Source organism: Haematobacter sp. (assembly GCF_032102465.1).
Taxonomy (GTDB): Bacteria; Pseudomonadota; Alphaproteobacteria; order Rhodobacterales; family Rhodobacteraceae; genus Haematobacter.
In genome coordinates this window covers 15965-72022 of record NZ_DAMDHB010000003.1, presented here as the reverse complement: position 1 = coordinate 72022, position 56058 = coordinate 15965, and the positions used below count along the sequence as shown (strand labels likewise).

Annotated in this window: 54 protein-coding genes, 3 tRNA genes and 2 pseudogenes (1 of these 59 running past the window's edge); 34 read left to right on the top strand and 25 right to left on the bottom strand. The window is 65.1% G+C overall.

Annotated elements, in window-relative coordinates; all coding sequences use genetic code 11:
- Positions 1–14: the end of an aldo/keto reductase gene (locus tag RT513_RS03615; RefSeq protein WP_290684915.1), read on the top strand. Its footprint begins 937 nt before the window's first position; 14 of the gene's 951 nt are visible here — the last part of the coding sequence; its start codon lies off the left edge, out of view; the stop codon is at positions 12–14.
- A gap of 150 nt (positions 15–164) precedes the next feature.
- On the opposite strand, the gene RT513_RS03610 is transcribed toward RT513_RS03615, so the two are convergent.
- The 3 genes from RT513_RS03610 to RT513_RS03600 all read right to left on the bottom strand — a co-directional run bounded on the left by RT513_RS03610 (position 165) and on the right by RT513_RS03600 (position 4670).
- The gene (locus RT513_RS03610) at positions 165–362 is read right to left on the bottom strand and encodes a hypothetical protein (RefSeq protein WP_290684917.1); all 198 of its coding nucleotides are present in this window, start codon (positions 360–362) and stop codon (positions 165–167) included.
- 205 nt (positions 363–567) lie between these two features.
- The gene (gene mfd, locus RT513_RS03605; protein WP_290684919.1) at positions 568–4098 is read right to left on the bottom strand and encodes a transcription-repair coupling factor; all 3531 of its coding nucleotides are present in this window, start codon (positions 4096–4098) and stop codon (positions 568–570) included.
- 41 nt (positions 4099–4139) lie between these two features.
- Positions 4140–4670 (bottom strand): component of SufBCD complex, encoded by a 531-nt coding sequence (locus RT513_RS03600; RefSeq protein WP_290684921.1) that lies wholly within the window; start codon positions 4668–4670, stop codon positions 4140–4142.
- Positions 4671–4788: 118 nt separating this feature from the next.
- On the opposite strand from RT513_RS03600, the gene hemB reads away from it, so the two are divergent.
- The 3 genes from hemB (at position 4789) to RT513_RS03585 (ending at position 7129) form a co-directional block, all read left to right on the top strand.
- Positions 4789–5793 carry a porphobilinogen synthase gene (gene hemB, locus RT513_RS03595; protein ID WP_290684925.1) on the top strand — a complete coding sequence of 335 codons (1005 nt, stop codon included), beginning with the start codon at positions 4789–4791 and terminating at the stop codon, positions 5791–5793.
- A 190-nt stretch (positions 5794–5983) separates the two neighbouring features.
- The gene (locus RT513_RS03590; RefSeq protein ID WP_290684928.1) at positions 5984–6547 is read left to right on the top strand and encodes a YSC84-related protein; all 564 of its coding nucleotides are present in this window, start codon (positions 5984–5986) and stop codon (positions 6545–6547) included.
- A gap of 78 nt (positions 6548–6625) precedes the next feature.
- A complete protein-coding gene (locus RT513_RS03585) occupies positions 6626–7129 on the top strand; it encodes a TIGR00645 family protein (protein WP_088214237.1) in 504 nt (167 codons plus the stop codon).
- Between the two features lie 24 nt (positions 7130–7153).
- Here RT513_RS03585 and adhP read toward each other — a convergent pair whose 3' ends face one another.
- The 5 genes from adhP to RT513_RS03560 all read right to left on the bottom strand — a co-directional run bounded on the left by adhP (position 7154) and on the right by RT513_RS03560 (position 13057).
- Positions 7154–8179 (bottom strand): alcohol dehydrogenase AdhP, encoded by a 1026-nt coding sequence (gene adhP, locus RT513_RS03580; protein WP_290684931.1) that lies wholly within the window; start codon positions 8177–8179, stop codon positions 7154–7156.
- 230 nt (positions 8180–8409) lie between these two features.
- Complete coding sequence (gene adh / locus RT513_RS03575) at positions 8410–9933, bottom strand: aldehyde dehydrogenase (RefSeq protein WP_290684933.1); 1524 nt, start codon at positions 9931–9933, stop codon at positions 8410–8412.
- A 137-nt stretch (positions 9934–10070) separates the two neighbouring features.
- Complete coding sequence (locus RT513_RS03570) at positions 10071–11030, bottom strand: GAF domain-containing protein (protein ID WP_290684935.1); 960 nt, start codon at positions 11028–11030, stop codon at positions 10071–10073.
- A 114-nt stretch (positions 11031–11144) separates the two neighbouring features.
- The gene (locus tag RT513_RS03565; RefSeq protein WP_290684937.1) at positions 11145–11939 is read right to left on the bottom strand and encodes an RlmE family RNA methyltransferase; all 795 of its coding nucleotides are present in this window, start codon (positions 11937–11939) and stop codon (positions 11145–11147) included.
- Between the two features lie 11 nt (positions 11940–11950).
- Positions 11951–13057 carry a Ppx/GppA phosphatase family protein gene (locus tag RT513_RS03560; RefSeq protein ID WP_035707995.1) on the bottom strand — a complete coding sequence of 369 codons (1107 nt, stop codon included), beginning with the start codon at positions 13055–13057 and terminating at the stop codon, positions 11951–11953.
- 126 nt (positions 13058–13183) lie between these two features.
- Here RT513_RS03560 and RT513_RS03555 point away from each other — a divergent pair, with 126 nt between their 5' ends.
- Together RT513_RS03555 and RT513_RS03550 are read left to right on the top strand one after the other, a co-directional pair.
- Positions 13184–13591, top strand: a complete 408-nt coding sequence (locus RT513_RS03555) for a universal stress protein (RefSeq protein ID WP_035744680.1) — start codon at positions 13184–13186, stop codon at positions 13589–13591.
- 2 nt (positions 13592–13593) lie between these two features.
- Entirely contained in the window at positions 13594–14766 is a 1173-nt protein-coding gene (locus tag RT513_RS03550) for a pyridoxal phosphate-dependent aminotransferase (protein ID WP_290684941.1), read from the top strand.
- Between the two features lie 56 nt (positions 14767–14822).
- Here RT513_RS03550 and RT513_RS03545 read toward each other — a convergent pair whose 3' ends face one another.
- The 4 genes from RT513_RS03545 to purM all read right to left on the bottom strand — a co-directional run bounded on the left by RT513_RS03545 (position 14823) and on the right by purM (position 18649).
- The gene (locus RT513_RS03545) at positions 14823–15431 is read right to left on the bottom strand and encodes an outer membrane protein (RefSeq protein WP_179209111.1); all 609 of its coding nucleotides are present in this window, start codon (positions 15429–15431) and stop codon (positions 14823–14825) included.
- 287 nt (positions 15432–15718) lie between these two features.
- Positions 15719–16894: a ribonuclease D gene (rnd, locus tag RT513_RS03540; RefSeq protein ID WP_256947226.1), complete on the bottom strand. Its 1176-nt coding sequence runs from the start codon at positions 16892–16894 to the stop codon at positions 15719–15721.
- Between the two features lie 94 nt (positions 16895–16988).
- Positions 16989–17597, bottom strand: a complete 609-nt coding sequence (purN, locus tag RT513_RS03535) for a phosphoribosylglycinamide formyltransferase (protein WP_088214230.1) — start codon at positions 17595–17597, stop codon at positions 16989–16991.
- The gene (purM, locus tag RT513_RS03530; RefSeq protein WP_088214229.1) at positions 17594–18649 is read right to left on the bottom strand and encodes a phosphoribosylformylglycinamidine cyclo-ligase; all 1056 of its coding nucleotides are present in this window, start codon (positions 18647–18649) and stop codon (positions 17594–17596) included. The genes purN and purM overlap by 4 nt, the downstream gene beginning before the upstream one ends.
- A gap of 138 nt (positions 18650–18787) precedes the next feature.
- Here purM and RT513_RS03525 point away from each other — a divergent pair, with 138 nt between their 5' ends.
- From RT513_RS03525 to RT513_RS03515, 3 genes are all read left to right on the top strand, one after another.
- Positions 18788–19150, top strand: coding sequence for a hypothetical protein (locus RT513_RS03525; RefSeq protein ID WP_088214228.1), 363 nt, complete (start codon positions 18788–18790; stop codon positions 19148–19150).
- A 73-nt stretch (positions 19151–19223) separates the two neighbouring features.
- A tRNA-Ile gene (locus RT513_RS03520) sits at positions 19224–19299 on the top strand.
- Between the two features lie 46 nt (positions 19300–19345).
- The gene (locus RT513_RS03515) at positions 19346–19546 is read left to right on the top strand and encodes a hypothetical protein (RefSeq protein WP_290684946.1); all 201 of its coding nucleotides are present in this window, start codon (positions 19346–19348) and stop codon (positions 19544–19546) included.
- Here RT513_RS03515 and RT513_RS03510 read toward each other — a convergent pair.
- Positions 19536–19610, bottom strand: a tRNA-Thr gene (locus RT513_RS03510). The genes RT513_RS03515 and RT513_RS03510 overlap by 11 nt on opposite strands.
- Positions 19611–19729: 119 nt before the next feature.
- On the opposite strand from RT513_RS03510, the gene RT513_RS03505 reads away from it, so the two are divergent.
- The 3 genes from RT513_RS03505 to RT513_RS03495 are packed head-to-tail and all read left to right on the top strand — an operon-like array spanning position 19730 to position 21689.
- Positions 19730–19915: a hypothetical protein gene (locus RT513_RS03505; protein WP_088214227.1), complete on the top strand. Its 186-nt coding sequence runs from the start codon at positions 19730–19732 to the stop codon at positions 19913–19915.
- A gap of 8 nt (positions 19916–19923) precedes the next feature.
- The gene (gene murA, locus RT513_RS03500) at positions 19924–21216 is read left to right on the top strand and encodes a UDP-N-acetylglucosamine 1-carboxyvinyltransferase (RefSeq protein ID WP_088214226.1); all 1293 of its coding nucleotides are present in this window, start codon (positions 19924–19926) and stop codon (positions 21214–21216) included.
- A complete protein-coding gene (locus RT513_RS03495) occupies positions 21213–21689 on the top strand; it encodes a DUF2948 family protein (protein WP_290684949.1) in 477 nt (158 codons plus the stop codon). The genes murA and RT513_RS03495 overlap by 4 nt, the downstream gene beginning before the upstream one ends.
- Positions 21690–21994: 305 nt before the next feature.
- On the opposite strand, the gene RT513_RS03490 is transcribed toward RT513_RS03495, so the two are convergent.
- The 8 genes from RT513_RS03490 to RT513_RS03455 all read right to left on the bottom strand — a co-directional run bounded on the left by RT513_RS03490 (position 21995) and on the right by RT513_RS03455 (position 27812).
- The gene (locus RT513_RS03490) at positions 21995–22777 is read right to left on the bottom strand and encodes a succinate dehydrogenase iron-sulfur subunit (protein ID WP_290684951.1); all 783 of its coding nucleotides are present in this window, start codon (positions 22775–22777) and stop codon (positions 21995–21997) included.
- 77 nt (positions 22778–22854) lie between these two features.
- Positions 22855–23169: a hypothetical protein gene (locus tag RT513_RS03485; protein WP_051910968.1), complete on the bottom strand. Its 315-nt coding sequence runs from the start codon at positions 23167–23169 to the stop codon at positions 22855–22857.
- Positions 23169–24977, bottom strand: a complete 1809-nt coding sequence (sdhA, locus tag RT513_RS03480; RefSeq protein ID WP_088214223.1) for a succinate dehydrogenase flavoprotein subunit — start codon at positions 24975–24977, stop codon at positions 23169–23171. Before sdhA ends, RT513_RS03485 begins: the two co-directional genes overlap by 1 nt.
- 16 nt (positions 24978–24993) lie before the next feature.
- Positions 24994–25365, bottom strand: a complete 372-nt coding sequence (locus RT513_RS03475; protein ID WP_088214222.1) for a succinate dehydrogenase, hydrophobic membrane anchor protein — start codon at positions 25363–25365, stop codon at positions 24994–24996.
- An 8-nt stretch (positions 25366–25373) separates the two neighbouring features.
- A complete protein-coding gene (gene sdhC / locus RT513_RS03470; protein WP_035744652.1) occupies positions 25374–25760 on the bottom strand; it encodes a succinate dehydrogenase, cytochrome b556 subunit in 387 nt (128 codons plus the stop codon).
- 233 nt (positions 25761–25993) lie between these two features.
- Positions 25994–26197, bottom strand: coding sequence for a DUF1737 domain-containing protein (locus tag RT513_RS03465; RefSeq protein ID WP_290684956.1), 204 nt, complete (start codon positions 26195–26197; stop codon positions 25994–25996).
- Positions 26198–26209: 12 nt separating this feature from the next.
- Positions 26210–27049 (bottom strand): HpcH/HpaI aldolase/citrate lyase family protein, encoded by an 840-nt coding sequence (locus RT513_RS03460; protein WP_290684958.1) that lies wholly within the window; start codon positions 27047–27049, stop codon positions 26210–26212.
- 61 nt (positions 27050–27110) lie between these two features.
- Entirely contained in the window at positions 27111–27812 is a 702-nt protein-coding gene (locus RT513_RS03455) for a sulfite exporter TauE/SafE family protein (protein WP_088214364.1), read from the bottom strand.
- A 169-nt stretch (positions 27813–27981) separates the two neighbouring features.
- Here RT513_RS03455 and mdh point away from each other — a divergent pair, with 169 nt between their 5' ends.
- The 9 genes from mdh to lpdA all read left to right on the top strand — a co-directional run bounded on the left by mdh (position 27982) and on the right by lpdA (position 38513).
- Positions 27982–28944: a malate dehydrogenase gene (mdh, locus tag RT513_RS03450; protein ID WP_088214219.1), complete on the top strand. Its 963-nt coding sequence runs from the start codon at positions 27982–27984 to the stop codon at positions 28942–28944.
- Positions 28945–29178: 234 nt separating this feature from the next.
- The gene (sucC, locus tag RT513_RS03445) at positions 29179–30372 is read left to right on the top strand and encodes an ADP-forming succinate--CoA ligase subunit beta (RefSeq protein WP_088214218.1); all 1194 of its coding nucleotides are present in this window, start codon (positions 29179–29181) and stop codon (positions 30370–30372) included.
- A gap of 3 nt (positions 30373–30375) precedes the next feature.
- Positions 30376–31260 (top strand): succinate--CoA ligase subunit alpha, encoded by an 885-nt coding sequence (gene sucD / locus RT513_RS03440; protein WP_088214217.1) that lies wholly within the window; start codon positions 30376–30378, stop codon positions 31258–31260.
- Positions 31261–31352: 92 nt separating this feature from the next.
- Complete coding sequence (locus tag RT513_RS03435; RefSeq protein ID WP_088214216.1) at positions 31353–31880, top strand: DUF805 domain-containing protein; 528 nt, start codon at positions 31353–31355, stop codon at positions 31878–31880.
- Complete coding sequence (locus tag RT513_RS03430) at positions 31877–34846, top strand: 2-oxoglutarate dehydrogenase E1 component (RefSeq protein ID WP_290684963.1); 2970 nt, start codon at positions 31877–31879, stop codon at positions 34844–34846. Before RT513_RS03435 ends, RT513_RS03430 begins: the two co-directional genes overlap by 4 nt.
- A 6-nt stretch (positions 34847–34852) precedes the next feature.
- The gene (odhB, locus tag RT513_RS03425) at positions 34853–36382 is read left to right on the top strand and encodes a 2-oxoglutarate dehydrogenase complex dihydrolipoyllysine-residue succinyltransferase (RefSeq protein ID WP_290684965.1); all 1530 of its coding nucleotides are present in this window, start codon (positions 34853–34855) and stop codon (positions 36380–36382) included.
- Positions 36383–36439: 57 nt separating this feature from the next.
- On the top strand, positions 36440–36685 hold the full coding sequence (locus RT513_RS03420) for a hypothetical protein (RefSeq protein WP_290684967.1): 246 nt from the start codon (positions 36440–36442) through the stop codon (positions 36683–36685).
- Positions 36686–36692: 7 nt separating this feature from the next.
- The gene (locus RT513_RS03415) at positions 36693–37082 is read left to right on the top strand and encodes an MAPEG family protein (RefSeq protein ID WP_088214212.1); all 390 of its coding nucleotides are present in this window, start codon (positions 36693–36695) and stop codon (positions 37080–37082) included.
- 42 nt (positions 37083–37124) lie between these two features.
- A complete protein-coding gene (lpdA, locus tag RT513_RS03410) occupies positions 37125–38513 on the top strand; it encodes a dihydrolipoyl dehydrogenase (RefSeq protein ID WP_290684970.1) in 1389 nt (462 codons plus the stop codon).
- A 512-nt stretch (positions 38514–39025) separates the two neighbouring features.
- Here the strand turns inward: lpdA and RT513_RS03405 are convergent.
- Positions 39026–39676, bottom strand: coding sequence for a GntR family transcriptional regulator (locus tag RT513_RS03405; RefSeq protein WP_035707924.1), 651 nt, complete (start codon positions 39674–39676; stop codon positions 39026–39028).
- Between the two features lie 33 nt (positions 39677–39709).
- Positions 39710–40411 (bottom strand): M48 family metallopeptidase, encoded by a 702-nt coding sequence (locus RT513_RS03400; protein WP_290684973.1) that lies wholly within the window; start codon positions 40409–40411, stop codon positions 39710–39712.
- 191 nt (positions 40412–40602) lie between these two features.
- On the opposite strand from RT513_RS03400, the gene RT513_RS03395 reads away from it, so the two are divergent.
- The 9 genes from RT513_RS03395 to RT513_RS03355 all read left to right on the top strand — a co-directional run bounded on the left by RT513_RS03395 (position 40603) and on the right by RT513_RS03355 (position 49430).
- The gene (locus RT513_RS03395) at positions 40603–40926 is read left to right on the top strand and encodes a TIGR02300 family protein (RefSeq protein ID WP_088214208.1); all 324 of its coding nucleotides are present in this window, start codon (positions 40603–40605) and stop codon (positions 40924–40926) included.
- 111 nt (positions 40927–41037) lie between these two features.
- Positions 41038–41113, top strand: a tRNA-Ala gene (locus RT513_RS03390).
- 881 nt (positions 41114–41994) lie between these two features.
- Complete coding sequence (locus RT513_RS03385; RefSeq protein WP_088216289.1) at positions 41995–43098, top strand: AbrB family transcriptional regulator; 1104 nt, start codon at positions 41995–41997, stop codon at positions 43096–43098.
- Between the two features lie 88 nt (positions 43099–43186).
- On the top strand, positions 43187–44788 hold the full coding sequence (locus RT513_RS03380; RefSeq protein ID WP_290684977.1) for an ABC transporter substrate-binding protein: 1602 nt from the start codon (positions 43187–43189) through the stop codon (positions 44786–44788).
- Complete coding sequence (locus tag RT513_RS03375) at positions 44789–45853, top strand: ABC transporter permease (protein ID WP_088216291.1); 1065 nt, start codon at positions 44789–44791, stop codon at positions 45851–45853.
- On the top strand, positions 45850–46764 hold the full coding sequence (locus tag RT513_RS03370; RefSeq protein WP_088216292.1) for an ABC transporter permease: 915 nt from the start codon (positions 45850–45852) through the stop codon (positions 46762–46764). The genes RT513_RS03375 and RT513_RS03370 overlap by 4 nt, the downstream gene beginning before the upstream one ends.
- Positions 46764–47591, top strand: a complete 828-nt coding sequence (locus tag RT513_RS03365) for an ABC transporter ATP-binding protein (protein ID WP_088216293.1) — start codon at positions 46764–46766, stop codon at positions 47589–47591. Before RT513_RS03370 ends, RT513_RS03365 begins: the two co-directional genes overlap by 1 nt.
- Positions 47588–48361, top strand: coding sequence for an ABC transporter ATP-binding protein (locus tag RT513_RS03360; RefSeq protein ID WP_088216294.1), 774 nt, complete (start codon positions 47588–47590; stop codon positions 48359–48361). Before RT513_RS03365 ends, RT513_RS03360 begins: the two co-directional genes overlap by 4 nt.
- Positions 48362–48371: 10 nt before the next feature.
- Positions 48372–49430 carry a dipeptidase gene (locus RT513_RS03355; protein WP_088216295.1) on the top strand — a complete coding sequence of 353 codons (1059 nt, stop codon included), beginning with the start codon at positions 48372–48374 and terminating at the stop codon, positions 49428–49430.
- Between the two features lie 218 nt (positions 49431–49648).
- On the opposite strand, the gene RT513_RS03350 is transcribed toward RT513_RS03355, so the two are convergent.
- A complete protein-coding gene (locus RT513_RS03350) occupies positions 49649–51412 on the bottom strand; it encodes an AsmA family protein (RefSeq protein ID WP_290684983.1) in 1764 nt (587 codons plus the stop codon).
- Between the two features lie 503 nt (positions 51413–51915).
- On the opposite strand from RT513_RS03350, the gene rimO reads away from it, so the two are divergent.
- The 3 genes and pseudogenes from rimO to RT513_RS20785 form a co-directional block, all read left to right on the top strand.
- Complete coding sequence (gene rimO, locus RT513_RS03345) at positions 51916–53310, top strand: 30S ribosomal protein S12 methylthiotransferase RimO (RefSeq protein WP_290684985.1); 1395 nt, start codon at positions 51916–51918, stop codon at positions 53308–53310.
- A gap of 152 nt (positions 53311–53462) precedes the next feature.
- A pseudogene (locus tag RT513_RS20790) lies at positions 53463–53683 on the top strand (transposase); the annotation flags it as partial.
- Between the two features lie 42 nt (positions 53684–53725).
- Positions 53726–53930: pseudogene (locus tag RT513_RS20785) on the top strand (transposase); the annotation flags it as partial.
- Positions 53931–54127: 197 nt separating this feature from the next.
- On the opposite strand, the gene RT513_RS03335 reads toward RT513_RS20785, so the two are convergent.
- On the bottom strand, positions 54128–54481 hold the full coding sequence (locus RT513_RS03335; RefSeq protein WP_290684987.1) for a PRC-barrel domain-containing protein: 354 nt from the start codon (positions 54479–54481) through the stop codon (positions 54128–54130).
- Between the two features lie 116 nt (positions 54482–54597).
- Between RT513_RS03335 and RT513_RS03330 the strand changes: the two genes are divergently transcribed.
- Entirely contained in the window at positions 54598–55692 is a 1095-nt protein-coding gene (locus RT513_RS03330; protein WP_290684989.1) for an NAD(P)/FAD-dependent oxidoreductase, read from the top strand.
- The last annotated feature ends 366 nt before the right edge of the window (positions 55693–56058 follow it).

Below are 56058 nucleotides of genomic sequence, written 5' to 3'. Positions count from 1 at the left end.
GCGCGGGGGAGTGAGCCTCGCATCCCTGCCGCTGCTGGCGCATGGCCGAGGCAGCGGCGGGTGGCGTGTTCACCTGAATGCGCAAGGCGCGCTTCCTGTTCGGGGAAGGGCCTGCAATCGTCAAGCCCGCAGGGGTTGCGGGTTGGCTGGCGGCCCGAGCGCGCCTATATCGCCAGAGCGGCGCCGATATCATTGAGTTCGCGCTCCGGCAGGCGAGAGAGCGCCTTGCGGATCGGAAGCGCGTCGTTGCAGCTTTCAGGGCGCTGAACGCCCGGAGTACAGGCGGGGGCGCGGCCAATGGCGACCCGCGCCGACGCATTCGGCGCGACGCCGGAGAACCGCATCGGGCGTATTGTGGGCATGTCTGATTTACGGGCGGCACATGGACCTGAGGCGGCGCAACCGCGCGCCAGCCTCGACCCGTTCCCCTTTAAAGCGGCTCACCCCTCGTGGCCTCCCCCGACATCTGTAACGGTCCGCAGGGTTCTTCCGCGGCAGCGCTGGCCGAGAGGGCTCGATGCCCCCGAGGCCAGCCCTCCCCTCACCGGTGGTGCGGGGCGGCCCGCCTCACCGGCGGCGTTGTGCCGGGATGGTCTTCCCGGGGGATTTGCCGTCCGGCGCCGGGAGGGTATCGGGACGCTTGCGCGACTTCTCCCCATCGACGACCTTCTGGGCAAGGTCGCGGGCGATGGCGAAAGCGCCCTTGATCTTGTCGCCCTCCTTCGACCAGTCGCGCAGGATGACCACCTTGTTGTCCTTGATCCGGGCGGTATTTCCCTCGGCATGCAGGAATTCCACCAGCCCGGCGGGATTAGCGAACTTGTCCTTGTGGAACTGCACCGTGCATCCCTTGGGCCCGCCGTCCAGCCGTGCGATTCCCGCACGCTTGCAGAGCGCCTTGATTCGCACGATGAGCAGGAGTGTATTCACCTCCTTCGGCAGCGGACCGAACCGGTCGATCAGCTCGGCTGCGAAGCCTTCCAGTTCCACCTTGGTCGTCAGCGTGGAGAGCCGCCGATAGAGGCCCAGCCGCACGTCGAGATCCGGCACATAGTCCTCCGGGATCAGCACGGGCACGCCAAGGTTGATCTGCGGCGACCAGTCTCCGTCGTCTGTCAGCCCGTCGATCTCGCCGGAGCGGAGCTTCTGGATCGTTTCCTCAAGCATGGACTGGTAGAGTTCATAGCCCACTTCCTTGATGTGGCCCGACTGCTCCTCTCCCAGCAGGTTGCCCGCGCCGCGCAGGTCCAGATCCTGGCTCGCCAGCGTGAAACCCGCGCCGAGGCTGTCCAGCGACCCGAGCAGCCGCAGCCGCTTCTGCGCGGCCGGCGTCAGCGGCGCGCGGGGTTTCGTCGTCAGGAAGCAATAGGCCCGCGTCTTGGAGCGGCCGACCCGTCCGCGGATCTGGTAAAGCTGGGCCAGCCCGAACATGTCCGCCCGATGCACGACCATTGTGTTCGCGGTGGGGATGTCCAACCCCGATTCAACGATGGTGGTGGCCAGCAGCACATCCGCCTTGCCGTCGTAGAAATCGTTCATCCGCTGGTCGAGATCGCCCGCCGCAAGCTGCCCGTGGGCGACGATATAATTCACCTCCGGCACGTGCTCCTTCAGGAACGTCTCCATATCCGGCAGGTCGGCGATGCGGGGAACCACGATGAAGGACTGCCCGCCGCGATAGCGTTCGCGCAGCAGCGCCTCCCGGATCGTCACCCCGTCGAACTCCGACACATAGGTGCGGATGGCCAGCCGGTCCACCGGCGGGGTGCCGATGATCGACAGGTCGCGCACCCCCGTGAGCGATAGTTGCAGCGTGCGCGGGATCGGCGTCGCGGTGAGCGTCAGGACGTGGACATCCGTCCGCATCTCCTTCAGCCGCTCCTTGTGGGAGACGCCGAAATGCTGCTCCTCGTCGATGACCATAAGGCCGAGGTTCTTGAACCGGACCCCCTTGGCAAGCAGCGCATGGGTGCCGACGACGATGTCGATCGTCCCGTCTGCCATCCCCTCCCGCGTTTTCGCCGCTTCCTTGGCGGGGACGAACCGCGACAGTTGCCGCACCGTTACGGGGAAGCCGCGGAAGCGGTCGGCGAAACTGCGGTAATGCTGACGGGCTAGCAGCGTGGTCGGGCAGATCACCGCGACCTGACCACCGCCCAGCACCGCGGCAAAGGCCCCGCGGATCGCCACCTCCGTCTTGCCGAAGCCCACATCGCCCACCACCAGCCGGTCCATCGGCACCCCGGCCTCCAGATCGTGCATCACATCGGCGATGGCGGAGAGCTGATCCTCCGTCTCCTGATAGGGGAAGCGCGCCTCGAAGCTTTCCCAGATGCCATGCGGCGGGTCATAGACGGGGGCGGAACGCAGGTGGCGCTCGGCGGCGATGCGCATGAGCTTTTCGGCGATCTGGCGGATGCGCTCCTTCAACTTCGCCTTCTTGGCCTGCCAGGCGCCGCCGCCCAGCTTGTCGAGCAAACCGTCCTCATGCCCGTAGCGGGAGAGGAGTTCGATGTTTTCCACCGGCAGGAACAGTCGGTCGCCGCCCGCATATTCGAGCGCGATGCATTCATGCGGCGCCCCCATCGCGGTGATGGTCTCCAGCCCGGTGTAGCGGCCCACGCCGTGCTCCACATGCACGACCAGATCGCCGGGCGAGAGCGACTGCGCCTCCGACAGGAAGTTCTCTGCCTTCCGCTTGCGCTTCGGGCGGCCCACCATGCGGTCGCCCAGCACGTCCTGTTCGGAGATGACGGTGAGACCCGGGGCTTCGAACCCCTGCGCCAGCGGCCAGACGGCAAGGAACAGCCCGCCCTTGCCCTCCGGCACGTCGCGGATGTCCTCCACATCGCGGGAGGCGGTCAGGCCCTGATCCTCCAGCAGCCCCTTCAGCCGCTCCCGCGGGCCTTCGGAGAAGGAGGCGATGATGACCTGACCGTCCTTGCGCCGCGCCCGCACGTGATCGGCCAGCGCGCCGAACAGGCTCACGCTTTCCTGTTGCCGTTCGGGGGCGAAGTTCCGGCCCACGCGCCCGCCCGCATCCACCACGCCCGGCCCCGGCGCCTGCGGCAGCGGCGAGAGCTGTACGACGCGGTGTCCCGCCACCGCCGCCTCCCATGCGGCATCGTCCAGATAGAGCAGGCCGGGCGGACAGGGCTTGTAGACCGAGTCCGTCCGCCCCTTCTGCACCATCGCCTCCCGACGGGCATCATAGGCGTCGTCCACCGCTTCCCACCGGGCGAGCCGCGTGGGCGTCGCCTGATCGTCGAGCATCACGCCCGCATCCGGCAGGTAGTCGAAGAGCGTTTCCAGCCGCTCGTGGAAGAACGGCAGCCAGTGTTCCATCCCCTGATGCCGCCGCCCGGCGCTCACTGCCTCATAAAGCGGATCGTCGGACCCGCCCGCACCGAATTCCAGCCGATAGTTCTGACGGAACCGGGTGATGGAGGCATCGTCCAGCACCACTTCCGACATGGGGGCAAGCGCGATCCGGTCGAGCTTGTCGGTGGTCCGCTGGGTCGCGGGGTCGAAGCGCCGCGCGCTTTCCAGAACGTCGCCGAAGAAATCGAGCCGGATCGGCCCGGTGTCCCCCGGTGGGAAGATGTCGACGATGCCGCCCCGCACCGCGAAATCCCCAGGCTCCGTCACCGTGGGACTTTGGGTGAACCCCATGCGGGCGAGGTAGGCCCGCAAGGCCATCTCATCCACCCGCTGCCCCACCTTGGCGCTGAAGGAGGCATCGCGCAGCAGATCGCGCATCGGCAACCGCTGCGTCGCCGCGTTGAGCGTGGTGAGCAGGACGAAGTTGCCCGGCACGCCCCGCGCCAGCGCCGCCAGCGTCGCCATGCGCGCCGCCGTCACCTCCGGGTTGGGGGAAACGCGGTCATAAGGCAGGCAGTCCCATGCGGGCAGGTCGAGCACCGGCAGACCGGGGGCGAAGAAGGCCAGCGCGCGGCGCATCTCTTCCATCCGCCGGCCGTCGCGGGCGACATGGATCACTGGACGGTTCTGCTTTTCGACTTCACGGGCGAGCAGGCGTGCGTCAAACCCCTCCGGCGCGCCGCCGAGGGTGACTGTCTGGCCTTTGGGGCGGGTCATGTCATCCATTTTCGGGTGAGGTAATCACGCATGCGGCTAAGTCAACTGCCAAGGGCCGAGACCGTCAGGTTCCGCCACATTCCCCAGAGCGCCGTGGCAAGAATGAACACGATCCCGAGGCACTGGACGCGGAAGCGCTGCCAGAACAAAGCAGAGCGGAGATTCTCCCCCGCCAGCCCGCGAGACAGGATTTGCTGCGCCGTCCAAAGGTCCAGCCCGCGCACCAGCGTCAGCGGCAGGATGAGCAGGAACAAGGCCTGCCCCAGCTCGATCCCGTAGCCCCAGCCCGCGATCAGCAGCGAGGAAAGCAGAAAGAACGCGGTCGCGACGGTCAGCAGCCCGAGGGCCGCATGGCGCCGCACAAGCCGCAGGGCGGAGAGCCGCGAGACTTCCTCCAGCTCCGCCATGCTGCCCGGCCGGTCGGCATGGGCGGCAGCGATGACATCCACCGGCACCCCGGCCACCCGCTGCCCGAGGAGAAACCACATCACGGCGAGCATCACCCAGAACCACAGGCTGGAGAACGACCGGACGTCTATCAGTCCGGCCAGCATGGAATACCAGTTCAGCACGTCGCTTGGTCTCGCCTCTCGCCTGTTGCCGCACCGTATCGCTGCGTTGCCGCGAATCCTACCCTTGAGATGGACGGTTCTCCGTGGCAGGCAAGGCGCAGCCAGAAGGAGAGCCGTCATGCCAGCCACCCTCGCCGCCTATCCCGCCACGCGCCTGCGCCGGCTTCGCCGCTCCGCGCAGATCCGGTCTCTGGCGCAGGAGAATACGCTGGCGGTCGGCGACCTGATCTGGCCGATCTTTCTGCGCGACGGCTACGACGTGGCGGAGCCCATCGCCTCCATGCCGGGGGTGGAGAGGCTCTCCATCGACCGCGCCGTGCGGGCGGCGGAGGAGGCGGCAACGCTCGGCATCCCGGCGCTGTGCCTCTTTCCCTACACCGATGCCGATCGCCGCACGGAAACCTGCGAGGAAGCGTGGAGCGACGAGAACCTCGTCAACCGCGCGATCCGGGCGATCAAGGCGGAGGTGCCGGAAATCGCCATCATGACGGATATCGCGCTCGACCCCTACAATGCGAACGGGCACGATGGCTTCGTGAAGGACGGTATCATCGTCAACGACGAGACGGTCGAGGCGCTGGTGAAGATGGCGCTGGCGCAGGCGGATGCCGGGGCGGATATCCTCGGCCCTTCCGACATGATGGATGGCCGGATCGGGGCGATGCGGGCGGCGCTGGAGACCGCGGGCCATCAGGACGTGGCGATCCTGTCCTATTCCGCGAAATACGCCTCGGCCTTCTACGGCCCGTTCCGCGATGCGGTGGGCGCCTCGGGGCGGCTGGTGGGCGACAAGAAGACCTACCAGATGAACCCCGCCAATGCGGAGGAGGCCCTCCGCCTTGTCGAACGCGACCTGGCGGAGGGCGCGGACATGGTGATGGTGAAGCCGGGGATGCCCTATCTCGACATCTGCCGCCGCGTCCGCGACCGTTTCGGCGTGCCGACCTTCGCCTATCAGGTGTCGGGCGAATACGCGATGCTGGAGGGCGCGATCCGCAACGGCTGGCTGGACGGCGACAAGGTGGTGGTGGAGAGCCTGATGGCCTTCAAGCGCGCGGGTTGCCACGGCATCCTGACCTATTTCGCCCCGCGCGTCGCGCGCCTGCTTGCGCCGAGCTTTTGACCGGGGAAGGGGCGCAACCGGGCGGCCCTGCCGCCTGACGGGGTTGTGATTCCTCCCGATCGCGGCCGATGCGGCGGCAGGGGTGACAAGCCCTGTCTCGCAGGATAGCCTTCCGGCCCAACCGGAGCGCCGCATTTGCGGCGGGCCGAGACAACCAACGCCGGTCAACGGTTCTCGAAAGGGGCAGCAGATGGTCCAGATTTCCCGCAGGGGCTTCTTCATCGCGACGGGCGGCGCGGCGCTTGGCCTCACGGCGGCCTGCGGGAACGGGGTGGGCACGGCCAATGCCCAACGCATCGATGCCCGCGTGGACGCGACACGCGACTTCCTGTTCAGCCGCTATCCCGGCACGGTCGATCTCGCCGCCAAGGCGCAGGGTGTGCTCTACATCCCCCTGATAACGGAGGCGGGCTTCGGCTTCGGCGGTGCCTACGGTCAGGGCGCGCTTCGCATCAACGACGTGACGGTGGACTACTACTCCGCCACCAAGGTGTCGGCCGGGTTGCAGATCGGCGCACAGCAATATGCCCACGCCCTGTTCTTCATGACGGAGCAGTCGCTCGGCCAGTTCCGCGCGGGAGAGGGCTGGGCCGCGGGCGCGGACCTCAAATACGCGGTTTTCGATCAGGGCGGCAACCTCGGCCTCGACACGACCACGGCGCTGGCGCCGGTCATCGCGCTGGTCTTCGGACAGGCGGGGCTGCTGGTCGGCGCGACCCTCGCGGGCACGAAATACACCCGCATCATCCCCTGACCCTTCGGATCTCTTGACGGCGACGGGGCGGCTCGGGCATCGGACAGGAGCCAGTCCCAACCCGGAGGCCCGTGAGGCATGGAAAAGCTTATCGAACGCGGTCTGTTCGCCAGCCGCTGGCTGATGGCGCCGATGTATATCGGTCTGGTCGGTGCCCTGCTGCTGCTCCTGTGGGGGTTCGTGAAGGAACTCATCCACCTGTTCTCGGATATCGGTCATATCACGCAGTATGACGTGATCCTCGGGACGCTGGCGCTGATAGACCTGACGCTGGCCGGGAACCTCGTCCTGATCGTGATCTTCTCGGGCTACGAGAACTTCGTCTCCAAGATGAACATGGACGGACATGAGGACCGCCCCGAATGGCAGGGGACGGTCGATTTCTCTGGCCTCAAGCTGAAGCTCATAGCCTCCATCGTGGCGATCTCCGGCATTCATCTGCTCAAGGTGTTCATGGATGTCACCTCGACCTCGCCCGAGCAGATCCGCTGGATGGTCATCATTCACCTTGTCTTCGTGATTTCCGGCGTTCTGCTGGCGCTGATGGACTGGATCACCGTAAAGGCCAAGCCGAAGAAGTGAAGGGGCCTGCCGGCCCCCTCCCCCTCACGCGAAGTCGAGCACCACGCGGCCGTCGATCTGCCCCTTCTCCATCCGGGAAAAGACGTCGTTCACCTCCTCCAGCTTCGCGGTGGAGGTATGGGCGTGCACAAGCCCGCGCCCCGCGAAATCCAGCGACTCCGCCAGATCGAGCCGGGTGCCTACGATCGAGCCGCGTACGGTGATCCCCTCCAGCACCATGTCGAAGATGGGCAGCGGGAAATCCCCCGGCGGCAGGCCGTTCAGCGCGATGGTGCCGCCCCGGCGCGCGAATTTCAGCGCCTGCTCGAACGCCTTGGGCGACACGGCCGTCACCAGAACGCCATGCGCGCCGCCGATTTCCTTCTTGATGGCGGCCACGGGATCGGTGGTCTTTGCGTTGACCGTCACCTCCGCCCCCAGTTCGCGGGCGAGTTTCAGCTTGGAGTCGTCGATATCGACGGCCGCGACATGCAGCCCCATCGCCTTGGCATATTGCACAGCCATATGGCCCAGCCCGCCGATGCCGGAGATCACCACCCATTCGCCCGGGCGCGTGTCCGTCATCTTCAGGCCCTTATAGACGGTCACCCCGGCGCAGAGCACGGGCGCGATCTCCACGAAGCCCACCTCCTTCGGCAGATGGCCAAGATAGTTCGGATCGGCCAGCACATATTCAGCAAAGCCGCCGTTCACGGAATAACCGGTGTTCTGCTGCAACTCGCACAGCGTCTCCCAGCCGCCCAGACAGTGCTCGCAATGACCGCAGGCGGTGTAGAGCCACGGCACGCCCACCCGGTCCCCCTCCTTCACGGCCGTCACGCCCTTGCCGACGCCAACCACGTGACCGACGCCCTCATGGCCCGGGATGAACGGCGGCTTGGGTTTTACAGGCCAGTCGCCATGCGCGGCGTGGAGATCGGTATGGCAGACGCCGCAGGCCTCTATCTTGACGAGCACGGTGCCCGGCGCCACGTCCGGCACCTTTGCTTCCTCGATGACGAGCGGCTTGCCGAACTCCCGCACGACGGCGGCTTTCATGGTCTTCTGCATGACGTCTCCTTTGGCAATGAAAAACCTCCACGCCGTGGGGGACGCGGAGGCGTCTCAGGTTGGGAAATGGGGGGGCGGACGGGCGCGCATGGAAGGCGGCCCGTCCGCAGCGCCGATCAAGGTGTGGAGGGGAAGGCACCCGGACCGGAACCCTCTTGCGGCAGCGGGCCAAGCCGGTCCGCGCCGAATGGAGGAACAGGCTCCCGGCCGCGCCGGAAGCCCGGAGGGGATCAGAAGAAGCCGAGCTTGCTGGCGCTGTAGCTCACCAGCATGTTCTTGGTTTCCTGATAATGGTCGAGCATCATCTTGTGCGTTTCGCGCCCGATGCCGGACTGCTTGTAGCCGCCAAAGGCCGCGCCCGCCGGATAGACGTGGTAGCAGTTTGTCCACACCCTGCCCGCCTGGATCGCACGCCCCATGCGATAGGCGGTGTTCCCGTCGCGGCTCCATACGCCCGCGCCCAGACCATAGACCGTGTCGTTGGCGATCTCGATCGCCTCATCCGCGGTCTTGAACGTGGTGACGGACACGACGGGCCCGAAGATCTCCTCCTGGAAGACCCGCATCTTGTTGTTGCCCTCGAAGACCGTCGGCTGGATGTAGTAGCCGCTGGACAGATCACCGCCGAGCTTGGCCGCGTCGCCCCCCGTCAGCACCTTCGCGCCCTCGCGCTTGCCGATGTCGAGATAGCCCATGATCTTCTCGTACTGCTCGGCCGAAGCCTGCGCCCCGATCATGGTGGAGGGGTTCAGCGGGTCGTCCTGCGTGATCGCCTGAACACGCTTCAGCGCCTTCTCCATGAAGCGGTCGTAGATGGACTCGTGCACCAGCGCGCGGGACGGACAGGTGCAGACCTCCCCCTGGTTCAGCGCGAAGAAGGCAAAGCCCTCCAGCGCCTTGTCAAGAAAACCATCGTCCTCGTCCATCACGTCGGCAAAGAAGATGTTGGGCGACTTGCCCCCCAGCTCCAGCGTGATGTTGGTCACGTTCTGCGCGGCATAGCCCATGATGAGCTTGCCGACCTCGGTGGAGCCGGTGAAGGCGATCTTGGCGATGCGCGGGTTTTCCGCGAGCGGCTTGCCCGCCTCCGTCCCCAGCCCGTTGACGATGTTGACCACGCCCGGAGGCAGCAGATCGCCGATGATCTCGAACAGCACCATGATGGAGGCCGGCGTCTGCTCTGCCGGTTTCAGCACCACGCAGTTCCCGGCGGCCAGCGCGGGGGCAAGCTTCCATGCACCCATCAGGATCGGGAAGTTCCACGGGATGATCTGGCCGACAACGCCCAGCGGCTCGTGGAAGTGGTAGGCGACGGTGTCATTGTCGATCTGGGAGATCGTGCCTTCCTGCGCCCGGATGCAGCCCGCGAAATAGCGGAAGTGATCCGCCGTCAGCGGAATGTCTGCGGCCATCGTCTCGCGCAGCGGCTTGCCGTTGTCCCAGGTCTCTGCCGTGGCGATGGTCTCAACGTTCTGCTCGATCCGGTCGGCGATCTTCAGCAGGATGTTGGACCGTTCGGTGGGCGAAGTGCGGCCCCAGGCATCCTTCGCCTTGTGCGCGGCGTCGAGGGCAGCTTCGATATCCTTGCCGTCCGACCGGGCAACTTCGCAGACGACCTTGCCGGTCATCGGCGAGATATTCTCCATGTAGCGACCCGACTTCGGCGCGACCCACTCTCCACCGATGTAGTTTTCATAGCGCTTCTTGAACGGAGACTTGTGATGCTGCTCCGAATGGGTCTGGGTGTCTGCCATGATTTCCTCCTGTTCGTCGGCCCCTCCTCGGGCCGTCTGAAGGAGAGTTTAGACATTCGGATGCGCGATGAAGCCCCCGCCGTGCCATGCTGCGCCTGCAACTGTCTCACCCGCGATACAGTTGCGCAGCGAAGTCCTCAGGAAACCTGCACGCCGAGTTGCTTCATCTTGCGATAGAAGGTCGCCCGTCCGATACCCAGTTCCCGCGCTGCGGCAGAGACATTGCCCCCGGCGCGGTGCAATGCCCGCAGCATCTCCGACCGTGCCGCCTCATCCAGTCCGCCGGGGCTGTCCTCCCCCAGAATGTCGCTGGCGGGGCGCCGGGCAAGGATGTCCTCCTCCGTCAGGCCAAAGCTCCGCCGTGCCGCGCGCGTCGCACCCAGGATCAGGTCATCCCGGTCAACCGCGAACAGGATCGGGCCGGTGGTGTCACGCCCCTCCAGCGTCAGGATCCGGGCGGTGACGAAGGCTGCCCGGAACAGTTCGCGCTCTATCCGTCGCGCGGCATCGACGACGGCCAGCGAGACGAGCCGCGCATGGCCCTCCGTCAGGTCCCCCCGGACGGAAGATACGTCGATCACAGCGGTAAGCTGCCCCTCCGGGCCGAAGACGGGCGCGCCCATGCAGGAGAGCTGCGTATGGGTCGCGCGGAAATGCTGGGCGCGATGGATGATGACGGGGCGGCGTTCCGCAAGGCAGGTGCCGATCCCGTTCGTCCCCTCCTCCGACTCGCTCCAGTTGGCGCCGGCGACCAGACCTGCGCCGGAGAACCACGCCTGATCCGAACTGCGGGTTCGATCGTCGATCACCAGCCCGTCGCCATCTGTCAGCAACACGGCGCAGCCCGCATCGAGCGCGGCCCCCGCCAGACGGTCCAGCACGGGTGCGGCGATCCGCAGGAGCGGGCCGACCCGCTCCCTCCGGTAACGGAGCGCCGCGTTTTCCAGACGGCCCACAGCATGACTTTCCGCCGGATCCAGCTTGTGATGAACGAGGGAGCGGCGCCAGGAAGCCGCAACCGGAGATCGCGCGGCGTCGCCCGATGCGGCGACCGCCATCACGTTCTCCACATGTCCCCTCTCGAATTGCGAGAACATTCCAGCCTCCACTCTGTCCTGTCTCCACAAGGGAGGATGGCTCAGTCGGGACCATGTAGCAATAAACTTGTCGTCAACCGAAACGTGAACGGGAGGCGCTCGTCCCGACCGGGGTTACTCGTCCCCCGCCGTGTCCCTCTCCGCTACGTCCCTTTCCGCCGCGCCAGTCTCGTCCGTACCAGTCTCGTCCGTGCGCCGTGAAGCGCCGCGGAAGCCCGTCGCCACGACAAACTTCTCCGAACTGTCCGACCGGCTGGCCGGTGGCTTCACATGGGCGACCTTGCGGAAGTTCTGCTTCAGCAACTGCTGCAAATCCGCTTCCGCCCCGCCGGCGAGAACCTTGGCGACGAAGGTGCCGCCCTCCTCCAGCACGTCGAAGGCGAAATAGGCCGCGGCCTCGCAGAGCGCCATGATGCGCAGGTGATCGGTCTGCTTGTGCCCAGACGAGGCTGCCGCCATATCCGACATGACCACATCCGCCTTGCCCCCGAGCCAGCTCCGCACCACATCGTCCGCCCCATCGGAAAGGAAGTCGAGCTGGTGCAGCTCCACCCCCGCAATGGGTTCCACCTCCTGCAGATCGACGCCGAGGACGGTGCCCTGCTTCTTCCCCCCGCGATCGCCGAGCGCGTTCACCCGCGCCACCGCCACCTGGCTCCACCCGCCCGGCGCACAGCCGAGGTCCACCACCCGCGCACCGGGCACGAGGAAGTGGAACTTGTCGTCCAGCTCCAGAATCTTGAACGCTGCGCGCCCGCGGTAGCCTTCCCGCCGGGCGCGTTGCACGTAGGGGTCGTTCAACTGCCGCTCCAGCCAGAGAGTGGAGGAGAGCTTGCGCCCCTTGGCGGTCTTGACCCGAACGCGAAGCTCGCGCTGGCCGCGGCCGGATGTTCCCTTTTCCGTCGTCATGTTCTTCCTCGTCAGAAGCCGTCCGTCAGCACGCCGTCGGCCGACATCTGGGCGTAGAGCAACCCCTCCCTCAGACCGCGATCCGCGACGGACAGCCGGTCCGTCGGCCAGACGCGCATCAGCGCCTGCAGGATGGCGGAGCCGGACATGATGAGCGCGTGGCGGTCGCGCCCGATGCGCGGATCCGCCCGCCGCCCCTCGGGGCCGAGCGTCAGGTAGTTGCGAATAACCGAATCGATCTGGGCAGAGGTCATCCTCAGCCCATCGACCTTGTTCCTGTCATACCGGCGCAGTCCAAGGAAAGAAGCGGCAACCGTCGTGACCGTCCCGGACGTGCCGATGATCTGGAACCCCGCGCGCGGATTTTCCGCGTTATAGGGAGAAAAGCTCGCCAGGTTCTCCTCGAAATGCCAGCTCATCAGGGCGAAGCGGGCAGCATCGTCTTCCACATCCTCGAACTGGTCGCGGAGGGTCGCCACGCCGAGCGGCACGGAAATCCAGTCCACCACCTTGGCCGCCGGACCCCGCTGCGGCGCATTGAAGCCCCGGTGAAGCCGCATGATGGCGGCGGGCCTGTCCGCCCGCGGCACCTGCGACAAGTCGATCCAGACAAGCTCCGTCGAGCCGCCGCCGATATCCACGACCAGCAACTGCTCCGTCCGGTGTGACACGAGCGGCGCGCAGGAGATGACGGCAAGCCGCGCTTCCTCCTCCGGCGGGATTATTTCGAGGCTGAGACCCGTTTCCGCCCGGATCTGCCGCAGAAGCTCCCGCCCGTTGCGGGCACGCCGGCAAGCCTCGGTCGCGACCAGCCGCATCTTGCGGACGCGGTGCGTCTCCAGCTTGCGCTGACAGATGCGCATCGCCTGAACGGTGCGCGCCATCGAGGCGCGCGACAACCGGCCGGAGGCTTCAAGCCCCATGCCCAGCTGAACCGCTTTCGAAAAGCTGTCGATGACATGGAACTGGTTGCCGCGCGGTTCGGCCACCAGCATCCGACAGCTGTTGGTTCCAAGGTCGAGCGCGGCATAAAGCTCGCCCGTCTCGGGGGTCTTGGCGGCGGTCGGTTCGACCTCTACAGGGATCGCGCCCGCAGCCTGTGGACGCATGGGCGTCATTTTACGCCCTCCGGGTAACGTGTTGCGTCCAAGCTAATCACTGGCAGCCCCCTCCGCAAGCACGAGCTTCCGCTAGCGGGTCCGCCGGGGCGCTGCTAGCATCCCGTTATCCTGTTGGAGGAAGACATGTATAAATCCATTCTCGTCGCCATTGCCCTCGATCACGGAGATGCCGCAAAGGCGCTGCTGGACCGGGCGAAACAGCTTCTGGAACCCGGCGGCACCATCCGTGCGGTGAACGTGGTCGAGCCGATTCCCGCCTATGTCACGGCTGAAATCCCGCCCGATCTGTTCATGAACCAGAGCGGCCGCGCCGAGAAGGACATGCACGACCTGCTTGCGGGCTACGAAGGCGTCGTGCCGGAGATCCGCGTGGGCGGCGCGGCGGCAGAGATCATGGCCGCGGCGGAGGAACATGGCTCCGACCTCATCATGATCGCATCCCACAAGCCGGGGTTCAGCACCTACTTCATCGGCTCGACCGCGGCACGCGTCGTCCGCCATGCACAATGCTCGGTGCTTGTCAGCCGCTGACCATGAGGATTTCCCCAAGGATTGAGGCGATCACCGCCGCCGGTGCCGACGGCTGGGAGATCTACTACCGCACACGGGAGCTTCTCGCGCGCGGGGAGCGGGTGTTGTCGCTCACCATCGGAGAGCATGACACCAAGACCGACCCGGTGATTCTGGAGGCGATGCACCAGAGCACGCGCGCCGGAAACACCGGCTACGCCTTCGGTCCGGGCAATCCCGAGCTGCGGGCGGAAGTGGCGGCGCGGGTCGCCGCGCGGACGGGCGTTCCGACCGGGCCGGAGAACGTCATCATCACGCCGGGCGGGCAGGCCGCGCTCTTTGCCGCGCATATGGCACTGCTCGACAAGGGGGATCGCGCGTTGCACGCCGATCCCTATTATGCCACCTATCCCGGCACGATCCGGGCGGCAGGCGGTGTTCCGGTGCCGGTCCCGACCCGCTCCCGCGACGCCTTTCAGCCGAAAGCGGAGGACATCCTTGCGCGGGCGGATGGCGCAAGGACGCTGCTCATCAACACGCCGAACAACCCGACCGGCGTCGTCTATGACCGGCCCACGCTGGAAGGAATCGCGCAGGCGGTCACGGATGCCGATCTGTGGCTGATCTCGGACGAGGTCTATGACACCCAGATCTGGGAGGGCGAGCATCTCTCGCCCCGCGCGCTTGCCGCGATTCGGGAGCGGGTGCTGGTGGTCGGCTCCATGTCGAAAAGCCATGCGATGACCGGCTCGCGGCTGGGCTGGGTGGTGGCCGAGCCGGAGGTGATCGAGGCGCTGGCGGTTCTCGCCACCAACACGACCTATGGCGTTGCCCCCTTCGTGCAGGATGCGGCGCTTCACGCGCTGCGCCTCGGGCCGGAATTCGAATCGCGGATCGCGGAGCCGTTCCGCAGACGCAGGGACATCGCCACGCATCTCATCGCGGGTCAGAACGTAGTGCGGCTCGTCCCCTCCTCAGGTGCGATGTATCTGATGCTGGACATCCGCGCGACCGGGCTTTCGGGCAACGACTTTGCCGGGCGGCTTCTGGACGAGGAGCGCATCGCCGTCATGCCGGGGGAGAGCTTCGGTGCAGCGGCGGCGGGGCATCTGCGGGTGGCGATGACGATTCCCGACCCGGCTTTCGAGGAGGCCCTCGGGCGGCTTCTGACGTTTGCCGCGCGTATCGCTGCGTGAACCGGCAATAAAAAAGGCGGGCACAAAGCCCGCCTTTTCCGTTCGACCCGTCAGGATCAGAACTTGTAGGACAGCTTCGCTTTCAGCGTGTAGCCGTCGATATCAACGCGGCTGCCGTCGAAGTCGCTGTAGTCGTGGTAGAGAGCTTCCACGCCGACGACCCAGTTGGTGTCGTAGAGGTAGTCCGCGCCCACACCGGCGACCCAGCCGTTGTCCTTGTAGTCGTCACGGCCGACCGTGAACTCAGTGCGCGACCAGCCGGCGGTGCCGTAGAACAGCCAGTTGGCGGGAGCGTAACCGACTTTCAGTTTGGCGGCATAGCTGTCGCCCTGGTCGATGCTGCTCCGGTCGGCATTGGTGCCGCTCACGTCGGAGAAGTCATAGGTGAGTTCACCGCCGACAACCCAGCCATTGGTGAAGCCGTAGTTGTAACCGGCGTGCAGACCGTAGACCGCGCCGTCGGAGTCACCCCAGCCGCGACCGGCCGAGAAATCACCGTAGCCAACCTGAGCACCGCCGTAGAAGCCGGTCCACGGGGAAGCAATGGGGGCCACATAGGTGACGGGAGCCGGCGCCGGCTCGATAACCGGGGCGACCATGTTGCCAGCGAAGGCCGCCGGGGCGGCGACGGCGCTAACCAGAGCTGCAAGAGCAAGTTTTTTCATAAGATATACTCCATCTCCTCGAACCGCGCTGAGGCGGCGTCCGACCGGGTTTATGTCCGATCGTTGCCGTGCCATCTATCGCCGCAGAAAGCGGTTTCAAAGGGGGGCTCACGCGAGCGTGAGTATTTTCTATGAAGCGACGGATTTCTAAACGTTTATTTGGCCGTTTTTGGCCCAGAATCGCTCACTTTTGCCGATTTTCGTAATAAACTGCGACATGCCGATGTATATGTGTCACAGTTCCATGAAATTATAATGACGTACCGTAATAAATCTTGCGCAAGACGTCACTCTTTCAAGGAAATTACCCTGACATTCTGGCCGCGAGCCGTCAGCGCGATTTCTCCACGGCATAGCCGAAGGGCATCTTCGCCGAAGACTTCGTTTCGCCAACCCTTGAGTGCCGGCACATCGCGACGCCCGGCCGCAATCGCATCGAGATCGGCCGCGGTGGCAATGAGCTTCTGCGCGACGCCGGCATCCTCCGCCTTGGCCTTCACCAGAACCCGAAGCAGATCGGCCAGCGCCGGATTGACGTTGAGCTGCTCCCGGCTCTCCTCGACATGCGGAAGGTCTTCGGGCTTTCGCGTCAGCCCCTGACGCACCGAAGCCAGAATTCCCTCCGCCACCTCGCCCCGCCGCGCTTCGCGCTGCAGCAGGCGGGAGCGGCCCAGTTCTTCGGCAGTCGTCGGTTTGGTGGAGGCGAGTTCCAGAAGCGCGTCATCCTTGTAAACACGCGATCTGGGAACATTGTGGCCCTGAGCATATTCCTCCCGGAATCGCGCAAGCTCGCGCACGACAGCAAGAAAACGGCCCGAATTCGTCCGGGTCTTGACCCGGTGCCAAGCCTCCTCCGGCCGCACGACATAGGTTTCGGGGTCAAGAAGAACGGCGATCTCCTCCTCCACCCATTTCTGCCGGCCCGTATCGGCAAGCTGCTGCGCCAACACCTCGTAAATGACCCGGAGGTGGGTCACATCCGCGATCGCATAGGTCTTCTGCGCAGGCGTCAGCGGGCGGCGGGACCAGTCGGTGAAGCGGGAGGTCTTGTCGAGCGACTCATGCGCGATCTTGCGCACCAGCGTCTCGTAGGCGACCTGCTCGCCGAAACCGCAGACCATCGCGGCAACCTGCGTATCGAACAGGGGTTTCGGCAGAACATTGCCCTGAACGAAGAATATCTCCAGATCCTGCCGCGCGGCGTGAAACACCTTCACGATGCTCTCGTCACGGAAAAGGTCGTAAAGCGGCTCCATCGACACTTCGCCCGCGATGGGGTCTACCAGCACCGCCTCCCCGGTCTTTCCGGGCAGCGCCAGCTGGACGAGGCAGAGCTTCGAATAATACGTTCGCTCACGCAGGAATTCCGTATCGATGGCGATATAGGGTTGCCCCTTCGCCCGGTCGCAGAAAGCGGCCAGTTCTTCGGAAGTGGTGAGTGTCTTTACAGTGGTTTCGGGCAAGGACTCTGCCATCGCGAAAATTTGACTGTCCCGTCATAGGGAAAAGCCGGCGGAAAGAAAAGTCCCGGAAAGATTTATGCTTGGGCGACGGCGGTCAGAGCCTTTCCGACGTCTCCGCCAGCATTATCGGAGAGCGGTCGCCCGCCGCATAACGCCGCAGCACCGCCGGGTAGAGAATATGCTCCTGACCGAGGACACGGCCCGCCAGCGCCTCCGGCGTATCGCCCGGCAGAACGGGAACGCGCGCCTGACCAAGTATCGGGCCGTTATCCAGCACAGCCGTCACTTCATGAACGGTGCAACCTGCTTCCTGATCTCCCGCCGCAATGGCGCGCGCATGGGTGTGGAGGCCGGGATACTTCGGCAGGAGCGAGGGATGGATGTTGAGCATCCTCCCCTCGAACCGCGCCACGAAGTCAGGCGTCAGCACCCGCATGAAACCTGCAAGGCACAGGATATCCGGCTCCGTCGCGAGAAGAGGCCGGAGGAGTTCCGCCTCGAACGCCGACCGATCTCCCTTGAAAGGCCGGTGATCCACGGCAGCCGTGGGCACGCCAAGCTCCGCCGCACGCAGCAGTCCCTGTGCTCCCGGATCGTTGGACGCGACCAGCACGGGCCGCGCCGGGTGATCCCCCGTCATGCTGCGCACAAGGGCCACCATGTTGGACCCCCCGCCAGAGACGAGGATCGCGACCCGTTTCACGCCAGCGCGCCCCGGTAGCTCACGCCCTCGCCCGCGGTGACCGTGCCGAGACGGAAGACGGCTTCGCCCTCTCCCTCCAGCAACGCGGTCAATGCCTCCGCCCGGTCGGCGGCCACGGCGAGGATCATGCCGATGCCGCTGTTGAAGGTGCGCAGAAGCTCCTCCCGCTCCATACCGGACACGTCCGACAGCCAGCGGAACACCGGCGGCAGCGTCCATGCGGCAAGATCGATCTCCGCGCCCAGACCTTCGGGAAGCACGCGGGGCAGGTTTTCCGTGATGCCGCCGCCGGTGATATGCGCCGCGGCATGAAGACCGCCCGCCTTCCGCGCAGCAAGAACCTGCTTCACATAGAGACGCGTCGGGGTCAGCAACGCATCCCCAAGCGTGCCCTCGCCAAACGGCGACGGCGCATCCCAGCCCAGCCCGGACATCTCCACCACCCGGCGGACCAGCGAGTAGCCGTTCGAATGCACGCCCGAGGAGGCGAGACCGAGCAGGACATCGCCCTCCCTCACCCCCTGCGGCAGGTCATCGCCCCGCTCCATCGCTCCCACGGCGAAACCGGCAAGATCAAAGTCGCCGCCGTGATACATGCCCGGCATCTCCGCCGTCTCTCCGCCGATCAGCGCACAACCGGAGGCGGCACAGCCCTCGGCGATGCCTTCGATGATGCGGGTCGCAGCGTCCAGCTCCAGCTTTCCTGTCGCGAAATAGTCGAGGAAGAACAACGGTTCCGCCCCCTGGCAGACGAGGTCGTTCACGCACATGGCGACGAGGTCGATACCGATGGTATCCACCCGGCCCGTGTCGATGGCGATGCGAAGCTTGGTGCCCACGCCATCCGTCGCCGCGACCAGAATGGGGTCGCTGTAGCCCGCGCCCTTCAGGTCGAACAGCGCGCCGAACCCGCCCAGCCCCGCCACGGTGCCGGGCCTGTTGGTGCGTTTCGCCGCGGGCTTGATCCGCTCGACGAGCGCGTTTCCAGCGGCGATATCCACGCCTGCCTCAGCATAGGTGAGACCGTTCCGCTTCTGCGGGTCTGTGGTCATCTGCGCCTCCGAGATTCGTCCGCGCGACCGATAGACGATACGCGGGCTTTCCACAACGCTTTCGGCTCAGTTGATGGTTGCGGGAACCGGGAAGCATCCGGGCGGGTTTGTCGGCAGCAACTTTTTTCGGAGGATAAGATGATCCTGAATGGAAAATCCGCAGTTTTTGGCGCCCTGCTGGCGCTCGGCCTGAGTGGTGCCGCCTTCGCGCAGGGCACAAGCCAGAATGCCGTTTCCGCCGCCGACAGCGCGGCCCCCGGCCCCTACGCGGGTTGGCCGGTTCTTTCAAAGGAAGGAATTCCGGTCGGTCGCGTGACCTATTCCCCCGAGGCGGTGGACGGCAAGCTTCCTTTCATCGTGGTCTATGGGGAAGACGGCTCGAGCTTCCGTGTCACCAACGGTGTGGAAATGATTGGACCGGATTCGATCGTGCTGACCATTTCCAAGGCGGTGATCGACAGTTCCGCCAGCGACAACTTCCGCAACATCGTCGTGCAATGAACTGGTGGAGGGCGCGCAGGAGCCCTCCTTCCCCCTTGACCCGGACGGGCCCGCCACCTAGGCAGAGCGTGGCGGGCCTGTAGCTCAATGGTTAGAGCAGGGCGCTCATAACGCCTTGGTTGGGGGTTCGAGTCCCTCCGGGCCTACCACCCGCTCCAGTCCCTGCGATCCTTGGTCACCAGACCTGTCGGTCACATGTTGCTTCCTGCCGCCCTGCCAAATTTCAAGCGCCAATCAGAAGTCCGCCCGGCATGGCTTGAGTACAAAGAACCTGCGGCCCGCTCGACCACGGCCATGATTTTGCAGGAGCGGGATAGCGCCGGCATCGGCCGCATCAGCCCTGCGCTGTGGTTCAAGATCGCTATGAAAATTCAGGCAAATTTAATGGTGCTGTGAGAGAGGATTGAACTCTCGACCTCTCCCTTACCAAGGGAGTGCTCTACCACTGAGCTACCACAGCAAACCGGTCCGGGTGGGGATATTGTGCTTCCCAGAGTGGACGCCGGCTGATTAGTCGGAAATCCGCAGGGGTGCAAGGCCAAACTGGACGGATTGCGACGCCTGCGATAGAGACGGCACATGACCCGGCAAAACAGTGGCAAAAGCGGTGGCAAAGCCGCTACGGAACGCGAGGAGCGGTTGCGCGCGGCGCTCAGGGCGAACCTTGCCCGGCGCAAGGCGCAGGCCCGCGCGCGCGCTGTGTCGGAAACGGAAAACCCGCAGGACGCGGACAGCGACCAAACCGGCACAGACCGGCAGGAATGAGGCGAGCAATGGATTCGATCCTGATCACTGGCGGGACACCGCTGAACGGCGCCATCCCGATCGCGGGGGCTAAGAACGCTTGTCTTACGCTGATGCCGGCGACGCTGCTGTCGGATGAGCCGCTGACGCTCACCAATGCGCCGCGGCTCTCGGACATACACACGATGACGACGCTGCTGCAATCGCTGGGCGCGGAAGTGACCCAGTTGCAGGGCGGGCAGGTTCTGGCGCTCTCCTCCCACGACATCACCAACCTCACCGCGGATTATGAGATCGTGCGCAAGATGCGCGCCTCCATTCTCGTGCTCGGGCCGCTGGTGGCGCGGTATGGGCAGGCCGTTGTGTCCCTTCCAGGCGGCTGCGCGATCGGGGCGCGGCCTGTCGATCTGCATCTGAAGGCACTGGAGGCCCTTGGGGCGAGCCTCGACCTGAGGGACGGCTATGTCCATGCCGAGGCACGGAACGGGCTGAAGGGCGCACGGATAGATTTTCCGCTCGTCTCCGTGGGCGCTACGGAGAATGCGCTGCTGGCGGCGACCCTGGCGCGCGGCACGACAGTCATCACCAATGCGGCACGCGAGCCGGAGATCGTCGATCTCGTCCATTGCCTGCGGCGCATGGGCGCACGGATCGAGGGCGAGGGCACATCGACCCTGACGATAGAGGGTGTGGACCGCCTCTCGGGCGCGACCCATCCCGTGGTGACGGACCGGATCGAACTCGGCACCTATATGCTCGCGCCGGCGATTACCGGCGGCACGGTAGAACTGATCGGCGGGCGGCTCGACCTCGTCGCCTCCTTCGCGGAGAAGCTGGACGCGGCGGGGATCGAGGTGCAGGAAACCCAGCGCGGTTTGAAGGTGTCTCGCAGGAACGGCCGCGCCCGCGCCGTGGATGTCACGACAGAACCCTTCCCCGGTTTCCCGACGGACCTTCAGGCCCAGATGATGGCTCTCCTCTGCACGGCCGAGGGAACGAGCGTGCTTGAGGAACGGATCTTTGAGAACCGGTTCATGCATGCCCCCGAGCTTTCACGGATGGGCGCGCGCATTTCCGTCCATGGCGGTACCGCCACGGTTACAGGGGTCGAGCGTCTGCGCGGCGCCCCGGTGATGGCGACCGATCTGCGCGCCTCCGTCTCGCTGATCCTTGCCGCTCTCGGAGCGGAAGGGGAGACGGTGGTCAGCCGGGTCTATCATCTCGACAGGGGGTATGAGCGGGTGGAAGAAAAACTGCGCGCCTGCGGGGCCCGTATCGAACGCATTACCGGAGAACTCCGTCGTGACGAGGCCGCGGAATGACCGACGCCCGGTTTGAAGACGGCGCGCCGCGCCAGCCGCTGAACCTTGCCGCTGTGGATGGCGATGACGTAACGGTCATCTCGGCGCTGTTGCAGGATTCGGTTCTGCCCGTGACGGAGATGCGCTGGCAGCCTGCTCAGCGCCGCTTCGCGCTGCTGGCCAATCGTTTCCGCTGGGAAGATGCAGCGGCCGCGGAGCAGCGCAGCGCGCCCGAGCGGGTGCAGAGCCTTCTCATCATCGACGATGCGCTTCGGGTGGCGACCCAGGGGCTGGATCGCGGGGACACGGATGTCGTCCTGTCCCTTCTCACGCTTGCGTTCGAGCCGGCCGAGGATGGCGCGGGGCGGATCACCCTGACCTTCGCCGGCGACGGAGCCATCGCGATCGATGTGGAATGTGTCAATCTGCGCTTGCGCGATGTGACGCGACCCTATCTCGCCCCGTCCCGAACAGTGCCGCGCCACGCCGACTGACAGGCTGTATTACCGCGCGTCTCCTGCCCTGCCGAGCGTCTTTGGGCCGTTGTCGCTGCGACAGCAGGCCCCGCGGTCAAGCGCGCCTCCGGGTCAGACGCGGGGAGGCGTTTGTGAAAAACCTGCCGGTCTCGGGACTTTGCCGCCGGAAGTATCCGGCTGAAGCGCATGAGGGACATGGCGGACGGTCCGGTTTCACCCGTTGACGCCGGAGGGAGGTCCGCCGGGCAAGGCGCTCCAAGCTCCAAGGCCATGAAAAAGGGCGGCCCTGACGGCGCCGCCCTTTTTCATCGAAGCACCTGCGATCAGATCGCGCGTTCGACCATCATCTTCTTGATCTCGGCGATCGCTTTCGCCGGGTTCAGGCCCTTCGGGCAGGTCTTGGTGCAGTTCATGATCGTGTGGCAGCGATAGAGTTTGAACGGATCTTCCAGCCCGTCCAGACGCTCGCCCGTCGCCTCGTCACGGCTGTCGATGATCCAGCGGTAGGCATGGAGCAGCGCTGCCGGACCGAGGTATTTGTCGCCGTTCCACCAGTAGCTCGGGCAGGAGGTGGAGCAGGAGGCGCACATCACGCATTCATAGAGCCCGTCGAGCTTCTTGCGATCCTCGATGGACTGGCGCCATTCCTTCTGCGGGCGGTTGGTCTTGGTTTCCAGCCACGGCATGATCGAGGCGTGCTGCGCGTAGAACAGGGTGAGGTCCGGGATCAGGTCCTTCACCACCGGCATGTGCGGCAGCGGATAGATCTTCACCGTTTCGCCATGCACCTCGTCCAGCCCGTAGATGCAGGCCAGCGTGTTGATCCCGCCGATGTTCATCGCGCAGGAACCGCAGATCCCCTCGCGGCAGGACCGGCGGAAGGTGAGGGTCGGATCGACCTCGTTCTTGATCTTGATGAGCGCGTCCAGAACCATCGGGCCGCACTTGTCCATGTCGAGGTAATAGGTATCGACGGACGGGTTCAGCCCGTCGTCCGGGTTCCAGCGGTAAATCTGGAACTTGCGGACGTTCGTCGCGCCTTCCGGCTTGGGCCAGGTCTTGCCGGTGCGGATCTTGGAGTTCTTGGGAAGTGTGAACTGGACCATGCTGTCCTACCTTGTCGTTGTCTTGCTGGCGCCGTGAAGCGGCCGGGCTTGCTCGAACGATGACACGGGCGCCCCGGTCATGGCGTAAGCTCATAATAGGGGCGGGTCGGGTAAAGGCCGCCCGAACGCCGGACGACGCAGCTCGTATAGACCTCGTTCGGATCGCGTCCGCGGAGGTAGTCGGAGGTCACACTTATACCGACGCTCGTGCCGGTCGAGACCCGCCGTCCATCCGTGCCGAGACCGAAGGCCACATGCCCGCGCGGGCGGACCGCATCATAGGCTTGGCCCGCACACTGCCGCTCAGCCGCGTCGAGCGGGATCGGCCCGCAGGCTGCCAGCGCCGCCAGAAGCGGCAGCATGGCGACCGGAGGGGAGATCCCGCACCGCATCAATAGACGCGCGCTTTCGGCGCGATCTTCTTCAGCGGGATGCCGCCTTCGGATTCCGGCGTCAGCGGATCGAGGTGGACCGGACGGTAGTCCAGCGTCACCTTCGTGCCGTCAACCCAGGCAAGGCTGTGCTTGCGCCAGTTCGCATCGTCCCGGTTCGGCCAGTCCTCATGGGCATGGGCGCCACGCGATTCCTTGCGCGCTTCCGCCCCCACGATGGTGGCCAGCGCGTTCGGCATCAGGTTGGTGAGCTCCAGCGTCTCCATCAGGTCGGAGTTCCACACGAGGCTGCGGTCCGTCACCTTGATGTCGGCCATCTTGGCCGCGACCCTGTCCATCTTCTCCACGCCTTCGGCGAGCGTCTTGTCGGTACGGAACACGGCGGCATCGGCCTGCATCGTGCGCTGCATCTCAAGCCGCAGCTCCGCCGTCGGGACGGAACCGTTGGCGTGGCGGAAATGGTCGAACCGGTCGAGCGCCTTGTCGATCGAGGCCTTGTTGAGCGGCGGGTTCGCGTCCTCGGGCTTCAGCAGCTCGCCAGCCCGAATCGCCGCCGCGCGCCCGAAGACCACGAGGTCGATCAGCGAGTTGGACCCCAGCCGGTTCGCCCCGTGGACGGAGGCGCAGCCCGCCTCGCCCACCGCCATCAGGCCGGGGAAGATCGCGTCGGGATTGTCCGCCGTCGGGTTGAGCACCTCGCCGTGGTAGTTCGTCGGAATGCCGCCCATGTTGTAGTGCACGGTCGGCAGAACAGGGATCGGCTCCTTCGTCACGTCCACGCCGGCGAAGATGCGCGCCGATTCCGAGATGCCGGGAAGCCGCTCGTGCAGCGTCTCCGGCGGCAGGTGGTTCAGGTGGAGGAAGATGTGGTCCTTGTGCTCCCCCACGCCGCGGCCCTCGCGGATCTCCAGCGTCATGCAGCGCGATACCACGTCGCGCGACGCCAGGTCCTTGTAGGTGGGCGCGTAGCGTTCCATGAACCGCTCGCCCTCGGAGTTGGTGAGATAGCCACCCTCGCCCCGCGCGCCCTCGGTGATGAGGCAGCCGGAGCCGTAGATACCGGTCGGGTGGAACTGCACGAATTCCATGTCCTGCAGCGGCAGCCCGGCACGCGCCACCATACCGCCGCCGTCACCCGTGCAGGTATGGGCGGAGGTGGCGGAGAAATAGGCGCGCCCGTAGCCGCCCGTCGCCAGCACAACCATCTTGGAGGAGAAGACGTGCATCGTGCCGTCATCGAGCTTCCATGCCAGGACGCCGACGCATTGCTTGCCGTCTTCCGACATGATGAGGTCGATGGCGAAGTATTCGATGAAGAATTCCGCCTTCTCCTTCAGCGACTGGCCGTAGAGCGTGTGCAGAATCGCGTGCCCCGTCCTGTCTGCCGCGGCGCAGGTGCGCTGCACGGGCGGGCCTTCGCCGAATTCCGTCGTGTGACCGCCGAAGGGACGCTGGTAGATCTTGCCCTCTTCCGTGCGGGAGAAGGGCACGCCGTAGTGCTCAAGCTCGTAAACCGCCTTGGGCGCCTGCCGGGCGAGGTATTCCATCGCATCGGTGTCGCCAAGCCAGTCCGACCCCTTCACGGTGTCGTAGAGGTGCCACTGCCAGTTGTCCGGCCCCATGTTGGCAAGGCTGGCGGCGATGCCGCCCTGTGCTGCGACGGTATGGGACCGCGTCGGGAAAACCTTGGTGATGCAGGCCGTGCGGAGCCCCTGCTCGGCCATGCCGAGCGTGGCGCGGAGCCCGGAGCCGCCCGCACCCACGACAACGACGTCATAGGTATGGGTCTCGTAAGGATAGGCTGCCATTCTTAGCTCCGTTGGCTCAAAGCGCGAGGCGGATCAGCGCGTAAACGCCCGCAGCCGCCGCGGCATAGCTGATGAAGGTGGAGAGCAGGATCAGGATCTTCCGCGCGTTGCCGTCGGTATAATCCTCGATCATGATCTGCGCGCCTTCCTTGAAGTGGATCAGACCCACGATGAAGGTCAGGCCCGCGACGATCGCCGGGAAGGGGCGCGCGTAATAGGCGGCGACTTCCGCATAGGGGCGACCGAGCATCGGGCCGAAGGTGAAGATGAAAAGCGGGATGAGGAACACGAGCGCCATGCCCTTGACCTGCATCTGCCAGTGGTGATGCGTGCCGGTCTTGGCGGAGCCGAGCCCTTCGGCCTGCTTGCGGGACGTCAGGTAACGCATGTCGGGCCTCAGACGATGATCAGGGTAAGGAGGGTGAGGACAACCGTGCCCGCCAACATCGCGTAGCCGATTTTGTAGGCGGTCGGGATATCCATGCCGCGTGTGGTGTTGTCCCACCACACATGCCGCAACCCTGCGAGGAGGTGATACCACATCGCCGCCACCGACAGCGTCATGATGAGGTCGCCGAACCATGAGGTCAGGAACCCGTTCGCCCGGTCATAGGCTTCCGGCCCGGACGCAAGAGCGACGAACCACCACACGATCAGAACGGCGGTGACGATCAGGCCATTGCCCGTGATCCGCGTCATGATCGAGGTGAATGCCGTCAACTGCGGGCGATAAATCTGGAGGTGGGGCGAAAGCGGGCGATTACCGCGCTCGACATCGGCCATGACGTTCTTCTCCGTACTGGCGGCCCGCGGGCCGCGCCGCCCGGGGTCTGGCTTTCCCAAGATGTGCGGACCGGTCAACCGGGCCTCATCCGGGCATGAATAGCCGATTTGCGGCCCATGTCACGCCCATGCTGGACCCCGTTTCCCCTATTACGCAGCGAAGCGCCAGAAAAATCGCAGATATGTGATCACGGCGCAGTTGCTGTGATCACATATGGAGTCACAACCGACGGTCAATACTGGCCAAGCTTCATTTCGGGGCTGTAGGTTCCCTCAACCTCTTTCACCACCGCCTGACCACAACGCATTATGCCGTTGGTCCCGTCAAAAGCGTAAGTCGGCCCGCCATGCAGTTCCCACCCTGCGTTGAGAGCCGCCGTCACCTTGTGGCAAAAGGCAGAAGTGTCGTCATCGCTTAGAAATCTGTAGAGTTTCATGGTGTCCCTGTTTCAATCGCGTGCGGCGATGACAGCCGCGCGTGCAAGCAGATCGCGCGCCGTTGCAACATGCAGATTTTCCACGATCCTGCCGTCCACGACGGCCACGCCCCGCCCTTCCGACTCGGCCTCCTCCCAGGCGGCGATCTGCCGGGTGGCCAAGTCGATTTCCTCTGCAGTAGGCGCGAAGATCGCGTTGGCGATGGCGAGCTGGCCGGGGTGGATCAGCGTCTTGCCGTCGAAGCCCAGGTCCCTGCCCTGCTCGCATTCCCATGTCAGGCCCTGCTCGTCCCGGAAGGCATTGTAAACCCCGTCCAGACAGATCACCCCCGCCGCGCGTGCTGCGAGCACGATGCCCCCGAGGGACGGCAGCAGCGCGAGCCGGTCCGGCCGGTCCTTGCTGCGGAGTTCCCGCGCGAGGTCGTTCGTCCCCGCGATCAGGCCGGCGATGGAGGGATGCGCCGCGATCGCGGCGGCATTCAGAACACCGGCAGGCGTTTCGATCATCGCAAAGATCCTGGGGCGGTCGATTCGCTCCAGCATCTCGGGGCCTGAAACCTTCGGCACGACGAGACCGTCCAGCGGCACGCCTTCCAGCGCGGCAAGATCGTCCGCCCCCCATGGCGTATCCAGCCCGTTGATTCGGACGAGCCGCGTCCGGTCGCCGAAACCGCCCATTTCCAGAGCATTGGCAATGGATGTGCGCGCCGCCGCCTTGTCCGAGGGGGCGACCGCGTCCTCCAGATCGAAGATCAGGGCATCGGCCTCAAGCTCGCGAGCTTTTTCAACGGCGCGGGCCCGGCTGGCAGGCATATAGAGAGCCGAGCGCCACGGGCGGGTCAGCAGGTCCATGGGTCATCTCCTCGCAGATCGGCGCCACGATGCGGGAAGACCAGCCGCTCCGCAACCCGCGTCAGCCGTGAAGCCCCTGCCAGATCAGCCGCAGCGAGATAAGCAGCAACGCCCATGTGACCAGCCGGTAGAACAGCGCGGTCGGGATGATCTTCACGAGCTTCACACCAAGGAAAACCGCAGCCGCCGCGGGCAGCAGGAGCACGGCGGCGATATGCAGATTCTCTCCCGAAAGCTGGCCGAGCAGGTAATAGGGGATGAGCTTGATCGCGTTCACATAGGCGAAAAGCACCGTCGTCGTGCCCGCAAACACCGCCTTCGGCAGGCCGAGCGGCTGGACATAGACCTGATAGGGGGGCGCGCCCGCATGGCTGACGAAGCTGGTGAAGCCGGTAAGCAACCCCCAGAACAGGCCAGGGCCCGTCCGGGCCGGCCGCGCCACCGGAGTCGCGGCCCGCCGCAGCAGCATCGACGCCGCGAAGGCCGCCCCGATCAGCCCGATCAACAGGGTGACGATCCACTCCGGTACGCTGCTCGCCGTGGCCCCGCCGAGCGCGACGCCAAGCGTGGCGCCAGCGGCCAGAATCGCGACCACGCGCCGGTCGAAGGCGCGGCGATAGGCCCAGAGACCGAACATGTCGGAGACGACGAACACCGGCAGCAGCACCCCCGCCGCCATGACGGGCGGCAGAACCAGCGCCAGAATGGGAACGCCGAGCATGCCGACGACCGGAAGCCCGCCCTTGCTCATGCCGACGAGCATGGACGCCAGCACTGCCAGCGCCCAGAATCCAGCCCCGTGTTCCGCGATGATCGACACTCTCTGCCCTCTTTCCTTCCGCTTTAGCGCAAACGGTGTGCGCCGCAAGCTTGCGCGAGGGGGCCGGAGGGCTTACCCATCGCGCCGTCAACAACCGTTTGGAGACAATTCCATGGCCAGACCCAAGATCGCGCTCATCGGCGCGGGGCAGATCGGCGGTACGCTCGCCCATCTCGCCGCGATGAAAGAACTCGGTGACGTCGTCCTGTTCGACATCGCGGAAGGCACCCCGCAGGGCAAGGCGCTCGACATCGCGGAATCCGGCCCCTCCGAAGGGTTCGACGCGGTGCTCAAAGGTACCAACACCTATGAGGACATCGCAGGCGCCGATGTCTGCATCGTGACCGCAGGCGTGCCGCGCAAGCCGGGCATGAGCCGCGACGACCTTCTCGGCATCAACCTGAAGGTGATGAAATCGGTCGGCGAAGGCATCAAGCAATATGCGCCGAACGCCTTCGTCATCTGCATCACCAACCCGCTCGACGCGATGGTCTGGGCGCTGCGCGAATTCTCCGGCCTGCCGCACGAGAAAGTCGTGGGCATGGCGGGCGTGCTCGATTCCGCCCGCTTCCGGCACTTCCTGTCGCTGGAGTTCAACGTCTCCATGCGCGACGTGACGGCCTTCGTTCTGGGCGGCCACGGCGATACGATGGTTCCGCTCGCCCGTTACTCCACCGTCGCCGGTATCCCGCTGCCCGACCTGGTCGCAATGGGCTGGACCACGCAGGAGCGGCTCGACAGCATCATCCAGCGCACCCGTGACGGCGGCGCGGAAATCGTGGGCCTGCTGAAAACCGGCTCCGCCTTCTACGCCCCCGCGACCTCGGCGATCGAGATGGCGGAAGCCTATCTGAAAGACCAAAAGCGCCTGCTGCCCTGCGCCGCCTATGTCGACGGCGCCTTCGGTCTGGACGGCTTCTACGTCGGCGTGCCGACGGTGATCGGCAAGGACGGGATCGAAAAGATCGTGGACATCAAGCTGACCGCCGACGAACAGGTGATGTTCGACAAGTCGGTGGACGCGGTGAAAGGTCTCGTGGCGGCCTGCAAGAACATCGACAGCTCGCTGGCCTGATCGTCTTGTCATCGGATGGCCGCTTCCGACTCACCTCGGAGGCGGCCATCTGCATTTTGTGATCACACGATTTTTCCTTGTGATCACATAAGGCGGATTTTGGCTGGCTGCTTCGCGGTTGCCCAGCCTTTCCCTTTCCCCTGTCCGCGGATCGTGCCAAAAGACCGCCCAGTCGGCCCGGTTCGACGACCGGGACGGGAGAGGACCGAACTCAGCAGAGGAACCGGTGAGAGAATGAACATCCACGAATATCAGGCCAAGAAGCTCCTGCGCGACTACGGCGTGCCGGTCTCCGATGGCCGCGCCGTGTTGAAGGCCGAAGACGCGAAGACCGCCGCAGGCGAACTGGGCGGACCGCTCTGGGTCGTCAAGGCGCAGATCCACGCGGGCGGCCGCGGCAAGGGCAAATTCAAGGAGCCGGAAGCCGGCGAAAAGGGCGGTGTCCGTCTGGCCAAGTCGGTCGAGGAAGCGGCCGAGCTCGCCAAGCAGATGCTGGGCCGCACGCTGGTCACGCACCAGACCGGGCCGGCCGGCAAGCAGGTCAACCGCATCTACATCGAGGACGGTTCCGACATCAGCCGCGAGCTTTACCTCGCGCTGCTGGTGGACCGGGTGACCTCCCGCGTGTCCTTCGTCGTCTCCACCGAGGGCGGCATGGACATCGAGGAAGTGGCGGCCTCCACGCCCGAGAAGATCCTGTCCTTCTCCGTCGATCCGGCGACCGGCATCCAACCGTTCCACGGCCGCAAGGTGGCCTTCGCGCTGGGTCTCGAAGGCAAGCAGGTCAAGCAATGCGTGGACCTGATCGGCAAGCTCTACAAACTCTTCGTCGAGAAAGACGCGGAGATGGTGGAGATCAACCCGCTGATCGTCACCACCGACGGCGACATGAAGGCGCTGGACGCGAAAGTGGGCTTCGACAACAACGCCCTCTACCGCCATGCCGACATTCTCGCGCTCCGCGACGAGACGGAGGAGGATCCGAAGGAACTCGCCGCCTCCAAATACGATCTGAACTACATCGCGCTCGACGGTGAGATCGGCTGCATGGTCAACGGCGCGGGCCTTGCCATGGCGACGATGGACATCATCAAGCTCTATGGCGCGGAACCGGCCAACTTCCTCGACGTGGGCGGCGGCGCGACGAAGGAGAAGGTGACGGAAGCCTTCAAGATCATCACCTCCGACCCGAACGTCAAAGGCATCCTCGTCAACATCTTCGGCGGGATCATGCGGTGCGACATCATCGCGGAAGGCATCATCGCCGCGGTGAGGGAAGTGGGCCTGCAGGTTCCGCTGGTCGTGCGACTTGAAGGCACCAACGTCGAACTCGGCAAGAAGATCATCGCCGAGTCCGGCCTGAACGTGATCGCTGCCGACGATCTGAGCGACGCTGCTCAGAAGATCGTGAAAGCGGTGAAGGGGTAAGGAATGTCCGTTCTCGTCAACAAAGACACCAAGGTCATCTGTCAGGGGATCACCGGTTCCCAGGGGACCTTCCACACCGAACAGGCCATCGCCTACGGCACAAAGATGGTCGGCGGCGTGACGCCGGGCAAGGGCGGCACCGAGCATCTCGGCCTGCCGGTCTACAACTCGGTTCTGGAAGCGAGGGAACAGACCGGGGCAGACGCCTCCGTGATCTACGTTCCGCCGCCCTTCGCGGCCGATTCGATCCTCGAAGCCATCGACGCGGAGATCCCGCTGATCGTCGCAATCACCGAGGGTATCCCGGTGCTCGACATGATGAAGGTGAAGCGCGCCCTCGCCAACAGCAAGTCGCGCCTCATCGGGCCGAACTGCCCGGGCATCATGACGCCGGGCGAGTGCAAGATCGGCATCATGCCGGGCAACATCTTCAAGCGCGGCTCGGTGGGCGTCGTCTCACGCTCCGGCACGCTGACCTACGAGGCGGTGAAGCAGACCTCCGACGTGGGTCTCGGCCAGTCCTCCGCAGTCGGCATCGGCGGCGACCCGATCAAGGGGCTCGAGCACATCGACGTGCTGGAAATGTTCCTTGCCGACCCGGAAACCGAGTCCATCATCATGATCGGTGAGATCGGTGGTTCGGCGGAAGAGGACGCCGCGCAGTTCCTCGCCGACGAGAAGAAAAGGGGCCGCTGGAAGCCGACCGCCGGGTTCATCGCCGGGCGCACCGCTCCGAAAGGCCGCCGCATGGGTCATGCCGGAGCCATCGTCTCCGGCGGCAAGGGCGATGCGGAATCGAAGATCGAGGCGATGAAGTCCGCGGGCGTCATCGTTGCCGACAGCCCTGCCGGTCTCGGTGAGGCCGTTCTGAAGGCCATGGGCAAGTAACGCCCCCTCGCGGGGCCGGCCCACGGCCCCGCCTGCGCCCCGGAAGGGCGCCCATTCGCCGGAGGCCGCATCCTCCGAAACAGGTGAGCATCATGGGCTTCGCAGAAGCTGTCCGTTCATGCCTGAGGCAATATGTCGGTTTCCGGGGTCGCGCACCGCGCTCGGAATACTGGTGGTTCGTGCTTGCGCTGACGATCGCGGGCATGGTCGCATCCCTGATCGATGCGATGCTGTTCGGAGCCACCGTTTCCACCGGCGTCGCCACATCCACGCCGCCTCCCCCGGTCGAGGGCTATGGTGCCTCCGCCTGGGCCACGGCCGAGAACGGGCCCGTTTCTTCGCTGCTCGGGCTGCTCGTCTTTCTGCCGCATCTCGCCGTCATGATCAGACGGCTGCACGACACGAACCGCTCCGGCTGGTACGTGCTTGCCCCGTTCGCCATCGTGGTGATCGGCCTCCTTGCCATCGCCGCCCTGTTCAACATCGCGCCAACGCTCGCCGGACTGGCTTGGTTCGTGATGTTCATCGCCGCCGTTTTCCTGCCGCTCTACTGGCTCATCCAGCGCGGCACCGCCGGGCAGAACCGCTTCGGCCCCGACCCGCTTGAGGTAAGACAATGACCGACCAATCCCCGAACGACGTGTTCCACGCCTCGTCCTTCCTGCAGGGAGCGAACGCGGATTACGTGGAGCAGCTGCAGGCGCGCTATGCCACGGATCCGAATTCCGTGGACGCGAGCTGGCAGGCATTCTTCAAGGCGCTGGGTGACGACAAGCAGGATGCGCAGCGCAATGCGGAGGGCGCGAGCTGGACCCGCAGCGACTGGCCCCCGCTTCCCAATGACGACCTGACCGCCGCGCTTACCGGCGAATGGCCCGTCGCCACCCCCGCGAAGGAGGCAAAGGCCGCCGGTCAGAAGATCGCCGAAAAGGCCAAGGCCCTCGACGTCGAGGTGTCGGATGCCCAGATCCGCCGCGCCGTGTTGGATTCGATCCGCGCGATCATGCTGATCCGCGCCTATCGCATCCGGGGGCATCTGGCCGCCGATCTCGATCCGCTGGGCGTGCGGCAAAGCGCGGATCACCCGGAGCTCGACCCCGCGTCCTACGGTTTCACCGAAGGCGACATGGACCGGCCGATCTTCCTCGACAACGTGCTCGGGATGGAGCACGCCACGATGCGGCAGATCGTCGATATCGTGAAGCGGACCTATTGCGGCACTTTCGCGCTGCAATACATGCACATCTCCGACCCGGAGCAATCCGCCTGGCTGAAGGAGCGGATCGAAGGCTACGGCAAGGAAATCACCTTTACCCGCGAAGGCCGTCGCGCGATCCTGAACAAGCTGGTCGAGGCGGAGGGTTTCGAGAAATTCCTCCATGTCAAATACATGGGCACCAAGCGCTTCGGCCTTGACGGGGGCGAGGCGCTCATCCCGGCGATGGAGCAGATCATCAAGCGGGGCGGCGCGCTCGGCGTGAGGGAGGTGGTGATCGGCATGCCGCACCGCGGCCGGCTGAACGTTCTGGCCAACGTGCTGCGCAAGCCCTACCGCGCGATCTTCAACGAGTTTCAGGGCGGCAGCTTCAAGCCTGACGACGTGGACGGCTCGGGTGACGTGAAATATCACCTCGGCGCCTCCTCCGACCGGACATTCGACGACAACACAGTCCACCTCAGCCTGACCGCGAACCCCTCGCACCTCGAAGCGGTGGACCCGGTCGTGCTGGGCAAGGCGCGCGCCAAGCAGGACCAGCTTCACGATCAGGCGGAACGCGTGGCCGTCCTGCCGATCCTGATGCATGGCGATGCGGCCTTTGCCGGTCAGGGCATCGTCGCGGAATGCTTCCAGCTTTCGGGCATTCGCGGCCACCGGACGGGCGGCACCATCCATATCGTGGTGAACAACCAGATCGGCTTCACCACCGCGCCGCATTTCTCCCGCTCCTCGCCCTATCCGACCGACATCGCCCTGATGGTGGAAGCGCCGATCTTCCATGTGAACGGCGATGACCCGGAGGCGGTCGTTCATGCCGCCAAGGTGGCGACCGAGTTCCGGCAGAAGTTCCACAAGGACGCGGTCATCGACATCTTCTGCTACCGTCGCTTCGGTCACAACGAAGGCGACGAGCCAATGTTCACCAACCCGGTGATGTACACCCAGATCAAGAAGCACAAGACCACGCTTCAGCTCTACACCGACCGGCTCGTCGCCGACGGCCTGATCCCCGAGGGCGAGATCGAGGATATGAAGGCCGCCTTCCAGACGATGCTGAACGGAGAGTTCGAAGCCGGTCGGGAATACAAGCCGAACAAGGCCGACTGGCTGGACGGACGCTGGAAGAACATCAACCGCGAGGGGGAGGACTACCAGCCCGGCGACACCGCGATCACGCCGGAGACGCTGAAGGATATCGGCCAAGCGCTCACCACCGCGCCGGACGGGTTCGAGATCCACAAGACCGTCACCCGCCTGATCGACGCCAAGAAGCAGATGTTCGAAACGGGCGCCGGCTTCGACTGGGCGACGGGCGAGGCGCTGGCCTTCGGCTCCCTGCTGACGGAAGGCTTTCCGGTCCGTCTGTCGGGGCAGGATTCGACGCGCGGCACCTTCTCGCAGCGGCACTCCGCCTTCATCGACCAGGCGACGGAGGAGCGTTACTATCCGCTCAACCATATCCGTGAGGGGCAATCCCGTTACGAGGTCATCGATTCGATGCTCTCCGAATATGCGGTGCTGGGCTTCGAATACGGCTACTCGCTCGCAGAGCCGAACGCGCTGACCCTGTGGGAGGCGCAGTTCGGCGACTTCGCCAACGGCGCGCAGATCATGTTCGACCAGTTCATCTCGTCGGGCGAATCGAAATGGCTGCGGATGTCCGGGCTCGTGATGCTGCTGCCGCATGGCTACGAGGGTCAGGGCCCGGAGCACTCCTCCGCGCGGCTGGAGCGGTATCTTCAGCTTTCCGCGCAGGAGAACTGGATCGTCGCGAACTGCACCACCCCCGCCAACTACTTCCACATCCTGCGCCGCCAGCTGCATCGCACCTTCCGCAAGCCGCTGGTGATGATGACGCCGAAGTCCCTGCTCCGGCACAAGCTCGCCGTCTCCACGGCGGAGGATTTCACCACCGGGTCCAACTTCCACCGGGTGCTTTGGGACGATGCGCAGAAAGGCAACTCCACCACGGAACTGGTGGCGGACGAGCAAATCCGGCGTGTCGTGCTCTGCTCCGGCAAGGTCTATTACGATCTGCTGGAAGAGCGGGATGCGCGGGGCATCACCGACGTTTACATCCTGCGGCTCGAACAGCTCTATCCGTTCCCGGCGCTCACGCTCGTCCGTGAACTGGGCCGGTTCAAGGATGCGGAAATCGTCTGGTGCCAGGAGGAACCGAAGAACCAGGGCGCCTGGACCTTTGTCGAGCCGAATATCGAATGGGTTCTGACCCGCCTCGGCTCTACTCATCAGCGGCCGCGCTATGTCGGCCGTGCGGCCTCCGCCTCGGTGGCGACGGGCCTTTCCAGCCAGCACAAGGCACAGCAGGAAGCGCTCGTGAATGAAGCGCTCACGATCGAAGGATAAAGACTAATGACCGTTGAAGTCCGCGTCCCCACGCTGGGGGAAAGCGTCACCGAAGCGACCGTGGCGACCTGGTTCAAGAAACCGGGCGACAGGGTCGCGGCTGACGAGATGCTCTGCGAACTGGAGACCGACAAGGTGACGGTGGAGGTTCCGGCCCCCGCCGCCGGGACACTGGGTGAGATCGTGGCGAAGGAAGGCGAAACCGTCGGAGTTGACGCGCTGCTGGCGACGATCAGCGAGGGTGCCGGCGCCGCCGCATCCACGCCCGCGCCCGCCGCCAGGCCTGCAGAAGCGAAGGCTGCCGAGGCCAAGCCGGCCAGCACCGGCGGCGAGCGTGTCGAAGTCAAGGTCCCCGCTCTGGGCGAAAGCGTGACGGAGGCGACCGTCGCGACCTGGTTCAAGCAGGTGGGCGACAAGGTCACCGCCGACGAGATGCTGTGCGAACTGGAAACCGACAAGGTCTCCGTCGAGGTTCCTGCCCCGGCTTCGGGCGTGCTGGTCGAGATCCTCGCCGCTGAAGGCACCACGGTCGAGGCCGCGGGCAAGCTCGCCGTGATCGCCTCCGGTGCGGGCGCCGTTGCCGCCGCGCCCGCTGCGGCTGCCGCACCCGCCACCACGGCCGCGCCTGCCTCCGGTCGGAGGGATGTGGAGGATGCACCCTCCGCCAAGGTCGCCATGGCGGACGCGGGCCTGTCCCGCGATGCCGTGACCGGCACAGGGCGCGATGGCCGCATCATGAAGGAAGACGTGCTGAAGGCACTGGCCAACTCGCCCGCCGCCTCCGCCGCGCCTGCCGCCGCCCCTGTCGCCCGCGCGCCGGTCGCTGCGGATGACGTGGGCCGCGAGGAACGGGTGAAGATGACGCGCCTGCGTCAGACCATCGCCCGCCGCCTGAAGGATGCGCAGAACAGCGCCGCCATGCTGACCACCTATAACGAGGTGGACATGTCGGCGGTCATGTCGCTGCGCAATGAATACAAGGAGCAGTTCGAGAAGAAGCACAAGGTGAAGCTCGGCTTCATGTCCTTCTTCACCAAGGCCTGCGTCCATGCGCTTCAGGAAGTGCCGGAAGTCAACGCCGAGATCGACGGGACGGACATCGTCTACAAGCACTTCGTCCATATGGGCGTGGCCGTGGGCACGCCGAACGGGCTCGTCGTGCCGGTCGTGCGCAATGCCGACCAGATGTCGTTTGCACAGATCGAAAAAACCATTGCCGAGCTTGGCGCCAAGGCGCGGGACGGCAAGCTCTCCATGAACGACATGCAGGGCGGCACCTTCACGATCTCCAACGGCGGTGTCTATGGCTCGCTGCTGTCCTCGCCGATCCTGAACCCGCCGCAGTCGGGCATCCTCGGCATGCACAAGATCCAGGAGCGCCCCGTTGTGGTGAAGGGACAGATCGTCATCCGTCCGATGATGTATCTGGCACTGTCCTACGATCACCGTATCGTGGACGGTCAGGGCGCCGTGACGTTCCTCGTGCGCGTCAAGGAAGCGCTGGAGGATCCGCGCCGCCTGCTGATGGATCTCTGACGACCCCGGCGCCTCCGGTCCTGTCGGGGGCGCCTTCCTTCAACCTGTGAGGCTTCGATGCAGCTCATCTGTCACGCCGACGTTCCCGACTACACCGCCTGGAAAGCCGCGTTCGACTCGGAGGTCGAGAACATCGAGGCAGCCGGCCTGTCCACGCTCCAGATCTGGCGGGGTGCCGATCAACCCTCCCGGGTCGTCGTGCTGTTCGAGGTGCACGACCGCGAGCGGGCGCAAACGTGGCTGAGCAAGAAAAACGCGCTCGGCACCGGCTTCACCAGCACAGAATTCGTCGAAACGGCGTGACCTTCACATGACCCCTGAACTCACGGTCCTCGCGCTCGCGGCGCTGTTGCAGGCAGTTCAGATCGGGCTGGCCGCCGTGGCGATGAACCGCGATATCGGGCCTGAGTGGAACGTGGGACCACGCGACACCCAGCCCGATTTCTCCCCCCTGACCGGTCGCCTCCGGCGCGCGGTCAACAACCATTTCGAAGCGCTCTGCTTCTTCACCATCGCGGTGGTCGTCGTCACGCTGTCCGGCGCGGCCACGTCACTCACCGCCCTCTGTGCCTGGATTTATCTGGCGGCGCGGGTGCTTTACATTCCCGCTTATGCCTTTGGCTGGTCGCCTTGGCGGTCCGTCATCTTCGGGGTGGGATTTCTTGCCACCTTTGTGATGATCCTCGCGGCACTTATCTGATCTGGGCGCACGGCAAGAGCGGCGCCCGCAAGGAGTCAAGTTATGGCAAGTTATGATGTGATCGTGATCGGCGGCGGCCCCGGCGGCTATGTCTGCGCCATCCGCGCGGCCCAGCTGGGATTGAAGACCGCCTGCGTCGAGGGGCGGGAAGCGCTTGGAGGCACCTGCCTCAACGTTGGCTGCATCCCCTCCAAGGCGCTGCTGCATGCGACGCATCTGCTGCACGAAAGCCACGAGAATTTCGAGAAGATGGGCCTCATGGGCGCCCATCCCACCGTGGACTGGCCGAAGATGCTCGCCTTCAAGGAAGACGTGATCGGGCAGAACACGAAGGGCATCGAGTTCCTGTTCAAGAAGAACAAGATCGACTGGATCAAGGGCTGGGCCTCCATCCCAGAGGCCGGCAAAGTCAAGGTCGGAGACGAGGTGCATGAGGCGAAGAACATCGTCATCGCCTCCGGTTCCGTCTCCTCCAGCCTGCCCGGCGTGGATGTCGATGAGGAAACCGTCGTCACCTCCACCGGCGCGCTGGCGTTGAAGGACATCCCGAAGCGCCTTGCAGTGATCGGCGCGGGGGTGATCGGTCTGGAGCTTGGTTCGGTCTACAAGCGGCTCGGCGCGGAAGTCACGGTGATCGAGTATCTCGACGCCATCACCCCCGGCATGGATGCGGAGGTGCAAAAGCAGTTCCAGCGCATCCTCGCCAAGCAGGGTCTGAAGTTCGTGCTGCGCGCCGCCGTCCAGAAGGTGGAGAAGGGCGCGGCCGGCGCGACCGTGACCTACAAGCTCCGCAAGGACGACAGCGAGGCGACGGTGGAAGCCGATGTCGTGCTCGTCGCCACCGGACGCAAGCCTTACACGGAGGGCCTTGGCCTTGACGCGCTGGGTGTCGAGCTGACCCCGCGCGGCCAGATCGTCACGAACGGCCACTGGCAGACCACCGTCCCCGGCATCTACGCCATCGGCGATGCGATCCAGGGCCCGATGCTCGCCCACAAGGCGGAGGATGAGGGCATGGCCGTGGCGGAAACGATCGCCGGTAAGCATGGCCACGTGAACTATGAGGTCATTCCGGGCGTGATCTACACCACGCCGGAAGTGGCTTCCGTCGGTGCGACGGAGGAGGCGCTGAAGAAAGAGGGCCGGGCCTACAAGGTCGGCAAGTTCTCCTTCATGGGCAATGGCCGGGCCAAGGCGACGCTGGCGGCGGAAGGCTTCGTCAAGATCCTCGCCGACAAGGAAACGGACCGGATCCTCGGGGTTCATATCATTGGCCCGTCGGCGGGCGAGATCATCCATGAGGCCTGTGTGGCGATGGAGTTCGGCGCTGCGGCAGAAGATCTGGCCCGCACCTGCCATGCCCACCCGACCTATTCGGAAGCGGTGCGGGAGGCGGCGCTCGCCTGTGGCGACGGCCCGATCCACTCGTAAGAACCGGCTTCACGGCGAAAAGGGCGGCGTCACGGGCGCCGCCCTTTTTCATGCTCCGGCGGCTACCGCGGGTCCGCCCCTTCTCTGCCGCGGCGCCGAAGCCGGTCGCCGCGTGGGGGTCTTTTCATGCCGTCGCACGCGGCGATCAACAGGCCGCGGAAAAAATCCTCGGGCCTCGTGTTCTGCTTCGGAAATCGCAAAAATCGGTCCGCGAATGATCCGAAATATGGAGGTTTTCGGCTGGCTTTCCTAACAGGCTGCTGAAAAAAGCTTTTTGGCCTGTGTTGGAGCGGAAATCGTTCGCCATCTGACGAAATTCAGCCGGAAATCCATAGACTTCCGGGCGTTTCCGGGCCGATTTTCCCATTCCGGCGCATAGGCATGACAGGTCAGGACTTTTTCAGCAGCCTGCTAAGACCGCGAATGGTTCCGTCCCAGCGGCGGCCCGAAGACCTTTCTCCGCGGATTGTTAAGGGCAAAAGCCCGGTCAGGTCCACTTTCCTGCGCGCCCGTCATGCCGTCAGATGGCGCAAGCCCTGCGTGACATCCGTGCGGATCGCGAGCCGCAGTCCGGGATCGTCCCCCGCCTTCAGCGCGGCGATGATATGGCGGTGATAGGGCGGCGCCTCATTCCGCCGGAGCCGACCATAGAGCGCCCGCATCGTCGGGCCGAGTTGCAGCCAGACCGTCTCCACCATGGCAAGCATCGCGGGGGCCTGCGCACGGAGATAGAGGGTCCGGTGGAACTCCAGGTTGGTGCGGATATAGGCCACGGCGTCATGCTTGGCGACCGCCTCCGCATTGGCGGCGTTGATGGTCTGGAGCCGCTCTATCAGCGCCATGTGGGCGCGCGGCAGGGCGCGTGTGCCAAGCTCCGGCTCCAGCAGGGCACGGATGGCCGCAAGCTCCTCGATCCGCTCGTTCGACAGTTCCGGCGTGGAGACCCGCCCGGAGGAGGAGAGCGTCAGCGCACCCTCCGCCACCAGCCGCCGCACAGCCTCCCGCGCAGGGGTCATGGAGACGCCGAATGTCCGCCCCAGACCACGGAGCGTGAGCGACTGGCCGGGCGCAAGCTCGCCGTGCATGACCTGCTGGCGCAATGTGCGATAGAGCCGCTCATGCGCGGCGGGCGTGGTGTCTGAGGGGCGGATCTGGGGCAGCATGGCGCCAGTGATCACACCCGGAGGGAGCCGCCGTCAATCCCCTCGAAAGATGTATCGGTGCAGTTCCTGCCCGTGATCGCGGAGCCAGCGGCGGGGGGCCGCATAGCCCGGCATCAGCCGCGCCACCTCCGCCCAGAACGCCGGTGAATGGTCCATATGGACAAGATGCGCCACTTCATGCGCCGCGACATAGTCCAGCACTTCCGGCGGCGCGAGAATCAGCCGCCAGGAGAACATGAGCCGACCATCCGAAGTGCATGACCCCCACCGGGATCGCGTGTCACGCAGCGTCAGTTTCGCATAGCCGCGACCCGCGGCACGCGCATGACGGCTGCATGCCGCCTCCAGCCGCTCATGGGCCAGGCGCTTCAGGAAGGCCTCCACCCGTGCCGCCGTCCGCGCCGCGGCCGCCTCCGGCACCAGAAGCCCCCCCGCCCCATCCTCCACGATCCTTCGCACACGGGCCAGCCGCACGTGGCGCATCTTGCCCTCCACCGGAAGCACGGCGCCCGGAGCGATTCGCACCTCCTGCGGACGGATGGAGAGAACGTCGCGGATCCACCCTTCGCGATCACGGGCAAAGGCCATTGCATCGGAAACCCGCGCCCGCTCCGGCAGGGAGAGCGTAACACGCCCATCCAGCCGGGACACCCGGAGGGAGAATCGGCGCGCACGGGCAGAGCGGCGGAGCGATATGTCGATGGGCGGGCTGCCCGGCAGCACAAGGGATGTCATGCGACGGAGATTAGCCCTGGCCGCGTCCCCGCAAAAGCCCTCCCGCAACGGCCCTCTGGCATTCCCCTGCAGCGTTTCCCATATGCGAAGCCTTGTGCCCGCTGCCCTTACATGGAAAGGCTTTGACAGCCTTCGCCAGCTGTGGCAGTTGGCCCCGATTCACTCGACGACCTGACATGAAAGGGGTTCCCATGCCCAAGGACGAATGGGGCGTCAAACGCCTTTGCCCGCACTGCGGGAGCCGTTTCTACGACCTTCAGCGCGATCCGATGACCTGCCCCGAATGCGGCCATACGTTCTCGCTCGAGAGCCTGCTTGCAGGACGTGGCCGCGTGATGGCCGCCGATAAGAGCAAGTCGACCATCAATGACAACAATATCGACGCGGATGAAGAGGTTCTCGAAGAAGACACCCCCGAAGCCGATATCGACGACGATCTTCTTGAGGATGACGAGGACGACAACGTCTCGCTCGACGATCTTGCCGACGTGGCAGGGGACGACGAGGACAACTGATCCTTCGGGGTGCGCGGGGGAAATGACAGCAGGGCGGATTTTTCCCCTTGCGCTTCCCCCCGCAGCTGCCTAGAAGCACCGCACACGGGCGGCGACGCCCGGACCTCCGGTGGGGCCATAGCTCAGTTGGGAGAGCGCTTGAATGGCATTCAAGAGGTCAGGGGTTCGACTCCCCTTGGCTCCACCAAATCTCTCCGATAATCTCTTATACTTGCAGTTTCACGCAGTATATCTGCGCATCCAATACTTTACCTACGCTGTGGGTAAGATTCCCTGTAATTTCACGATACCGTGAGAACGGCGGAATGCGCTCTGAAGTTGGTCCCGATCCGAGGCACGCATTCTGCAGTTCAACCAGACGAAAAATCTGTGCGTGGGAGCGACGCGGACCTTGTGACGCGGCATGAAACTCCGCCCCCGTGTGCGGCGCCTTCAACAAATCGCGGATGCGCACCAGAACCGGGGCGCGGGTCTGATGGACTAGGCTGTCCTTCGACGTGAACCGCCTGTCCGCACCTCTTGTGGGAGCAACGCCCGGCGTTCCTACGTGACAGCGTGAAATACGCCCTTGTTCAAGCTTCAGAACCCCACAGCGACCTGGCTGGATAGAACACAAACACTAGTCTCTGGATGGGACGCCGTGACCGCGATAGCCCGACAGCGCTCTCCAAGACATGCCGGTTTGTTGGAGCGGACCAGGGAGCTGCGCCGCTTCCGCCAGAATCTATAAGCGTATCGATAATAGGATAGTGCCACTTCGGCCGAGAGCTATCGAAGCGGCGGGCTGACGGGCGGTGCCACTCGCGATGGACGTCGGTGCCATACGGGTTCCCTGCTTCGCGGCAGCACTGCGTTGGGCGCGGTTCACGGAGAGCTGACGGCTGACGGCTGACGGCTGACGGCTGACGGCTGACGGCTGACGGCTGACAAGATGATCTTATCATTCGGTGCTCTCCGCAATCTTCCCCAGCGGTTGCCGCGGGCGTTTGGGCCACACCGTTTTGACCTTCCGGCAAAACGGGGTTGAGCATCGTCTTCAATGGCGCGACGGTCGGGTGACCGGATTTCATGACCATGCCGACAGCCCGCCTCACCCTCCGCCTGTTTGCCCGCTTGAGCGGCGTGCTTCTCATCACGCTGACGGCGGCGGTCATCGCACGCTGGGGGGGCATGCCGCTGCCTTGGATGCTCGGCCCGCTCATCGCTGCAGCCATGCTCGCGATGAGTCTGCCGGCAGGGCATTGGCTGGTGCCGCCGTTTCCAAACAGCATCCGCGGCATCTGCGTCGGCGTGGTGGGCCTGATGATCGGCGGGAGCTTCACGCCCGCGCTGATGAGTTCGGCGGGGGAATGGTGGATCACGCTTCTGGGCATGGCAGCGGTGACACTGCTGCTGCAATGCCTCAACTACCTATGGTTCCGGCGCGGCATGGGGCTGGACCCGACGACGGCCTGGTTCTCCGGCTCCCCCGGCGGTCTGATGGAGAACATCGCGCTTGGCGAGGCGCATGGCGGTGATCTCCGCATCATTTCCGCGCTGCAGTTCCTGCGCATCATCCTCGTGGTCATCACCCTGCCTACGGCGTTTTCGATCTGGAACGGCGCTCCGGTCGGCAGTTCGGCGGGTGTGCAGGTGCCCGGCCCGCCCCTGACGGCGACCGACGGCCTCTTGCTCGCCGCGGCATTGGTGCTTGGCCAGTGGGGCGCGCGTCGCCTGTCCCTGCCCGCGGGGGTAGTCGTCGGGCCGCTCATCGTCAGTGCCATCGCCCATGCGACAGGGCTGATCGGCGGACAGGTGCCGCCGGGCCTTGTCTCGGGCGCGCAATGGCTCGTCGGCACGGCCCTGGGGTTGCGCTTTGCGGGGATGCAACGGGCACGGCTGGTGCAATGCCTGGGCGGGGCGGTCGTGGCTCTTGGCATATCGGTGGCGGCGGTCGGGGCGATCATCGCCATCGTGTTGCCCTTCATCGACATTCCGGTTCCGGCCCTCGTGCTCTCCTACATCCCGGGAGGGGTGGTGGAGATGGGGCTGATCGCGCTTTCCATCGGGGCGAACCCGGTTTTCGTGACGGCGCATCACGTCTTCCGCATCCTGATCGCGGTCATGATCACCCCGCAGATCTTCCTGCGTCATGTGGCCCGTCGCGGCGCCCGGACAGGCGTCGCGAAGTAAACCGGCGCGGCTTGACTTGCTCCGTCGCAGGGCGTCCTATCCGTCCATGGTCCCGGTCGAGGACCGAGCAAAATCAACAGGGACGATCATGCGACACACGAGCCGCTTCCTTGCCGCTACGGCAATCACGGGTGCCCTCGCAGCCTTTCAACCGGGCCTGCCCGCCTTCGCCGCGACCCCGCCCGACACGCTGATCCAGGCCTGGGCGATCGACGACATCATCACCCTCGATCCGGCGGAGGTATTCGAATTCACCGCCTCCGAGCTGATCGGCAATTCCTATGAGACGCTGATCGGTTATGATGTGAAGGACGTGTCGAAGATCTTCGGTGTCGTCGCCGAGAGCTGGGAGGTCTCGGAGGATGGCAAGACCATCCACTTCAAGGTGCGCGAGGGGCGCAAGTTCGCCTCCGGCAACCCGATCACCGCGTCCGATGTGGTCTTCTCGCTGACACGCGCGGTGAAGCTGGACAAGTCGCCCGCCTTCATTCTGACGCAGTTCGGCTTCTCGCCGGAGAATGTCGATGCCCAGATCGTCCAGACCGGCGATTACACGTTCGACTTCAAGATGGACCAGGCCTATGCGCCGTCTCTGGTGCTCTACTGCCTGACGGCGACGGTCGCCTCGGTGGTGGATCAGAAACTCGCCATGTCGCATGAGGCGAACGGCGACTTCGGCTATGACTGGCTGAAGACCGGGTATGCCGGTTCCGGCCCGTTCACCATCCGCGAATGGCGGGCGAACGAGGTCGTCGTGATGGAGCGCAACGACAACTATTCCGGCGATGCACCGAAGATCGCGCGGGCCATCATGCGCCACATCCCGGAACCCGCGGCGCAGCGGCTGCTGCTCGAACAGGGCGACGTGGACATCGCCCGCAACCTCGGCCCGGAGGAGATGGAGGCGCTGTCCTCCAATGCCGACATCAAGAACCAGTCGGGCGTGAAAGGGTCGATCTACTACCTCGGCCTGAACCAGAAGAACGAATTCCTGTCGAAACCGCAGGTCCGGCAGGCGATGAAATACCTCGTCGATTACGCGGCGATTTCCGACACGATCATGAAGGGCCGCACCATGGTGCACCAGTCCTTCCTGCCGAAGGGCTTCCTTGGGGAGATCGACGACACGCCCTTCGCCCTCAACGTGGCAAAGGCCAAGGAATTGCTGGCGGAGGCTGGCGTGCCCGACGGGTTCAGCGTGACCATGGACACGCGCAACACCGCCGATATCACGGCGATGGGGACCGCCATCCAGCAGACCTTCGGACAGGCGGGGATCAAGCTCAGCCTCATTCCCGGCGATGGCGGCCAGACGCTCACCAAGTATCGCGCGCGGACCCATGACATCTATATCGGCCAGTGGGGCGCGGATTATCAGGATCCGCATACCAACGCCGACACCTTCGCCTCCAACCCGGACAATGCGGACGGCGCCTCCTCCAAGACGCTGGCCTGGCGGAACGCCTGGGACATCCCGGAGATGACACAGCGCACCCGCGCCGCCATGCTGGAGCGGGACACCGGCAAGCGGGCGGAGATGTACGAGACGCTGCAACGCGAACAGCAGCAGGACTCGCCCTTCGTCATCATGTTCCAGCAGGTGGAGAACGTGGCGGTGCGGTCAAACGTGCAGAATTTCGTGCTTGGCCCCTCGTTCAACGACAACTCCTTCAAGGCCGTGACGAAGTAGATGGCCATCGCGGAAGACCGGCCGGTGGGGCGCAGAGGCGCCCTTTCGGGACTGTTCTGGAAGACGGGGAAAGTGCTCGTCACCCTTGCGGTGACGCTTCTCGGCCTGCTGTTCGTGACCTTCATGATCGGCAGGATCGTCCCGGTGGATCCGGTGCTGGCCGTCGTGGGGGATCGCGCCTCGCAGAGCACCTACGATCAGGTCTATCAGCAGCTCGGCCTCGACAAGCCGCTGATCGAGCAGTTCTGGATTTACGGGCGCTCCGTCATGGCCGGCGATCTCGGCACGTCATTTCTGACCAAGCGGCCCATCGCGGACGACCTGCGCCGGGTGTTTCCCGCCACGCTGGAGCTTTCCACCTTCGGGATCATCATCGGCACCCTTCTGGGCGTGCCGCTCGGCGTCTATTCCGCGGTGAACAAGGGAAAGCTCGGCGATCAGATCGTGCGGATCATCGGGCTGGTCGGCTATTCCGCACCGATCTTCTGGCTGGCGCTGCTTGGCCTGCTGATCTTCTACGCGCGGCTGGGCTGGGTGGCGGGGCCGGGTCGGATCGACATCGCCTATGAATACTCCATCTCTCCCGGCACCGGACTGCTGCTGATCGACACCGCGATGCAGGGCCAATGGGCCGCATTCCGCAACGTGTTCAGCCACATCGCACTGCCGGGCTGTCTGCTGGGCTATTTTTCCATGGCCTATATCAGCCGCATGACGCGCAGTTTCATGCTGGCGGAACTCAGCCAGGAATATGTGACCACAGCGCGGGTGAAGGGCGTGCCGGAGTGGCGGATCATCTGGGTCCATGCGCTGCGCAACGCGGCGGTGCCGCTCATCACGGTGATCGCCCTTTCCTATGCCAACCTGCTCGAAGGATCCGTCCTTACAGAGACCGTCTTCGCCTGGCCCGGGCTGGGCATGTATCTCACCAATTCGCTGCAGAATGCCGACATGAACGCGGTTCTCGGCGGCACGCTGGTCATCGGGGCGACCTTCGTGCTGCTGAACCTCGTGTCCGACCTGCTCTATTCGCTGCTCGACCCCCGTGTGAGGAGGAGCAGATGAGCCAGTCCCTCTCCCGCCGCGAATGGCTGCTGACGGAGCAGCCCGGCTCCCGCCGTCAGGCGCGGCTCGGCCAGTTCTACCGGACCTGGCTCGCCCTCCGCTCCAACCCGCTGGCGATGGTGGGCCTTGGCATCATCGTGGCGCTGATACTGGTCGCGCTCTTTGCCAATGTGATCGCACCCTACGATCCGCTGGTCGGCGGCGATCTGCGGACGGAACGGCTGCTGCCCCCCTCCTCCACCCATTGGTTCGGCACCGACGATCAGGCGCGCGACATCTTCAGCCGGGTCATACATGGCTCGCGGCTGACGCTGATGATCGTGGCGCTGGTCGCGGTGATCGCCACGCCGATCGGGCTGCTGATCGGCACCACGGCGGGCTATTTCGGCGGCTGGGTCGATACCGTGCTGATGCGGATCACCGATATCGTGCTGGCCTTTCCGCGGCTGATCCTCGCCCTCGCCTTCGTGGCGGCGCTCGGGCCGGGGATCGAGAATGCGATCATCGCCATCGCCATCACCTCTTGGCCGCCCTACGCGCGTCTTGCACGGGCGGAGACGCTGACGATACGCAACACCGACTTCATCGCCGCGTCGAAGCTGCAGGGCGCCTCCTCCGCCCGGATCATCTGGGGCCATGTGGTGCCGCTCTGCATGCCTTCGGTCATTGTGCGGGTCACGCTGGACATGGCTGGTATCATCCTGACGGCGGCGGGTCTGGGCTTTCTGGGCCTCGGCGCGCAGCCGCCCAGCCCGGAATGGGGGGCGATGGTGGCGTCGGGACGGCGGTTCCTGATCGATCAGTGGTGGGTCGCCACCATGCCGGGGATCGCGATCTTCGTGGTCTCGCTCGGCTTCAACCTGCTGGGTGACGGGCTGCGCGACGTGCTCGACCCCAAGGGAGAGAAGTGATGGCGCTGCTTGAGGTGGAGAATCTCCGCATCGCCTTCCCCACCCGCCACGGCCCCGTGGAGGTCGTGCGGGGAGTGACCTTTTCGCTCGGGCGGGAGCGGCTGGGCATCGTGGGCGAATCCGGTTCCGGCAAGTCCCAGACGGGGCGGGCGATCCTCGGCTTGACGCCGCCCCCTGGCAAGGCCACGGCAGACCGTCTGACCTTCGACGGGATCGACCTGCGCAACGCCGACCAGGCCACGTGGCGGTCGATCCGCGGCGCGCGGATTTCCATGGTCATGCAGGACCCGAAATTCTCGCTGAACCCTGTCATGACCATCGGCAAGCAGCTCATGGAAACGGCGCGTCTGCACGGCGCCTCCCGGCAGGAGGCGAAGACGCGCGCCCTGTCCATGCTGGAGGCCGTGCAGATCCGCGACCCGGAACGGGTGTTCCGCGCCTATCCGCATGAGCTTTCGGGCGGCATGGGTCAGCGGGCGATGATCGCGATGATGCTCATCACGGAGCCTGACCTGCTGATCGCGGACGAGCCCACCTCTGCGCTCGACGTGACGGTGCAGATAGAGGTGTTGCGCATCCTCGACCGGCTGGTCAGGGAGCGGGGCATGGGGCTGATCTTCATCAGCCATGACCTCCGGCTTGTCTCCACTTTCTGCGACAGGGTGCTCGTGATGTATGCCGGCCGGGTGGTGGAGGAGATCGCCGCCTCGCGTCTGGCGGAAGCGCAGCATCCATATACGCGTGGGCTGTTCTCCTGCCTGCCGAAGATCGAGGGGGACAGCCACCCCCTTCCCACCCTGCAACGTGACGCGGCCTGGGCGACATGACCCCCATTCTCGAAGTGAACGCCCTCGAAGTCACCTACCGCTCCGGCATGGATGAGGTCCGCGCCGTGAAGGGTGTGAGTTTCAACGTCGCGGAGGGGGAGAGCTACGGCCTTGTCGGCGAATCCGGCTCGGGCAAGTCCACCGTGCTGCGCGCGCTCTGCGGACTGGCGCCGGTGAGCGGCGGCCATCTGCTGATCGAGGGGCGGGAAATCGCGAGTCCGCGCACCGCCGACTTCTACCGCCGGGTCCAGATGGTGTTTCAGGACCCCTATGCCTCGCTCCATCCCCGGCACACCGTGGACAGGGTACTGGCGGAGCCGCTGGCGATCCACGGTTTCGACAACCGGGAGCATCGGATAGAGGCCGCGCTGACGGATGTCGGCCTCGGCCCCGGTTTCCGCTTCCGCTATCCGCACCAGCTTTCCGGCGGGCAGCGGCAGCGGGTAGCGATCGCCCGCGCCCTCATTCTGGAGCCGCAGATCCTGTTGCTGGACGAGCCGACCTCCGCGCTCGACGCGTCCATCCAGGCGGAGGTGCTGAACCTGCTCGAACGGCTCCGCGTGGAACGCGGGCTGACCTATGTGCTCGTGAGCCATGACCTTGCCGTCGTGGCGCATATGTGCGAGCGGCTGATGGTCATGCAGCATGGACGAACGGTAGAGGAGCTGACGCGCGACGCCCTCCGCCGGCACGAGGCGCGCGAACCCTATACCCGGACCCTGCTTGCGGCCTCCGAGGGCTATACGCCCCTTGCCGCGCCTGCCTCCTGAAGGAACTCCCATGAGCCAGCCTGTCTTCGACGGTCACAACGATTTTCTGCTCCGCCTCTATCGTGCGCCGGAGCGGCGGGAGCAGATCTGGCTCAAGGGGGAAGGCCGCGGGCATCTGGACCTGCCCCGGATGAAGCAGGCCGGGTTCGCGGGCGGCTTCTTCGCGATCTGGATCCCCACCCCGCATGAAGGCGGCGGCGATGTGGACGCGCTGATGGACAACCCGCCCTATTCCATCGGCCTGCCGGGGATGGTGGGCACCGCCACCGCCCAGCATGTCGCGGTGACGGAGGCGTCGCTGCTCCTGTGGATGGAACGCTCCTCCGGCGGCAGTTTCCGCATCTGCCGTACGGTGGAGGAAATCCGCGCCACGATGCAGGCGGGCGGAATCGCCGCGATCATGCACATGGAGGGGGCGGAGGCGATTTCGGAGAGCCTCGACGAACTCGACCTCTACTATGAGATGGGGCTGCGCTCGCTCGGCCCGGTGTGGAGCCGCCCGACGATCTTCGGACATGGCGTGCCGTTCCGCTTCCCCTCCTCTCCCGATACAGGGCCGGGGCTGACGGAGGCGGGCAAGAGGCTCGTCCGGCGCTGCAACGCGTTGCGGGTGATGATCGACCTCAGCCATCTGAACGAGGCCGGCTTCAACGACGTGGCCGCGCTCTCGGATGCGCCGCTGGTCGCGACGCATTCCAACGCCCATGCCGTGACGCCCTCCGCGCGGAACCTGACCGACCGGCAGCTCGCCGTCATCGCAGAAAGCGACGGGATGGTGGGGCTGAACTACGCCACCAGCTTCCTACGGCCCGACGGGCGGCGTGGCTCCGATATCGGCTGGGAGCCGGTTCTCGCGCATCTCGACCATCTGATCGGGAAGCTGGGCGAGACGCGGGTGGGGCTCGGCTCCGACTTCGACGGCGCGACCGTGCCTGACGAGATCGGCGACGTGACAGGGATGCCCGCCTTGCAGGACGCGATGGCCGCGCATGGCTATGACGCGCCGCTCATCGCGAAGCTGTGCCATGAGAACTGGCTGCGGGTGCTGGAAAAGACCTGGGGCGGCTGAGCCACGGCCCGGGACAAGCCCGCAGCGCCTCCAACCGCACCCTTCGGCCATCGCAAGGAACCCACCGCGATGGGTCAGAGGGTTACGCACTGAACCACGGGCATCGGCCATGGATCCTGCCTTGTGGTGCGGCTGTGGCTGTGGCTGTGGCTGTGGCTGTGGCTGTGGCTGTGGCTGTGGCGAAAACATCTCACAAGAAAACTCCCCGCAAGACAGGATCACCGACCCTCCTGCTCCAGCCGCGCGCGCTCTGCCGCCACGGCCTCCTCCGTCGCGGTCGGCAGGCTCAGCCGGATTTCCGGGTGGATCCACGTCCCTGTCACCAGAACCGGCGGGCGGAGCCGACCCAGCCCGGCCTCTCTCGGATGCGGCAGGAGGCGGTAGTTCCATGTCCCCGGACCGATCCCGATCACGCCGGAACCGCTCGCGGTGAGCGTGGGCGCGTCCAGCGTGAGATCATCGTTGAGCAAAACCCCATCCTTCATCGCGAATCGCGCGGTGAGGTTGGTGAACGGCGTCACGGCAAGGCGCCCCACCGGCGCGTGGCCGAGCGTGGCCGCCGCGAGATCGACGCCCGCCAGACGGCCATTCACGATCGCAAGCTGCCCCTCGCCGGAGAGGCTGTTCATGATCGCGGCAGGCGTGTTGCCGACGCCGAGAAACTTCAGGCTCCCGGTCAGAGACCCTGCAAACTCGGCTCCCCCCCAATCCGCGAAAAGCGGGCGGAGCGCCATGTCCGTCACCCTCAGGTCGCCCCCGACGGAGAGGCCGCTTCGCCCGTTCATCACCAGTTCGCCCGAGAGTTGTCCGCCATAGGCGCCGACATCCGCCAGCGTGGCGACCGCCCGCCCCCGATCCAGCGCCACATGCAGCGCCGCAGGACCGAAGACCGCCCCTGACAGCAACAGCCGCTCCACCCGCAGATCGAGCACCCCATCGGCCTTCTGCAGCCAGTCATACTCAATGGGGGCCGGGGACCAGCCCTCCGACGTCTCCGCGATCAACCGGGGCAGCAGGGCGCCCGCGTTGAAGACGGCCCCGTTCAGCGTCACGGCGAAACGCGGACGGGGACCGGCGAGATCAAGCATCATCCCCCCGCTCAACCTGTCTGCATCAAGCGACAGCACCCCCTCTGTCAGCGTGACGGCCCGGCCGGGAACCCAGTCCAGATCGCCCTCCAGCGTCACGGGCAGTCTCAGCGCCTGGGACGGCTCCCCCACAGGCTGCCCGCCCAGCAAGGCCGCTGCCCGCATCGCATCCGGGGTGGCGAGCCTAAGCCGCCCTTTCGCCCCCGCCGGTGCACCGCCGATCATGCCTTGGAACCCCAACCGCAGGGCGTCGCCTGTCAATTCCGCCTCCACCGGCACGCTATCTCCCGCGCGGAAGGCACCGAACTCCGCCGTGCCCGCTGTGAGGGTAAGAGGCTGCCCCTCCCACATGGCCTTTACCGAAAGCCGCGCCGCGCCATGATAATCGGGCAATCGGAAATCGGCATTCACCGCATCGAAGACCTGCCGCCGCCCGTTCAGACGGTCGATAAAGGTGACGGAGCCATCCGTAAGCGCGCCATGCGCCAACGAGAAATCCCCCTGACCATTGCCCTGGAACTCCCAGTTGGCGCGACCGGCGGCATTCCGTTCCAGAAGCAGCCTCGGGCGGTCGATGATGATCCGGCTGAGCCGCACATGCCCAAGCAGGAGCGGCGCCACATCGATACCGACAAGCAATCCATCCGCCCGCATCATCGGGCCTTCGGCGGACCAACCGGCATTGGCAAGCTCCACCTCCCCCGCCCTGATACCAAGCTGAGGCCAGAGAACCGGACGGATCGGCCCCGTGAAGCGCAGGGCGCGGCCCGTTGCCTGTTCGAACTCGCGCGAGGCGATCGCCGCCACACGCTCTGACGGCACCAGAAACAGCAGGCCGACCGCAAGGGCGAGGCACAGCGCAAGCGTCAGGACGACGCGAACGAACCAGTGCAAGAAATCCTCCGGGCAATCGGTGGGCGGTCTTTATGGAGACCACGGGCGGGCGCCGCTCCGGGAGCGGCTGAGAAATGGCGGCCGCCCTGAAGGCGACGATGGAAACCGCCGCCTGTGGGCGACGACTGGGAGCGGCCGCAGCCACCGTGCGGCGGTCGTCTGGCCCGTCGCGTGGCGCAGCGCAGGCAGAACCGCCGCCGGTTTCCGCCGCCCTTCGGCACCCTGCGCCTTGCGGTCCGCAGGGCGGCGGAACGCAAGCGCCGCAGGAGGCCACAGCGCGGCGTGGCGGATGAACGAAGTTGCCCACCGCCAGGAGGACGGAGAGGCCAGGTCGCGTGAAGCCGCGACAGGATGCCGACGCGGGGACCAGGTCGAAACTCCGCAACAGGCCGCAGAGACTCGCCGCAATGCCCCGACGGGCGGTCGTCCGGCGATTCTACGGACGTCGCGAAACAGCGGCAAGGGACGAAGCGGGGCTTTTCCCGGCGTCTGCGCTGCATTATATGCGCGCGATGGCTCTGAACCCGCCCAATCTTCGCCCCGATCTCGCCCCCGCGCCGACTTTCGACGCGGGACCCCGTCGCACGGGACAACCGTCGATCGGCCTTGTGTCCCTCGGCTGCCCCAAGGCACTCGTGGACAGCGAGCGGATCCTGACGCGGCTCCGGGCAGAAGGCTATCAGATCTCGCCCGATTATCAGGGCGCTGATGCGGTGATCGTCAACACTTGCGGCTTTCTCGACAGCGCCAAGGCGGAGAGCCTCGAGGCCATTGGCGAGGCGCTGACCGAAAACGGCCGGGTGATCGTGACAGGGTGTCTGGGCGCGGAACCGGAGTTCATCACCGGCACCCATCCTTCGGTTCTCGCGGTCACGGGGCCGCATCAATACGAGCAGGTGCTGGATGCCGTGCACAAGGCCGTGCCGCCCGCGCCGGATCCGTTCGTCGATCTGCTGCCAGCCTCCGGCATCAAACTGACACCCCGCCATTTCAGCTATCTGAAGATTTCGGAAGGCTGCAATCACAAGTGCAAGTTCTGCATCATCCCCGACATGCGGGGCAAGCTGCAGAGCCGCCCGGCCCATGCCGTGCTGCGCGAGGCCGAGAAGCTGGTGGAGGCGGGGGTGAAGGAACTCCTCGTCATCAGCCAGGATACGTCTGCCTATGGGGTGGACCGGAAACACGATTTCTCTCCCTGGAAGGGCGGGGATGTGCGGGCGCATATCACCGACCTGGCCCGCGAACTGGGCGGGCTCGGCGCATGGGTGAGGCTCCACTACGTCTATCCCTACCCGCATGTCCGCCAACTTATCCCCCTGATGGCGGAGGGGCTGGTGCTGCCCTATCTGGATATCCCCTTCCAGCACGCGCACCCTGATGTCCTGCGCCGCATGGCGCGCCCTGCCGCGGCCGCGCGCACGCTGGACGAAATCGCCGCGTGGCGAAGCGATTGCCCGGAACTGGCGCTGCGCTCCACCTTCATCGTCGGTTACCCCGGCGAGACGGAAGCCGAATTCCAGACCCTGCTCGACTGGCTGGACGAGGCTCAGCTCGATCGTGTCGGCTGCTTCAAATATGAAAACGTCGCGGGGGCCCGCTCCAACGATTTGCCGGATCATGTGCCGGAAGCCGTGAAGCAAGACCGTTGGGAGCGCTTCATGGAAAAGGCCCAGGCCATTTCCGAAGCCCGGCTCGCAGCCCGCGTCGGCACGCGGCAAGAGGTGATCGTTGACGAGGTGGATGAGGACGGGGCGACTTGCCGCACCCGCTTCGACGCGCCGGAGATCGACGGAAACCTTTTCATAGATGCAGGGTTCGAGAGCCTGAAGCCGGGCGATATCGTCACGGTGACAGTGGACGAAGCAGGGGAATACGACCTCTGGGGATCGCTGGGGTAAGGCTGGTCCGCGTTTACCTGTGATCGTCTGTGGCGCGGCAGTTCCAAATCCTTGGGCTGCTAGGACGTGTTGAAAAACGGGATTCCGGTTATCGACGCTCTGTGATTCAAGCTCATCCCGACGTGGGAGAAGAGCTTGGCGCGCAACCTGATATCCGACGATGCAACCTGATATCCGAAGATGAATGGGCCTTCTCGAGCAGTTCATCCACGCCATTCGACATCTGAACGGACGTAAACCCTCCGATCATCGCCTCGCTCTGGATGGAGTTTTCTGGATAGCGCGAACCGGCGCACCCTGGCGTGACTTGCCCGAAGAGTTCGGGTCGTCGGTCTACCGCCAGTTCCGCCGCTGGACCCTGGCAGGGCTTTGGAGGATATCCTGGACGCGTAATGACGCACGCGAGGATTGCAGCGCTCTGCGGGTGATACCCATGCGCAAGCTGCGCAAGGCTGTCGACATGACCATCCACACGTTGCGCAACATGGTGGAGCGGTCCTTCAAATAAGCTCAAAAATAGCCGTTGGCTGGCGACTCGCTACGACAAAACCGCAGACACTTTTCTCGGCTTCATCGACGTCGCATGCAGCAGGCTATGGTTACGCCATTTCTCAACATGACCTAGGTCCGCCGTAGCGCGGAAATGCTTCACGGCCCAAGGAGAACTAGCCCGAAATCTGTATCATTCCGTGCCGGAGTTCTCGATTTCCGAAGAACGGCCCTTCACAACTTTTCGGCAAGGCTGTCAGCGGCGGGAAATATCTCTCTTATAAAAGAAAACGGGGCACAGATGCGCCCCGTTTCTCTGTGGCATCCATCAGACCCAATAAGGCTGCAGGCCATAATGGCTCCAGACACGGGTTTCCCAATCGCGATCACGGTCCCAGTCGCGTTCCCATTTAGGGGCCGTGCGATACTGCTCTACCGTGATACCGGTCACATATCCTTCGAGTGTCGTGTCGTATTTCAACGCATTCCAAGGGATAGGGCTGTAATCTTCCCCAATGCCCAGAAATCCACCCGAACCCATGACGGCATAGGCAACCTTGCCGGATTTCTTGTCCAGCATCAGGTGGTCGATCGTCCCGAGCTTGTCACCTTCGATATTGTAAACGGCGGTGCCATTCACATCGGCGGACGAGATCATCGGATTGGCGAGTTCGGTCTGCATTGTATCCTCCATGGATCGTTTCGGTCCATGCAGAGTGAACGCCGTTTCTCCCCCAAGGTTCCTGTCTTTTACTGCTCGCCACTTCCTCCTACGGTCGGACAAAAGCGGGGGAATGAATGGATCATGTGGATTGTATCGTCGCAGGCGCAGGGGTGGTCGGACTTGCCATCGCGCGGGATCTGGCGCTCAGAGGCATGGAGGTTCTGGTGCTGGAACGGGAGGAGGCCTTTGGCACAGGCACATCCTCACGTAATTCCGAAGTCATCCACGCGGGCATCTATTATGAACCGGGCAGCCTCAAGCAGCAGCTCTGCCTGCGGGGGCGGGAAATGCTTTATGCCTTCGCAGCGGCGCGGGATGTGCCCCATCGCCGCTCCGGCAAGCTGATCGTCGCCACCGATCCCGCGCAGGAGCCCGCTTTGGCGGCCGTCGCCGCAAAGGCAGAGGCGGCGGGCGTTCCCCTTCGCCATCTGAGCGGGGAGGAGGCCATGGGGCTGGAGCCTGCGCTCTTCTGCACGCAGGCGCTTCTGTCGCCGGAGACAGGGATCGTGGACAGCCACGCGCTCATGCTGGCCCTTCTGGGAGAAGCCGAAGCGCACGGAGCAACGCTCGTCACCGGCACGACGGTGCGTGCGGTACGCCGGGAGGGGAACGCCTTTATCGTCACGACGGAAGACGAATCGGGGCTGTTCGAGCTCTCCGCCGCCCGTTTCGTCAACGCAGCGGGGCTGGACGCGTCCCGTCTGGCACAACAGATAGACGGGCTGGCCGACGTGCCCCAGACGCGCTTTGCCCGCGGCAGCTATTATGCCCTCCCCGGTCGGCCGGTGTTCCAGCGGCTGATCTATCCCGTGCCGGAGCCGGGCGGGCTGGGGGTTCATCTCACGCTCGATCTGGGGGGTGCCATGCGCTTCGGCCCGGATGTCGAGTGGATCCCGGAGGTGGACTACCGGGTGAACACGGAACGGCGGGCGCATTTCGAGGCGGAGATTCGCAAATACTGGCCCGGTCTGCCACAGGATGCCTTGTCACCAACATACTGCGGCATCCGCCCCAAGATTGCGGGCCCGGGTGAGGCTGCTGCGGATTTCCGCATAGATGGCCCTGCCGCCCATGGCATCCCGAACTTGGTGACGCTCTATGGTATCGAAAGTCCCGGCCTGACGTCCTGCCTCGCCATAGCCGACAACGTGGCAGGGCAATTGGGCTGACACCGCCGGTGGGACCGCCCGCACGGCCTAATGGGCTGCTGAAAAAGGCTTTTTGGGCTGTGTTGGAGCGGACATCGTTCGCAATCTGACGAAATCCAGCCGGAAATCTATACTTCCGGTCGTTTCCGGGCCGATTTTCCGATTTCCGGCACATAGGAATGACACTTCAGGACTTTTCAGCAGCCCGCGCTGCGCAGATCGACGGATGGTCGGATTCAGGGAGGTCAGATCAGCAGAGTGACCGGCTGGCGCGTGAATACCGGAGCGACAAGCCTGCACTCTTGTAGGGGCCTGCGGAGAGCCGAACGAGCAACGAGCAACGAGCAACGAGCAACGAGCAACGAGCAACGAGCAACGAGCAACGAG

Bases quoted from the DNA above. Each gene is read 5' to 3' on its own strand.
- RT513_RS03610 (WP_290684917.1), bottom strand. From the start codon at position 362: ATGCCCACAATACGCCCGATGCGGTTCTCCGGCGTCGCGCCGAATGCG.
- mfd (WP_290684919.1), bottom strand. From the start codon at position 4,098: ATGACCCGCCCCAAAGGCCAGACAGTCACCCTCGGCGGCGCGCCGGAG.
- hemB (WP_290684925.1), top strand. From the start codon at position 4,789: ATGCCAGCCACCCTCGCCGCCTATCCCGCCACGCGCCTGCGCCGGCTT.
- RT513_RS03590 (WP_290684928.1), top strand. From the start codon at position 5,984: ATGGTCCAGATTTCCCGCAGGGGCTTCTTCATCGCGACGGGCGGCGCG.
- RT513_RS03585 (WP_088214237.1), top strand. From the start codon at position 6,626: ATGGAAAAGCTTATCGAACGCGGTCTGTTCGCCAGCCGCTGGCTGATG.
- adhP (WP_290684931.1), bottom strand. From the start codon at position 8,179: ATGCAGAAGACCATGAAAGCCGCCGTCGTGCGGGAGTTCGGCAAGCCG.
- adh (WP_290684933.1), bottom strand. From the start codon at position 9,933: ATGGCAGACACCCAGACCCATTCGGAGCAGCATCACAAGTCTCCGTTC.
- RT513_RS03570 (WP_290684935.1), bottom strand. From the start codon at position 11,030: ATGTTCTCGCAATTCGAGAGGGGACATGTGGAGAACGTGATGGCGGTC.
- RT513_RS03565 (WP_290684937.1), bottom strand. From the start codon at position 11,939: ATGACGACGGAAAAGGGAACATCCGGCCGCGGCCAGCGCGAGCTTCGC.
- RT513_RS03560 (WP_035707995.1), bottom strand. From the start codon at position 13,057: ATGACGCCCATGCGTCCACAGGCTGCGGGCGCGATCCCTGTAGAGGTC.
- RT513_RS03555 (WP_035744680.1), top strand. From the start codon at position 13,184: ATGTATAAATCCATTCTCGTCGCCATTGCCCTCGATCACGGAGATGCC.
- RT513_RS03550 (WP_290684941.1), top strand. From the start codon at position 13,594: ATGAGGATTTCCCCAAGGATTGAGGCGATCACCGCCGCCGGTGCCGAC.
- RT513_RS03545 (WP_179209111.1), bottom strand. From the start codon at position 15,431: ATGAAAAAACTTGCTCTTGCAGCTCTGGTTAGCGCCGTCGCCGCCCCG.
- purM (WP_088214229.1), bottom strand. From the start codon at position 18,649: ATGACCACAGACCCGCAGAAGCGGAACGGTCTCACCTATGCTGAGGCA.
- RT513_RS03525 (WP_088214228.1), top strand. From the start codon at position 18,788: ATGATCCTGAATGGAAAATCCGCAGTTTTTGGCGCCCTGCTGGCGCTC.
- RT513_RS03515 (WP_290684946.1), top strand. From the start codon at position 19,346: ATGTTGCTTCCTGCCGCCCTGCCAAATTTCAAGCGCCAATCAGAAGTC.
- RT513_RS03505 (WP_088214227.1), top strand. From the start codon at position 19,730: ATGACCCGGCAAAACAGTGGCAAAAGCGGTGGCAAAGCCGCTACGGAA.
- murA (WP_088214226.1), top strand. From the start codon at position 19,924: ATGGATTCGATCCTGATCACTGGCGGGACACCGCTGAACGGCGCCATC.
- RT513_RS03495 (WP_290684949.1), top strand. From the start codon at position 21,213: ATGACCGACGCCCGGTTTGAAGACGGCGCGCCGCGCCAGCCGCTGAAC.
- RT513_RS03490 (WP_290684951.1), bottom strand. From the start codon at position 22,777: ATGGTCCAGTTCACACTTCCCAAGAACTCCAAGATCCGCACCGGCAAG.
- RT513_RS03485 (WP_051910968.1), bottom strand. From the start codon at position 23,169: ATGCGGTGCGGGATCTCCCCTCCGGTCGCCATGCTGCCGCTTCTGGCG.
- sdhA (WP_088214223.1), bottom strand. From the start codon at position 24,977: ATGGCAGCCTATCCTTACGAGACCCATACCTATGACGTCGTTGTCGTG.
- RT513_RS03475 (WP_088214222.1), bottom strand. From the start codon at position 25,365: ATGCGTTACCTGACGTCCCGCAAGCAGGCCGAAGGGCTCGGCTCCGCC.
- sdhC (WP_035744652.1), bottom strand. From the start codon at position 25,760: ATGGCCGATGTCGAGCGCGGTAATCGCCCGCTTTCGCCCCACCTCCAG.
- RT513_RS03465 (WP_290684956.1), bottom strand. From the start codon at position 26,197: ATGAAACTCTACAGATTTCTAAGCGATGACGACACTTCTGCCTTTTGC.
- RT513_RS03460 (WP_290684958.1), bottom strand. From the start codon at position 27,049: ATGGACCTGCTGACCCGCCCGTGGCGCTCGGCTCTCTATATGCCTGCC.
- RT513_RS03455 (WP_088214364.1), bottom strand. From the start codon at position 27,812: ATGCTCGTCGGCATGAGCAAGGGCGGGCTTCCGGTCGTCGGCATGCTC.
- mdh (WP_088214219.1), top strand. From the start codon at position 27,982: ATGGCCAGACCCAAGATCGCGCTCATCGGCGCGGGGCAGATCGGCGGT.
- sucC (WP_088214218.1), top strand. From the start codon at position 29,179: ATGAACATCCACGAATATCAGGCCAAGAAGCTCCTGCGCGACTACGGC.
- sucD (WP_088214217.1), top strand. From the start codon at position 30,376: ATGTCCGTTCTCGTCAACAAAGACACCAAGGTCATCTGTCAGGGGATC.
- RT513_RS03435 (WP_088214216.1), top strand. From the start codon at position 31,353: ATGGGCTTCGCAGAAGCTGTCCGTTCATGCCTGAGGCAATATGTCGGT.
- RT513_RS03430 (WP_290684963.1), top strand. From the start codon at position 31,877: ATGACCGACCAATCCCCGAACGACGTGTTCCACGCCTCGTCCTTCCTG.
- odhB (WP_290684965.1), top strand. From the start codon at position 34,853: ATGACCGTTGAAGTCCGCGTCCCCACGCTGGGGGAAAGCGTCACCGAA.
- RT513_RS03420 (WP_290684967.1), top strand. From the start codon at position 36,440: ATGCAGCTCATCTGTCACGCCGACGTTCCCGACTACACCGCCTGGAAA.
- RT513_RS03415 (WP_088214212.1), top strand. From the start codon at position 36,693: ATGACCCCTGAACTCACGGTCCTCGCGCTCGCGGCGCTGTTGCAGGCA.
- lpdA (WP_290684970.1), top strand. From the start codon at position 37,125: ATGGCAAGTTATGATGTGATCGTGATCGGCGGCGGCCCCGGCGGCTAT.
- RT513_RS03405 (WP_035707924.1), bottom strand. From the start codon at position 39,676: ATGCTGCCCCAGATCCGCCCCTCAGACACCACGCCCGCCGCGCATGAG.
- RT513_RS03400 (WP_290684973.1), bottom strand. From the start codon at position 40,411: ATGACATCCCTTGTGCTGCCGGGCAGCCCGCCCATCGACATATCGCTC.
- RT513_RS03395 (WP_088214208.1), top strand. From the start codon at position 40,603: ATGCCCAAGGACGAATGGGGCGTCAAACGCCTTTGCCCGCACTGCGGG.
- RT513_RS03385 (WP_088216289.1), top strand. From the start codon at position 41,995: ATGACCATGCCGACAGCCCGCCTCACCCTCCGCCTGTTTGCCCGCTTG.
- RT513_RS03380 (WP_290684977.1), top strand. From the start codon at position 43,187: ATGCGACACACGAGCCGCTTCCTTGCCGCTACGGCAATCACGGGTGCC.
- RT513_RS03375 (WP_088216291.1), top strand. From the start codon at position 44,789: ATGGCCATCGCGGAAGACCGGCCGGTGGGGCGCAGAGGCGCCCTTTCG.
- RT513_RS03370 (WP_088216292.1), top strand. From the start codon at position 45,850: ATGAGCCAGTCCCTCTCCCGCCGCGAATGGCTGCTGACGGAGCAGCCC.
- RT513_RS03365 (WP_088216293.1), top strand. From the start codon at position 46,764: ATGGCGCTGCTTGAGGTGGAGAATCTCCGCATCGCCTTCCCCACCCGC.
- RT513_RS03360 (WP_088216294.1), top strand. From the start codon at position 47,588: ATGACCCCCATTCTCGAAGTGAACGCCCTCGAAGTCACCTACCGCTCC.
- RT513_RS03355 (WP_088216295.1), top strand. From the start codon at position 48,372: ATGAGCCAGCCTGTCTTCGACGGTCACAACGATTTTCTGCTCCGCCTC.
- rimO (WP_290684985.1), top strand. From the start codon at position 51,916: ATGCGCGCGATGGCTCTGAACCCGCCCAATCTTCGCCCCGATCTCGCC.
- RT513_RS03335 (WP_290684987.1), bottom strand. From the start codon at position 54,481: ATGCAGACCGAACTCGCCAATCCGATGATCTCGTCCGCCGATGTGAAT.
- RT513_RS03330 (WP_290684989.1), top strand. From the start codon at position 54,598: ATGGATCATGTGGATTGTATCGTCGCAGGCGCAGGGGTGGTCGGACTT.